35 protein-coding genes and 1 tRNA gene (1 of these 36 cut by a window edge) are annotated in these 47,180 nt (G+C 59.9%); 19 read left to right on the top strand and 17 right to left on the bottom strand.

Annotation, left to right across the window (positions count from 1 at the left end):
* Positions 1-176: 176 nt before the first annotated feature.
* On the bottom strand, positions 177-1,145 hold the full coding sequence (locus tag ACM6I7_RS04855; RefSeq protein ID WP_414888065.1) for an AraC family transcriptional regulator: 969 nt from the start codon (positions 1,143-1,145) through the stop codon (positions 177-179).
* Positions 1,146-1,302: 157 nt separating this feature from the next.
* Complete coding sequence (locus tag ACM6I7_RS04850; RefSeq protein WP_177409056.1) at positions 1,303-2,190, bottom strand: LysR family transcriptional regulator; 888 nt, start codon at positions 2,188-2,190, stop codon at positions 1,303-1,305.
* A gap of 134 nt (positions 2,191-2,324) precedes the next feature.
* Here ACM6I7_RS04850 and ACM6I7_RS04845 point away from each other — a divergent pair, with 134 nt between their 5' ends.
* The gene (locus tag ACM6I7_RS04845) at positions 2,325-3,071 is read left to right on the top strand and encodes an SDR family oxidoreductase (protein WP_096796887.1); all 747 of its coding nucleotides are present in this window, start codon (positions 2,325-2,327) and stop codon (positions 3,069-3,071) included.
* A 137-nt stretch (positions 3,072-3,208) separates the two neighbouring features.
* On the opposite strand, the gene ACM6I7_RS04840 is transcribed toward ACM6I7_RS04845, so the two are convergent.
* The 6 genes from ACM6I7_RS04840 to ACM6I7_RS04815 all read right to left on the bottom strand — a co-directional run bounded on the left by ACM6I7_RS04840 (position 3,209) and on the right by ACM6I7_RS04815 (position 8,311).
* On the bottom strand, positions 3,209-3,571 hold the full coding sequence (locus tag ACM6I7_RS04840) for a DUF6124 family protein (RefSeq protein WP_414888064.1): 363 nt from the start codon (positions 3,569-3,571) through the stop codon (positions 3,209-3,211).
* Positions 3,572-3,930: 359 nt separating this feature from the next.
* Complete coding sequence (locus ACM6I7_RS04835; protein WP_190953386.1) at positions 3,931-4,092, bottom strand: hypothetical protein; 162 nt, start codon at positions 4,090-4,092, stop codon at positions 3,931-3,933.
* Positions 4,093-4,307: 215 nt separating this feature from the next.
* The gene (locus tag ACM6I7_RS04830) at positions 4,308-5,237 is read right to left on the bottom strand and encodes an MBL fold metallo-hydrolase (protein ID WP_097089958.1); all 930 of its coding nucleotides are present in this window, start codon (positions 5,235-5,237) and stop codon (positions 4,308-4,310) included.
* A 41-nt stretch (positions 5,238-5,278) separates the two neighbouring features.
* On the bottom strand, positions 5,279-6,481 hold the full coding sequence (locus tag ACM6I7_RS04825) for an NAD(P)/FAD-dependent oxidoreductase (protein ID WP_414888063.1): 1,203 nt from the start codon (positions 6,479-6,481) through the stop codon (positions 5,279-5,281).
* Between the two features lie 309 nt (positions 6,482-6,790).
* Entirely contained in the window at positions 6,791-7,162 is a 372-nt protein-coding gene (locus tag ACM6I7_RS04820; protein WP_049827937.1) for a response regulator transcription factor, read from the bottom strand.
* A 129-nt stretch (positions 7,163-7,291) separates the two neighbouring features.
* A complete protein-coding gene (locus ACM6I7_RS04815; RefSeq protein WP_027613800.1) occupies positions 7,292-8,311 on the bottom strand; it encodes a GlxA family transcriptional regulator in 1,020 nt (339 codons plus the stop codon).
* A 198-nt stretch (positions 8,312-8,509) separates the two neighbouring features.
* On the opposite strand from ACM6I7_RS04815, the gene ACM6I7_RS04810 reads away from it, so the two are divergent.
* The 3 genes from ACM6I7_RS04810 (at position 8,510) to ACM6I7_RS04800 (ending at position 15,260) form a co-directional block, all read left to right on the top strand.
* The gene (locus ACM6I7_RS04810) at positions 8,510-9,181 is read left to right on the top strand and encodes a response regulator transcription factor (RefSeq protein WP_414888062.1); all 672 of its coding nucleotides are present in this window, start codon (positions 8,510-8,512) and stop codon (positions 9,179-9,181) included.
* Between the two features lie 48 nt (positions 9,182-9,229).
* A complete protein-coding gene (locus ACM6I7_RS04805; RefSeq protein ID WP_414888061.1) occupies positions 9,230-14,713 on the top strand; it encodes an AAA family ATPase in 5,484 nt (1,827 codons plus the stop codon).
* Between the two features lie 295 nt (positions 14,714-15,008).
* The gene (locus tag ACM6I7_RS04800; protein ID WP_027613803.1) at positions 15,009-15,260 is read left to right on the top strand and encodes a DUF2790 domain-containing protein; all 252 of its coding nucleotides are present in this window, start codon (positions 15,009-15,011) and stop codon (positions 15,258-15,260) included.
* A gap of 44 nt (positions 15,261-15,304) precedes the next feature.
* Here ACM6I7_RS04800 and ACM6I7_RS04795 read toward each other — a convergent pair whose 3' ends face one another.
* Positions 15,305-16,249 carry a LysR family transcriptional regulator gene (locus ACM6I7_RS04795; RefSeq protein ID WP_027613804.1) on the bottom strand — a complete coding sequence of 315 codons (945 nt, stop codon included), beginning with the start codon at positions 16,247-16,249 and terminating at the stop codon, positions 15,305-15,307.
* Positions 16,250-16,336: 87 nt separating this feature from the next.
* On the opposite strand from ACM6I7_RS04795, the gene mug reads away from it, so the two are divergent.
* The gene (gene mug, locus ACM6I7_RS04790; RefSeq protein WP_027613805.1) at positions 16,337-16,852 is read left to right on the top strand and encodes a G/U mismatch-specific DNA glycosylase; all 516 of its coding nucleotides are present in this window, start codon (positions 16,337-16,339) and stop codon (positions 16,850-16,852) included.
* Between the two features lie 89 nt (positions 16,853-16,941).
* Here the strand turns inward: mug and ACM6I7_RS04785 are convergent, their stop codons facing one another.
* Positions 16,942-18,543 carry a hypothetical protein gene (locus ACM6I7_RS04785; RefSeq protein ID WP_027613806.1) on the bottom strand — a complete coding sequence of 534 codons (1,602 nt, stop codon included), beginning with the start codon at positions 18,541-18,543 and terminating at the stop codon, positions 16,942-16,944.
* An 11-nt stretch (positions 18,544-18,554) separates the two neighbouring features.
* Positions 18,555-19,685 (bottom strand): hypothetical protein, encoded by a 1,131-nt coding sequence (locus ACM6I7_RS04780; protein WP_049827938.1) that lies wholly within the window; start codon positions 19,683-19,685, stop codon positions 18,555-18,557.
* Positions 19,686-19,795: 110 nt separating this feature from the next.
* Between ACM6I7_RS04780 and ACM6I7_RS04775 the strand changes: the two genes are divergently transcribed.
* The 13 genes from ACM6I7_RS04775 (at position 19,796) to ACM6I7_RS04715 (ending at position 39,309) form a co-directional block, all read left to right on the top strand.
* Positions 19,796-21,076, top strand: a complete 1,281-nt coding sequence (locus ACM6I7_RS04775; protein ID WP_049827939.1) for a hypothetical protein — start codon at positions 19,796-19,798, stop codon at positions 21,074-21,076.
* 315 nt (positions 21,077-21,391) lie between these two features.
* Positions 21,392-21,907, top strand: coding sequence for an Hcp family type VI secretion system effector (locus ACM6I7_RS04770; protein WP_027613808.1), 516 nt, complete (start codon positions 21,392-21,394; stop codon positions 21,905-21,907).
* Positions 21,908-22,034: 127 nt separating this feature from the next.
* Positions 22,035-24,941, top strand: a complete 2,907-nt coding sequence (locus tag ACM6I7_RS04765) for a type VI secretion system tip protein VgrG (protein ID WP_414888060.1) — start codon at positions 22,035-22,037, stop codon at positions 24,939-24,941.
* Complete coding sequence (locus ACM6I7_RS04760; protein ID WP_414888059.1) at positions 24,938-29,623, top strand: RHS repeat-associated core domain-containing protein; 4,686 nt, start codon at positions 24,938-24,940, stop codon at positions 29,621-29,623. The genes ACM6I7_RS04765 and ACM6I7_RS04760 overlap by 4 nt, the downstream gene beginning before the upstream one ends.
* Positions 29,613-30,095: a DUF4265 domain-containing protein gene (locus tag ACM6I7_RS04755; RefSeq protein WP_097089968.1), complete on the top strand. Its 483-nt coding sequence runs from the start codon at positions 29,613-29,615 to the stop codon at positions 30,093-30,095. Before ACM6I7_RS04760 ends, ACM6I7_RS04755 begins: the two co-directional genes overlap by 11 nt.
* Before the next feature lie 59 nt (positions 30,096-30,154).
* A complete protein-coding gene (locus ACM6I7_RS04750; RefSeq protein WP_007969244.1) occupies positions 30,155-30,418 on the top strand; it encodes a PAAR domain-containing protein in 264 nt (87 codons plus the stop codon).
* A gap of 124 nt (positions 30,419-30,542) precedes the next feature.
* Entirely contained in the window at positions 30,543-35,246 is a 4,704-nt protein-coding gene (locus tag ACM6I7_RS04745; protein WP_414888058.1) for an RHS repeat-associated core domain-containing protein, read from the top strand.
* Positions 35,246-35,485, top strand: coding sequence for a hypothetical protein (locus ACM6I7_RS04740; protein WP_238547102.1), 240 nt, complete (start codon positions 35,246-35,248; stop codon positions 35,483-35,485). The genes ACM6I7_RS04745 and ACM6I7_RS04740 overlap by 1 nt, the downstream gene beginning before the upstream one ends.
* Before the next feature lie 49 nt (positions 35,486-35,534).
* Positions 35,535-35,930 (top strand): hypothetical protein, encoded by a 396-nt coding sequence (locus ACM6I7_RS04735; protein WP_115990597.1) that lies wholly within the window; start codon positions 35,535-35,537, stop codon positions 35,928-35,930.
* Positions 35,931-35,954: 24 nt separating this feature from the next.
* Positions 35,955-36,338, top strand: a complete 384-nt coding sequence (locus tag ACM6I7_RS04730) for a DUF1801 domain-containing protein (RefSeq protein WP_414888057.1) — start codon at positions 35,955-35,957, stop codon at positions 36,336-36,338.
* Between the two features lie 137 nt (positions 36,339-36,475).
* Positions 36,476-36,550 (top strand) — tRNA-Gln (locus ACM6I7_RS04725).
* Between the two features lie 172 nt (positions 36,551-36,722).
* Positions 36,723-37,103, top strand: a complete 381-nt coding sequence (locus ACM6I7_RS04720) for a RidA family protein (RefSeq protein WP_003224376.1) — start codon at positions 36,723-36,725, stop codon at positions 37,101-37,103.
* A 217-nt stretch (positions 37,104-37,320) separates the two neighbouring features.
* The gene (locus ACM6I7_RS04715) at positions 37,321-39,309 is read left to right on the top strand and encodes a peptidase U32 family protein (protein ID WP_258674618.1); all 1,989 of its coding nucleotides are present in this window, start codon (positions 37,321-37,323) and stop codon (positions 39,307-39,309) included.
* A 27-nt stretch (positions 39,310-39,336) separates the two neighbouring features.
* Here the strand turns inward: ACM6I7_RS04715 and ACM6I7_RS04710 are convergent, their stop codons facing one another.
* From ACM6I7_RS04710 to ACM6I7_RS04685, 6 genes are all read right to left on the bottom strand, one after another.
* Entirely contained in the window at positions 39,337-40,299 is a 963-nt protein-coding gene (locus ACM6I7_RS04710) for a Dyp-type peroxidase (RefSeq protein ID WP_414888056.1), read from the bottom strand.
* Positions 40,300-40,367: 68 nt separating this feature from the next.
* Positions 40,368-41,633 carry an FAD-dependent oxidoreductase gene (locus ACM6I7_RS04705; RefSeq protein WP_414888054.1) on the bottom strand — a complete coding sequence of 422 codons (1,266 nt, stop codon included), beginning with the start codon at positions 41,631-41,633 and terminating at the stop codon, positions 40,368-40,370.
* Positions 41,634-41,635: 2 nt separating this feature from the next.
* On the bottom strand, positions 41,636-43,213 hold the full coding sequence (locus ACM6I7_RS04700) for an aldehyde dehydrogenase (NADP(+)) (RefSeq protein ID WP_414888053.1): 1,578 nt from the start codon (positions 43,211-43,213) through the stop codon (positions 41,636-41,638).
* A 58-nt stretch (positions 43,214-43,271) separates the two neighbouring features.
* Positions 43,272-44,219 carry a dihydrodipicolinate synthase family protein gene (locus tag ACM6I7_RS04695; protein WP_027613817.1) on the bottom strand — a complete coding sequence of 316 codons (948 nt, stop codon included), beginning with the start codon at positions 44,217-44,219 and terminating at the stop codon, positions 43,272-43,274.
* Between the two features lie 49 nt (positions 44,220-44,268).
* Positions 44,269-45,195 (bottom strand): 4-hydroxyproline epimerase, encoded by a 927-nt coding sequence (locus tag ACM6I7_RS04690; protein WP_414888051.1) that lies wholly within the window; start codon positions 45,193-45,195, stop codon positions 44,269-44,271.
* Between the two features lie 22 nt (positions 45,196-45,217).
* Positions 45,218-46,846: an APC family permease gene (locus ACM6I7_RS04685; protein WP_414888050.1), complete on the bottom strand. Its 1,629-nt coding sequence runs from the start codon at positions 46,844-46,846 to the stop codon at positions 45,218-45,220.
* 200 nt (positions 46,847-47,046) lie between these two features.
* Between ACM6I7_RS04685 and ACM6I7_RS04680 the strand changes: the two genes are divergently transcribed.
* Positions 47,047-47,180 carry the 5' end (the start) of a helix-turn-helix domain-containing protein gene (locus ACM6I7_RS04680; protein ID WP_414888049.1) on the top strand. Its footprint extends 640 nt past the window's final position, so 134 of the gene's 774 nt are visible here — the first part of the coding sequence; it begins with the start codon at positions 47,047-47,049; its stop codon lies beyond the right edge, outside the window.

Below are 47,180 nucleotides of genomic sequence, written 5' to 3'. Positions count from 1 at the left end.
ACATTTGGATCCCGGCCAGTCGCCAACCCTGAGCCCAGCACATAACCCCACGGCACCGACCAGCCGCAATCTTGAGTCCACCAACTAACCCTGTGGGAGCGGGCTTGCTCGCGAAGGCGTCATGTCAGCCAACATCACCATCAACTGACCCACCAGCATTCCCGCCGATAAACCAATCAACCCCGCCCCCTCAACTGCGCCGGACTCACCCCATACGCCTGCTGAAAATACTGACAAAACCGCCCGACATTACTGAAGCCAAAACGCAACGCCACCTCCGTCACCGACACCGAATGCCGCTGGCCCAGTGCCTCGAAAGCCCGCTCCAGCCGCACCTGCCGCTGATACGCCACAATCGACGTCCCGACAAACCGCCGAAACCCATCTTGCAACGCGCGCTGACTGACATTGCTCAACCGCGCCAACTCAACCCCACTCACCAACTGTTCGGGATGCGCCTGAATAAACTCCACCGCCAACTTCACATGCCGCGGCGCCACCCTCGGCGCGGGCTGGCGCAACGCCTCGGTAAAATTGTGCGGCCACGCCTCCAGCACCGCATCAATCAACATCTCACGCAACCGCGACGGCATCAGCGTCCCGCTGTTGAGCAACAGATCAAACTCCGTCCCCGTCGCCAGATCAATCAACGCCTTGATCCCCTGGAACGCCGACGTGTGCAGATCCACCACCGGCTCAAACACAATCTTCTGCACAATCGGCCGCCCCAACAACGCCGCCAACCGCTCAGTCAGTTGCCCCCGATTCACCGAAATCCCGTGCTGCGCATGATTGTCGAGAAACCGCATCGAACGGATATCCGCCTTATCAATCGCCAACCCCACCTGCGCCACACCGACGGACTCGGTGCGGTGGTTGAACACAATCTTGCCCGCCGTGGGAATCACAAAAGTTATCTCGTCCTGCGGGTCGGGGAAGGTCACGGTGAAATCGCCGTGGTAATGCATGCGCCGGAAACTGACGCCATCGTGTCTGCCGTAGACGCCGCCGATGATGATGTTGGAGGGGATCGGCGGGGTGTCGGCGTAGCGATTGCCGAAGAGCCGGGAGAAGAGGGCGCCGAAGTCTTCGCAGTGGAGGTTTTCGGAGCGGAGGATGATTTTTTGGCGGGGGTTTGGGGACACCTTGAGGGCACCTTCGGTTGGGGCTCTTGGATAGGGGGATTGCTAGTCGCCGGGGAGGTTAGCAGCTTGGGGTGACAGGTCTGTGACGGGAATTGAGTCGAGGGAGGGGCCGCATGCTGATGCTGCTTCGTTCGCAACTTGGCCGTGGTCTAAAAAACTATTCAGGGCGCTCATGGAATTCAGCAAAAATATCCGCCATGAAATCCATGAAAACGATGGCTCGCTGAGGCAGCAGCCGATTCGCAAGGTAGACAATCTGGATCGGCACCGGAGGCGCCACGTATTCGTTAAGCAGCAATTGAAGATTGCCACTTCTCAGCCCTTCCTCATAAAGCCATTGCGGCCCCTGCGCGATGCCCAACCCTGCATTGACGTACTCACGGATCGCCTCAGGCGAGTTGACACGCAGTCGTCCGGAGATCGGGACATCCGTATCCCTGAACCGCCAGTTGGTTCCAGTGGACAGGAGGGTATAAATGAGGCAGTCGTGTTTCTTCAGGTCATCAGGCGAAGAGGGAGTGCCACGTTTTTCCAAATACGCACGGCTGGCAACGCACACACGCTCGAACCAAGCCAGTGGCCGGGCTCGCATTGCACTGTCCTCCAGGTGACCGATACGAATCGCGAGTTCTACCCCCTCGTCGACCAAATTGACGTAGCGATCATTGATTTGAAGATCGAGCGACAGTTCGGGGTAGCGGCTTAGAAAACTCGCGACGTGCGGTACGATGAACGTGTGAGCCAATGCGGTCGGGCAAGCGACGCGCAGCAACCCGGACGGCGCTACGTTTCCTCTCAGTGAGGACTCGGACTGTTCCACTGAGTCCAGGATACGCCGCGCATCTGCGTAGTACCGTTCACCCTCGGGCGTGAGCATCAGCTTTCGTGTGGATCGGTGAAGCAGCCTGGTTTGCAAATGGTCTTCAAGCGCAGCGACGTAACGACTGACGCTCGGTTGCCCTAGTCCCAGATCACGCCCCGCAGCAGAAAAACTGCCTGTCTCGACAGCGCGCACAAAACAGCTCATCAGTAACAACCGGTCCATCACACCCCAATTCATGCGGATTTCGCATGAGATCTATTCTATTTGCCCATCTTATCAGTGCGCTGGCATGAATACATAGTTGCTCTCAGAGGGCCAGTCGTCCATTTGGCGGCCCAAAAAGAGAGGAAATTCAGATGTCCCGTTTACAAGGCAAGCGTACCCTGATCACTGGCGGTACAAGCGGCATCGGTCTGGAAACTGCCAAGCAATTTCTCGCCGAAGGCGCACGTGTGATCGTCACCGGTGTCAATCCTGAGTCCATGGCAAATGCTCAAGCAATTTTAGGTAGCGAAGTCCTGGTGTTGCGCGCCGACTCAGCTAGCGTCGCAGCCCAGAAGGAGCTGGCGCAGGCCGTTCAGTCTCATTACGGGCAGTTGGACGTTGCCTTCCTCAATGCTGGCGTATCCGTCTGGAGGCCAATCGAAGACTGGAACGAGGAGATGTTTGATCGCTCCTTCGACATCAATGTCAAAGGCCCTTACTTCCTTCTGCAAGCACTGCTGCCGACTTTCTCTAACCCTGCGTCGGTGGTTCTTAACACCTCGATCAGTGCACATCTGGGCGCCGCGAACTCATCCGTTTACGCCGCAACCAAGGCTGCCTTCCTGAATATGTCGAAAACGCTCTCTGGCGAGCTTCTACCGCGTGGTGTTCGAGTCAATGCGGTCAGCCCTGGTCCGATCGACACGCCGCTGTACGACAAGGCGGGTATACCCGATGCCTACCGCGAGCAGGTCAATAAGGAGATTGTCGCGACTATCCCATTTGGCCGTTTTGGCACGCCTGAAGAAGTAGCCAAGGCGGTGCTGTACCTCGCGTCGGACGAGTCTCGCTGGACGGTGGGAACGGAAATTATTGTTGATGGTGGTCGCGCGCTTTAACGAAATAGGCGCGTCTTCGAGTCTGTACATCCCGCTTCCTGCCCGGAAGCGGGAGTTGTCGAAATGACAGTGTTGATGTCCATTAGGCAATACCCTCCGTGGCACCAGCTAGCTAGCGGCCACAGAGGCCTTACGAGTTACTGCATCGGCACAACATTATCCAACGCCTGATTCACCGCCAATTCCCCCAGCATCACCACCTGCGCAATGCCCAGCAGCGTCTCGCGAATCGGCCCCTCTACCAGCGCAGCCACATCCCCCAACATCACCGTCGCCGAACCCAGCGATTCACTGGCGTTCGCCAGCAGTTCCTCGGTGGCGATTTTGGGGTTGGCGAGGAACATGGCGTTGGGTGTGTAGGGCGTGGCCATGATTTGGCTGGCGGGATTCAGGTAGTGATCGAGGGCGCGTTCGGCGGCTTCGCTGAGTTTTCGGGAATCGGGGGATTCGTAGGGGGAGACCGTTTCGGTTTCGGGCGGGTTTGGTGTGACTTTGAACATAGTGACGCTCCATATGTGGCTAAGGGAACCATCACATTCGCTACCAAACGAGGGTGGTGGCCATTACGAAGGTTGGTAGACCGGACACATGGAAAACCGGCGCGCTCGAAAGCGCCCTGCGCATGGCCACCATAAAACACAGGCGCCAGAAGGCATCTGCGTAAGGTGACGTTTTGCGCCATGTGTGAAACCGGGCTACCAAACCCGATCGCTGCTTTTCAGCGACCGACCCACGATAGAACCCGCACCCTGGGCGCACAAGCCGGCGGATTCTGGCGTAGTCGTAGGCAATGGCGCAAGGCGTTGTAGCCTCGGGGGCGTAACACCGGGTGTCGTATAAACAACACTGTTTAAACGCTTCATCGCGCGCCGTTGCCAGGGTCGCCCTCGGCGAGCAGTTGTCTCATGTATTCGCGTTCGGTTGCGCCGGCCAGGACGCTGATGGTGATGGCTTCGAGCACGGTGATGTGTTGTTCGTTGACGACACTGACTTCGGCGGCGCGTTGTCTCGGGGTTTGCATGGGGGCCTCGCTGCTTATGCGCGGGATGTGTTCAGAGCGTTTGAGCAGGGGGCTTCGCCGGATGATTTTTCGCGTGAGGATTATGAGCGGTCGTGGGTGGAGCGTTTTGCTGTGGAGAGTTTGAATTCGCTGGGGCGTGCGGGGCTTGGGCTGGAGTGAGGGGAGCGCATCTTCGCTCGGCGGACGCCGGGCGAAGATGCTTTGGGCCATCGCGATCAGTAATCCCAGATTGCCGGAATCCAGCGGAATGCTTCGCCGTTGACGGAGACACGGCCAACCGAAGGGAAGGGCAGGTGCGTGGCGACAAACAGTTCGCCGCTGGCGGCGGCTTCCTGCAGCAGCCGTACGCGCACGCGCACCGCTTCTTCGGGGTCGTGCTCGAAGCCGTTGTGCCAGTCCGGGTGGTCGAAGGCTACCGGGAACAGGGCGTCGCCGGCAAAGGTAAGGCGTTCGGCGCCGGACGTCACGTAGATCACGCAATGACCCGGGGTGTGGCCGCCGGTGAGCCTGGCGACCACGCCCGGCGCCACTTGGTATTGGTCTTCGAAGATCCGCAGCTTGCTCTGGTACTGGTCGATGAACGCGTTGGCGGTGGAGCGCAAGACGTCCGGGACCGGCGCGGGCATGTCGGTATAGGTGAAGTCCGGCGAGGTCCAGAAGTCGACTTCGGTGGCGGTGACGTGGATACGCACATCGTCGCGCAGACGGGTTTTCACCGCATCGACGAGCAGGCCGCCGATGTGGTCCATGTGCATGTGGGTGATCACGATATCGGTGACATCCGCGAGGTCGATCCCGGCCGCCGCGAGGCGTTTGGGAAACTGCCCGGCGCGCGGGAAGCCGGGGAACTGGCCGCCGAGGCCGGCGTCGACGAGGATGACCTGCTCGCCGCTGCGCACCACCAGCACATTGAGTGCCCAGTCGAACGCGTCGGGGCCCAGGTACATCTCTTTGAACCACGCGGCGCGGTCGGCGGGATCGGCGTTGGTCGACATGGTCTGGGTCGGCAGCGGCAGCACGCCGTCGCTGATGACCATGACATCGATGTCACCGAGGCGCAGTGCATAGCGCGACGGCACCAGTTCTTCGGTCGGGGTTTGCAGGGTTGCGTTGTTGGCGGTGAAGGAATCCAGAGGCAAGGTCATGGTGTTCTCCTTTTTATCAGGCAAGGTAATCCGGGGGGCGATCAGGCCACCGGGATCATCGGGTCGGCAGCGGCGAGGGCGGTGCGCCGGTCAGCGGCTGGCGGGTAGATCCACACGCTGTTGATTTGCGTCTTCAGTTCCTTGGCTTCGGCTCGCACCAGTTTCAGTTGGCGATCCCAACCTTCGGTGTACACCGCGCCCCAGGCACCCAGGTCCAGGCAGGTCACGTACTTGGGCTGACGGTAAGTGGTTGGCGCTACGCCGAGCAGATCGGCGACGGCGTTGTTGCCGGCATGCCGACCGAGGCTGATGGCGTGCTGGCAGGACATGACCGAGAAGTTGCCGACGTCGTCGGTGGCGGCGCGGGCGACATCGCCGGCCGCGAATACGTGATCGAGGCCTTGTACTTTGAGGTTGCCATCGACGTGCAGACGCCCTTGGCCATCGCGCACGGCGTCGAGTTGTTCGGTCAGCGGGCTGGCGCGGAAACCCACGGTCCAGATCACGGTGTTGCTTTCGATGTGGCGACCGTCAGCGAGTGTGACGCCGTTGGCATCCACGGCGGCGACTGTCGCGTCGACGATCCATTCGATGCCCAGGTCTTTTGACGCCTCGATGATGGACGGACGAATACCGTCGCCCATGGTTGCGGCGATGTCTTTGCTGCGATCAACGATGATCACCCGAACGTCTTGCTCCGTACCAAGAATGGCACGCAGACGGCTGGGCATTTCGGTCGCGGTTTCGATACCGGTGAAGCCCCCACCGGCGATCACCACGGTGTTGCGCGCGGCGCTGACGGGTTGCTTGGCCAGCGAGTGGAGGTGGCGTTCGAGGCGGGCCGACGATTCGATCTGGTCGACGTCGAACGCATGTTCTTTCAGGCCAGGTACCGGCGGACGGGCCAGTTGGCTGCCGCTGGCCAGCACCAGGCGATCGTAGGTCAGTTCACCGGGACGGCCGGCCTCATCGCGATAACCGACACGCCGCGCCTGGCTGTCGACGCTTTCGGCAGTGCCTTTGACGAAGCGCACACCCACGGCATCGAGCAGCGCATCCAGCGGCGCGTACATGCTCTGAACATCAGGCTCGTAGAAGCGCGGACGAATGCGCAGTTCGGCTTGCGGGGCGAGCAGTGTGATCTGCACATCGTGGCGGTCATGCATATCCAGCAAGCGCGCGGCGCTCAACGTGCTCCACAGCCCGCCGAACCCTGCACCGATCACCAATAATTGCTGTTTCATAATGTGCTCCCTGAAGCAGATGGATGGATAAACCGAGTCGTGATTGCGACTCTGGCGTGACGATCACCGGCCGCCGCAAACTGCTTGCCGTACTGCATGGTGCTTAATCGCCCGCTGTCGAAAGCAATGCTATGGCGGGGGGGCTGCGGGCGCAGTTGTCCATCGGTGTGTGCGGGTTACGCATGGGTCGAAGGGGGTTATACGAAGGTATCGGGCAGGTACGCCAAACTGTAGGAGCAGCCGAGGGCTGCGATCTTTTGATCTTGTTTTTAAAGATCAAAGTCAAAAGATCGCAGCCTTCGGCAGCTCCTACAGGGGAGGTGTACGGTGCAGGGCGATGTCAATGTGCCTGAGCAGGTCTTCGGCGCGGAAGGGTTTGGTCAGGCAGGCGATGACGCCGGGGGGGGAATTCTTCATTTCATCGGGACGGGCGGTGACAAAAATCACCGGAATGCGCCAGCCTTGTGCGCATAACGTTTCGTGCAATTGGAGGCCATTCATGCCTGGCATCTGGATATCGGAAATCAGACAGTGCGTCTGCGCCGGACCTTCCGACTCAAGGAAAGCCTGACCTCCCGAATAGCCAAGCACTTGATAATCACTGGCGCGCAACAGGCTTTCCAGCGCACGGCGAATGGCCTCGTCGTCGTCAACCACGGCAATGACAACTTTATGCTGCATAGGGCTCCCTGGCCGGATGGGCACGCATGGCGACTCCTGTCGTTCTTGCACCATACGCCGTCGGCAGCGGCGCAAAACTATACCTAGGTATAGCGCGGCCAGCCCCTTTGCCAGTCAGTGCTGACGGCGTCAGCCTTCGCGGCTGAAGCGGCTGCGATAGTCACGCGGTGAAATCGACAGATGACGCTGGAAGCAGGTGCGCAAACGCTCTTCGTCGCCGAAGCCACTGAGACGCGCGACTTGGTCGATGTTGTGCGTCGAGGTCTCCAGCAAACGCCTGGCTGCTTCGAGGCGAAACAGCTCGATGGCCCTGGAGGGCGTGTGACCGGTGCTCTGTTTGTAGACCCGGGTGAAATTGCGCAGGCTCATTTTGGCCTGTTCGGCGAGGCGTTCCACCGTCAGTTTCGGATCGCTTGAGTGATCCATCAGCCACAGGTGCAGCGAATCGAACTGCGGGCTGCCGTGTATCTGCGATTGCAGCAAGGTGCTGTATTGCGCCTGACCACCGGGACGCTTGAGGTACACCACCAATTCGCGGGCTACCTGCAACGCCACTTCACGGCCACAATCTGCCTCGACCAGCGCCAGAGACAGATCGATTCCTGCCGTGACCCCGGCCGATGTCCAGACCGCGCCCTGTTGAATGAAGATCGCATCGGCATCCACCTCGACCGCCGCAAAGCGCTCGCGCAACGTGTCGCACATGGCCCAGTGCGTGGCGGCGCGGCGACCGTCGAGCAAACCGGCCTGAGCCAGCAGAAAGGCGCCGCTGCACACCGAAACCACACGTCGCGCGGCCTGGCTTTCATGCCGTAGCCACGCGGTGAGTCCGGCGTGATCGTCGAGGGTCTGGCAAATATCGGGCGCGCCGGGCACGACCAGGGTGTCCAGCGCGGCCATGTCGAGCTGGCGCAGCGCCCGGGTGTCCACGGCCAGGCCTTCGATGGTGTTGACCAGGCCGCCTTCAAGGCTGGCGGTGTGCAGTTGATAACCGGGTTGGCCGCGTTCGGCCAAGGCTTTGCTCGCCGCCCAGAACACGGTTTGCGCGCCACTGAGGTCGAGCAGACTCATTCGCGGATAGGCAATAAACACCACGTCGCGCGGCTCGGATTTGGGCCGGGTGAGGGTTTGCAGAGAAACGCTGGACATGGAAATCGGGCCTGTTCAAACGGTGGCAGAGGGGCGGCGGCGTGGCCGATTTTCAGGGGTTTCTGGCCTGTCGGCAATGCGTTACGGCTGCTAGCCTGTTGCGCGACCGTTTGGCTGGCCTCTGGCTGCGTTCGCCATCATGGACTAGATTTATTCACCTGCACATCGCACGCGTTGCGATCTCGCCGAGGACTCACGATGACCCTGTGGTCGCATTCCAGCCCCAGCACAACACCGCCCGCGTTGGGGGAGCCGGTGGTTTATGTGGTCGACGACGACGCGTCCATGCGTCAGGCCCTCGACGGTTTGCTGCGCTCGATCGGGCTGCAGGTGCAGACGTTCGAAACCTCCCGGGACTTCCTCACGTCGGCCAGACGTGATGCCCCCGGCTGCTTGGTGCTCGATGTGCGTTTGCGCGGCGAAAGCGGCTTGATCGTTCAGGAACAGATGGAGAAAAACGGTCTGCGCATTCCCGTGGTGTTTATGACCGGCCACGGCGACATTGCCATGACAGTCAAGGCGATGAAGGCCGGGGCGGTGGATTTTCTGGCCAAGCCTTTTCGTGATCAGGACATGCTCGACGCCGTGGCCAGCGCGTTGGCCCGTGACAGTGCGCGACTGATCGCCGAACAATCCGGCGCAGCCCTGCGCCTGGCCTACGAGACACTGACGGTGCGTGAGCGCGAGGTGCTCGGTTTCGTCATCAGCGGGCTGATGAACAAGCAGATTGCCGCTCAACTCAACCTCAGCGAAGTGACGGTTAAAGTCCATCGCGGCCAGGTCATGAGGAAACTCGCTGCACGTTCGGTGGCCGATCTGGTGCGTATCGCCGAGGCGTTGGGCATCGAACCGGCGCGGCGGACAAGGTGAGCTGAATTTCATCGCGTGGCACAAACTCCTTTCACGGTGTCGACTCGGATGGCCAGCAAACAGCAGATTTTGTGGAACGACGGCGAGCGGGTGTTTTCCCGTGGGCGCGGTAAGGGTGAGGGCAGTCCCAGTGTGCTGGTGATGCGCCCGACCCTTGATCAGCCGTTGCCTGCAACTCTCGACCGATTGGCACACGAATACAGCCTCAGGGATTATCTCGGCGATCAATGGGCGTTGTCGCCGCAAACCCTGGAGCGTGCCGGCGGGACAACGCGCCTGGTGTTCGACGACCCCGGCGGCGAGCCGCTGTCACGCTTGCTGGTCGCACCGCTGGACACGGAAACCTGCCTGTTGCACGCGATCAACATCGCCGTCGCGCTCGGCCATGTGCATCAGTGCGGGCTGGTGCACAAGGATCTCAAGCCGCAGCATATTCTGGTCAATTGCCACGACGGGCAGGCTCGTCTGACTGGCTTCGGTCTGGCCTCGCGTCTGCCGCGCGAACGTCAGGCGCCTGCGCCGCCGGAAACCATCGCCGGCACGCTGGCCTACATGGCGCCCGAACAGACCGGGCGAATGAATCGCTCGATCGACTCACGCAGCGATTTGTATGCCTTCGGCGTGACCTTGTATCAGATGCTCACCGGCTCGTTGCCGTTCAGCGCCAATGACCCTATGGAGTGGGTGCATTGCCACATCGCACGGCTGCCGATGCCTGCGTGTGAACGGGTCGCCACGGTACCGGTGATGCTCTCGCGTGTGGTGATGAAGCTGCTCGCCAAGACGGCCGAAGCGCGCTATCAAACGGCCGCCGGCGTCGAACATGATCTGCGCCGTTGTCTGGACGAGTGGCGGCGGACCCGGCAGATCCAGGTGTTCACGCTGAACGAGCAGGGCGCGATCGACCGCTTGTTGATCCCGGAGAAGCTCTACGGGCGTGAGCGCGAAGTGCAAACGCTGGTCGACGCCTTTGCCCACGTGGTAAAGACTTCTTCGCCGAGGCTGGTGCTGGTGTCGGGTTATTCGGGCATCGGCAAGTCCTCGGTGGTCAGTGAATTGCACAAGGTATTGGTGCCGTCGCGGGGGTTGTTCGCTGCCGGCAAGTTCGATCAATACCAGCGCGACATTCCCTATGCGACGCTGGTTCAGGCTTTTCAGGGACTGGTGCGCACGTTGTTGGGCAAGCGGCGTGAGGTGCTCGCTGACTGGCGAGCGGCGTTGTTGCAGGCACTTTCACCGAACGCGCGGCTGATGACCGAGCTGATCCCGGAACTCAAACTGATCATTGGCGAACCGCCACCGGTGCCGGATCTTGAGCCGCAGCAAGCGCAGCAGCGTTTCATGGCGGTGTTGCAACGTTTCATAGGCGTGTTCGCCCGGCCCGAGCACCCGCTGGCGCTGTTCCTTGATGACCTGCAATGGCTGGATGCGGCGACGCTCGATCTGCTGGAAGACCTGCTGACTCGCTCGGACCTTGGGCACTTGTTGCTGGTGGGGGCTTACCGCGATAACGAGGTCGATGCCGATCACCCGCTCAATGGCAAGCTCCAGGCCATGCGCACTGCCGGCGTGCACATCGATGAGATCCGCCTGGCGTCGCTCGCCGGTGTGCACATCGAGCAACTGATTGCCGAGTCCCTGCGCTGTCCTCCCGCAAGCATCGTTGCATTGGCGCGGCTGGTGCTGGACAAGACCTATGGCAATCCCTTTTTCGTCATCCAGTTTCTGCACGCCCTGTTCGAGGAGCAGTTGCTGGTTTACGACCATCAGTTCAGCCGCTGGCGCTGGGATCTGTCACTCATCAACGCCAAGGGCTACACCGATAACGTAGTCGATCTGATGCTCGGCAAACTGGCGCGCCTGCCGCTGGACACTCGTCAGGCGCTGCAACAACTGGCCTGCCTGGGCAACGTGGCGCGGATCGACACGTTGGCGACCGTGCTCGACCTGTCGACGGTGCGCGTACGCGCGGTGCTGTGGCCGGCGGTGCGTCAGGAACTGATCGAGTTGCACGAAGGCACCTGTGCCTTCGCCCATGACCGCATTCACGAGGCCGCGTACTCGCTGATCGCTGACGTCGAACGCGCGCAACGCCATCTGCGCATCGGCCGGTTGCTCGCTTTGCAAACGCAGCGCGAAGGGCGCGAAGAGGCAATCTTCGAAATCGTCGGTCAACTCAATCGCGGCGCCAGCCTGATCAGCGCCCGCGCCGAACGCGAACAGTTGGCCGAATTCAACCTGCTCGCCGGCCAGCGCGCCAAGGCGTCGACCGCTTACACGTCAGCGCTGACTTACCTGGGCGCGGGCGCGGCGATGCTCGGCGAGCAGGACGCTGACAGTCGCCATGAACTGGGGTTTGCCCTGGCGCTGAACCGCGCCGAGTGCGAGTTCCTCACCGGGCAACTGCCGCTGGCCGAGGCGCGTTTGACCGCGCTGGCCGAGCGCGCCATAACCACCGTGGAACGGGCGGCAGTCACCTGTTTGCAGATGGATGTCTACTTGCTGCTCGATCGCAGTGATCGCGCAGTTAGCGTGTGCCTGGCGTATTTGCGTCAGGTTGGCATCGACTGGACGGCGCATCCGGACGATCAGCAAGTGCGTTTCGAGTACGAACAGATCTGGACGCAACTGGGTGAGCGCAGCATTGAGCAGTTGATCGACCTGCCACTGATGGAAGACCCGGCCGCGCTGGTCACGCTGGATGCGTTGAGCAAACTCTTCGCACCGGCGTTGCAGTCGGATGCCAATCTGGCCTGCCTGACCATCTGCAAGGCCGTCAGTCTGAGTCTGCAACACGGCAACTGCGATGCCTCCTGCATGCTCTACGCCAACGTGATGCGAGTCGCCGGCCCGCGCTTCGGCGACTATGCCGCCGGTTACCGCTTTGGCCGTTTGGGCTGCGATCTGGTCGACCGCCGTGGACTGACGCGATACGAAGCGCGTACCTACCTGTGCTTCTCGATTTTTGTGGTGCGCTGGATGCGACCGGTGCGTGAGTGCCGCGAATTGCTGCGCCGAGCACTCAGCGCCGGCAACCGCATCGGCGATTTGCCTTATGCGGCCTATGCTGGCAACAGCCTGATTTCCGATCTGTTGTTTATTGGCGAGCCGCTGGCGCAAGTGCAGGATCAGGCCGAGACGGGGCTGGCCTATGCGCAGAAGATTCGCTTCGGTCTGGTGGTGAGCTTCATCAGTTGCCAACGCGCGCTGATTCGCATGCTGCGCGGGCAGACGCCGCAGTTTGGCTGTTTCAACGACGAGCACTTTGACGAGGCAAGTTTTGAGACGAACCTTGCTGCCCCGGATCTGGCACTGGCTCGCGGCAAATATTGGGTGCGCAAACTGCAGGCGCGCTATCTGGCCGGGGATTATCCGGCGGCGGCCGTCTGCGCAGCGCAGGCACAGGCGCTGTTGTGGGTGATTTCCTCGTTTTTTGAAGAGGCCGAATATCACTTTTACGCCGCCTTGACTCTGGCCGCTGCCGCCGAGTCAGACCCTGATCAACGGCAACGCCTGAGTGAACATCTCGATCAACTGCAAGTCTGGGCGCAACAGTCTGCGCAGACTTTTGCCAGTCAGACGGCGCTGGTCGCTGCTGAAATCGCTCGGGTTGCAGGGCAGTTGATCGAAGCACAGTCGTTGTACGAGCAGGCGATTCAACTGGCCCAGGACAGCGGTTTTGTGCATGTCGAAGCCTTGGCCAACGAACTCGCCGCGCACTTCTACAGCGCCCGTGGTCTGGACAAGATCGCCCACCTGTACATGCAGGACGCGCGCTACGGTTATCGGCGTTGGGGCGCCGAGGGTAAGGTGCGACATCTGGAGCGATGCCACCGCTATTTGCGCAATGAAGAGGCGTCACCCAGCCCGACCGCGACCATCATCACCCCGGTCGAGCATCTGGATCTGGCCACGGTGCTCAAGGTGTCCCAAGCCGTTTCAGGCGAAATTGTCCTGGATCGACTGATCGAAATGGTCATGCGCACCGCCATCGAGCAGGCCGGCGCCGAGCACGGCCTGCTGATTTTGACTGACGGTGAGACGCCCTATATCGCTGCACGCACCAGCGTCGGCGACGACAGCACGCAATTGTGCAATGAGCCGGTGAGCACCACAGCGTTGGCCGAGTCGGTGCTCTATCAGACCCTGCGCACCGGCGAAAGTCTGTGCCTGGACGACGCCGTCACCGATCCGGCCTTCGCCGCTGACCTGTACATTCATCAGCGCGGCGCGCGTTCGATCCTGTGCCTGCCATTGATGAATCAGGGGCGGATTGCCGGGGCGCTGTACCTGGAAAACAACCTGTCTGCCGGTGTATTCAGCCCGGCGCGTTTTGCCGTGCTGCGACTGGTGGCTTCACAGGCGGCGATCTCGCTGGACAACGCGCGGCTGTATCGCGACGTCGCCGAGCGTGAGGCGAAGATTCGTCGACTGGTCGACGCCAACATCATCGGCATCATCGTCTGGAATATTGAAGGGGAGATTATTGAAGCCAACGACGCGTTTCTGCGCATGGTCGGTTACGAACGCGAAGATTTGCTCTCGCGCAAGGTGCACTGGCGGGACATGACCCCGCCGCCATCGCGCGCGGAAAGTGAAGTTGCGCTGGTGACCGCGATCCGCACCGGGCGTGCCCAGCCGTTCGAAAAGGAATACATCCGCAAGGACGGCAGCCGCCTGCCGGTGATCGTCGGTCTGGCCGCGTTCGAAGCCAGTCAGCAGCAGGGAGTGGCGTTTGTCCTCGACCTGAGCGAACGTAAACAGGCTGAAGAACAAGTGCGCGAGAGCGAACGCCGATATCGCCAGGTCCAGGCGGAACTGTCCCACGCCAATCGCGTGGCGACCATGGGCCAGTTGGCGGCGTCCATCGCCCACGAAGTCAACCAGCCGATCGCCGCCACCGTGACCAATGCCAACGCCGCGTTGCGCTGGCTCGGTGCGCAACCGGCGAACATCGACGAGGTCAAGCAGGGCCTCAGACGTATCATCAACGATGGCAACCGCGCAGCCGAGGTGCTCGGACGCATCCGCGCACTGATCCGCAAGACGCCACCGCAACGCCAGGCGCTGAACCTCAACGCGGTCGTGGGTGAAATGGTCGGATTCACGCGCGGTGAGGCGGCGCGATGCGGGGCCGTGGTGAGCAAACAATTGGCCAGCGATTTGCCTGCGGTATTGGCCGACCGGGTCGAATTGCAGCAGGTCCTGCTCAACCTGATCATCAATGCCCTGGAAGCAATGGAGGTGATGGAGGCGGGCGAGCGCAGACTGCTGATTACCAGCGAATCCGTTGCAGATGACGTTCGGATCATGGTTAGCGACTCCGGGCCGGGATTCGCCTGCGAGCGTGCGGAGGAAGTGTTCACCGCGTTCTACACCACCAAATCGGCCGGTCTGGGCATGGGCCTGTCGATTTGCCGCAGCATCATCGAAGCCCATGGTGGACGCTTGTGGGCGGAGGCCAATTTGCCGTTGGGTGCGCGAGTGTTATTTACGCTGGCTGCGTGCAAGAGCGCCGCAACTCTCCAGTAGTCATAGCCGGGGAGGCAGGTGACGGTCGTCTCGGGATCTTTGTTGACTGGGCTGGCCTCTTCGCGAGCAAGCTCGCTCCCACAGGGGGGGGCGGTGTTCGCGAATAGTGTGGCGGACGCAAAACCTGTGGGAGCGGGCTTGCTCGCGAAAAGGGCATCCACGGTGTGTGGATTTATTCATCACCATTCTGGACACAGTGTTTGTCCAACCGACCGATTTTTGCCGTGCGCTTGAACCCCTAACATCGTCTCCACTCCGTGAACAAACACGGTTCCCCCACGAGACGGTGAACATCATGAAACTGGCAAAAATCGCTCTTCTTCTGGTCTTCGGTGGTATCGGCGCGCAAGCGTTTGCAGCTGACGAGACCGCGCAAGTCGAGGCCTACAACGCCGCCGCTCAAGCAGACATCGCCCACGTGGTGTCGATCTCCGAAGCGGCCAATCAGTGCGGCGCGGTGCCGGTGCAGATGACTTATGACGACTCGACCGGTGCACGGCATGTCGTGCAATACCAGGTGATGGGCAGCGGTTGTTCCAACGGTTGATGTCGGTGCAGGCGCTGGAGGGTCGACACTCCAGGTCTGCGGCACTAAGCGTTGGCGAGTTCTTTGGCCGCGGCCATGTCTTCATCGGACGCCAGCAGTTGCGGGATGGCGGTTTTCAGGAACTCCACCCAGGTCTTGATTTTGGCATCGACGAATTTGCGCGACGGGTAGATCGCGAACAGGTTGTATTCCTCCAGGCGGTACTGCGGCAGTACCCGCACCAGCGTGCCTCCGACCAATCCTTCGACGGCTGATGCCAGCGGCTGAATGCCGATGCCCATGCCATTTCTGATCGCCGTGGCCATGCCGTCGGCGGTGTTGATGTGGAAGGGGGAGTCGGGGATATTCTGCGTTTCCATGCCTTGTGGGCCTTCGAACACCCAGTTTTCTGCAGGCATCACCGTGTTGACGATGCGCAGGCAGTCGTGCGCGGCGAGGTCGGCGGGTGTGGCGGGGTGGCCGCGTTTGGCCAGGTACGACGGCGAGGCGCAGAGGATGCTGTAGGTGGTGCCCAGGCGTTGCGCGACGAAACCGGAATCCGGCAGGTCGCGGGCGAGGACGATCGACATGTCATAGCTTTCTTCGAGCAGGTCGGGCAGGCGATTGCTCAGGGTCAGATCGAACATCACCGTGGGGTGAATCTCGCGGTAACGGGCGATCGCATTGATCACATAGTGGTTGCCGATGGCGGCCATGGCGTGGATCTTCAGACGCCCGACCGGCAAGGTCTGCGCGGTGCCGGCTTCGTCATCGGCCTCGCGCAGGTCATCGAGGATTTTTTCGGCGCGCTGCAAATAACGCACGCCGGCTTCGGTCAGGGCGAGGCGGCGGGTGGTGCGGTTGATCAGGCGCGTGTGCAGCCGGGCTTCGAGGCTGGAGACGGCTTTGGAGACGTTGGTCGTGGTGGTGTCGAGCACATCGGCCGCAGCGGTGAAGCTGCCGCTCTGGGCGACGGCGACGAAGCAGCGCAGGGTCTGAATAACGTCCATCGTTGTGGTTGGCTCTGTGGCTGGGATGGCCATTCTAGGGTTTGCCGTGGGTGGTGTTGCAAATGTTTGCGAATGAGGGGCGGGCGCATGGCGGGTGAAGGGCTTGAAGACATTCTGGCGCCGGGGCTGTCGGTGGTGTTCTGCGGGATCAATCCGGGATTGCTCGCGGCGGCGCAGGGGCATCATTTCGCCGGGCGCAGTAATCGCTTCTGGCGCACCTTGCACTTGGCCGGGTTCACGCCGCATGAAGTGCGGGTGGAGGACGATCGAAGTCTCCTGCAATTTGACTGCGGTTTGACGGCGGTGGTCGAGCGGCCGACGGCGCGGGCGGATCAGTTGGCGGTGGAGGAATTCGCCGCAGCGGCCCTAGGCTTTGAACAGAAGATCTTCCGCTATGCGCCGCGTTATGTGGCTTTTCTTGGCAAGGCTGCGTATGCGGCGTTATCGGGGCAGAAGGTGGTGACGTGGGGGGCGCAGGCAAGGACCTTCGGCGGCGCGCACGTGTGGGTGTTGCCCAATCCCAGCGGCCGGAACCGCGCGTTTACGCTTGAACAATTGGTGGTGGATTATCGGCAGTTGCGTAGGGTGGTAGAGCACCAATAACTGCGCGATCGGGATTCAGGCCCGGCTCGCGAGGCCGGGCATGAATCGGTTCCGTACAAGTGCAAGGTTTGCGACTCAGCCCGGTGCAGCTATACCAGCAGGTATTTGTCCAATTCGTCGATAACGCTCATCGATACGGCCCGTTGTGCGCTGATCCGTGTATCCAACTCTCCAATAATCTGCTTGTCTCTCTCGGCACGGATGGCACCAAACAGATCCAGCTTGTCCAGCAGATAACAGACGAACGTCATACTCAGTGCGGTGGCTGCGCCGACGAGTATGGCCGTAAGCATCCCGGCGATGGGGGTGAACAAGGGCACGCTCAGGATGAGCTTCTCGACCGCTTCTTCAAGCGCTACACCTCCCACGACGACACCGCCTGCCGCGAGCAGCTTTAACGCTTCATGCGCAGCCTGCGAAAAACTCAGTTCCTTGGGAGGAAACAGGAACGTCTTCAGCGCCTTGAGCAGAGAGAAAATGCCTTCACGGATCATTCGCACGGCACGCTTGCCGGTGGTGACGAAAAGGTTGATCAGCACCGTTACCGCATTGGAAACGAAACCCGAGACAAAACCGCCGCTGAAGCTATCGAGCATTTGCTCCCATTTTGCAGAGACAGTCGCGCCGACGCGTTTCAGTCGCTCACCTAAGTCGGCGAACAGGGTTTCGTTCTGACGACCGTTACGGTAAAGATCCTTGATCTCGTCCAAGGCACTGCTGAAAAGCTCGACCATGAGCATGCCAAAAGCCTGCTGGGCGCCCATTTTCAACCCTTCGGTGACGCCGGTCTGTGCGGCATGCGTAGTGTAGAAAGCGGCTTTTTCGCCGGTGGTGGGTTGGTGTTTCTCGGCGGTCGCTTCACCGCGCTCTACGGCTTTCTTGAGGTTGTCTTCCTGGATGCCGTAGTGCTTTTCGTTGGTTTCATCGCGGCCATTGGCTTTCCTATTGGCCCATTCCTGCTTTTCGACATCGCTCATGGATTGGTTGATGCTGCGCCGGGTCGAGATCAGGTTTTCGGTATCGGTCGCAAAGTCGGCGCGCCGGGTCTTCGATTGCATGAAGCCGCCGTCCTTGTGATAGGTGTGCAACGGCACGATGTGGTCGGGGCTGGTCTCGCTGCCAAGGACCGTTTCACCGGTATATCCATCAACCAGTTTGTTGTAAGTGTCTGACTGATTTTCGTCTTTACCCAACTGATCCTTGGTGAACGTTGCGCCCACGGATTGCTTCGATTTTCCGGCGAATTGCTTCTCTTGGGAGTTCTTGGTGTGGGTGTAGTCCTTGCGGTTGTACTCGTCATCGGTACGGGCATAAATGCCTTGCCGGGCATTGTGAATGGTCGTCACGTTGCCGCCTTGTTTGTCGTACACCGACAGTACTTTACCCAGACCGAGCGGCCCGGCGATGGCACCCACGATATCCCTCTGCGCCTTGGTCAGAAGGGCATCAACCCGGGCACTTTCGAAATGCTGCTCGAGTTGTTCGAGCAGTAAGCGTGCCTCATCAGGGGCTGATTTTATCGAGACGGACAGCGACGCGTGGTAGTCGAGGCTGGCGAAGCGCGAAGCGTTACCTTCGGCAGCGAGGAGAGCGGCCACGTCTTCGGGCGCTGCTGCGACGTGGATCAATGGGCGGTTTGCAAGTCGCGTGCGCAAGGCTTGCTGCTTTTTAAACTGTTCGAGTTTACTCACTGGCGTGTTCCTCAGGCGCTTTTCAGTTCGTTCCAGGCCTGCATGAACGCAGCTTCCTGAGGATGTACGGTGGAGTCGGCGTGCACGACGAGGTTGATGATTTCGTCGAAAATCGCAATATCTACCCCTGAGTCTTGCGCCAGGGCATAGGCTTCACTGACGGTGGGAGGCTCGCGGTAGAGCGATTCGATGCGTTCAAGCACGACCGGCGGCGTGGTGCCCGAAGCAAGCCCGGCAATGAACAGTTCAATGCCTTCGCGCTCATCATCACCGATGCCTCCGTCGCAGTGGGCGGTTGCGACGGCTACGGCATGCAAGGCGATAATGGCGTTGAAATGCTTGCCGGCCGCCTTGAGACTCTCAAGGGCGCTGGCCAGATTTTCCTGAAGTACGCTCACTTCTGCCACGTGCTCGGCTTTGGCGTCTTTGCGACCCTCCTCGTAGCTCGCCTTGCGCAACTGGGCGTCACCATCGAGGTTTGCCCCAACCATCGCACCGGCGACACCGACACCCACTGCGGCAGCAAGGGTGCCTGCTCCTGCAAGGGAACCAGCCAATGACGCGGCACCCAAGAGCGAACCTCCCCCTGTAAACGGGGCAGCAGCGACGGCACCGACGCCGATGGCCGCACCACCGAGCACCTTCCAGTAATTGAGTTCCTTTTCGCCAGACGCGACGTCATCGACGTAATCGCAGGTGGCATCAAAGCCTTTTGTCACGGTTTCACGTGTTGTGTCATAGGCATCGAAGACCGCGTCCCCGACGGTTTCTGCTGCCTGGGACAGCGTTTCAACGGTGGCCTCATAGGCGTTGGAAGCGGTTTCGGAAACGACGTCGGCGACAAGCTCCGCAACGTTGCCGACTGACTCGCGCGTTGTGTCGTAGGCATCACTGAGCACATCAGCGGCATGTGACGCGGTGCGGCTGGTGGACTCGTAAGCATCGGATACGGTATCGACGACCTTGTCAGCGACTTCGCTGACAGTTTCTTTTGTCGAGTTGTACGCCTTGGACAAGGCGTCACCGATGCTCGAGAAAATCCAGGTAGTGCCTAGCGCATCGCGTGGCATCTGTGCGCGATCCTGACTCAGAACGTTGGCGCCGTAGCCTTGGCCGGATTGCAGGAAATTGCGTCGATACACAGGTAAGCCATCCATGGTGGAAAAAGAGAGAGGAGATTCTCCATGATGGCTGTTTGATGTCAATATGCCTATTGGGTAATGGTCTATTGCAATTTCAAGGGAAGGCATCGATGACGAAAGAGTACGCGGAGTACGAAGTTCAACGGGCACTGCATTACGTATGCTCGGCCGAAAGTCACACGCAAGCACTGGAGCGCTTCAAAGAGGAAGTCGAGTTGCTCGGTGACTGGCGCATCATGTATGCATCGGCTGAATCAGGCGGGCCGTTTGCATTGGAGCGAGAGCAATTCAGTGGCCAGGGATTCGTTTCTACCATGCTGCGTGGCAAATCCGTCTGGATCATCGACAAGACTTCTGCATTGTCCGAGACGCGGGTGAACTACATGTTGGTCAGTTCGCTGTTCATGGATTCAAACACGGCCAGTTATATCCGGAAGCTGTCATATGTCGAGTCTGTTTCCGAGGAGCTCGAGGCCATTCGTGCAGACTTGCAACGCACATTCTGCGCAGACGATCTCGCGCGGTTGAACTCTTACATTTACCTGTGCGAAGCACAGAAAAAATGGATACCGAAAACCCGCCAGCGCTGCAAGGAAACGATCGCCGCTGTATACGCTCTCTCGCTTGATGAGGCCCCGCTAAGTGAAGGCTGGGGGACGCGTTATCGTAATCGATACCAAGATCAGGCCGAAACCTGGGCGGAGAACTGGATCGCAGGTTTTGAACAGACTCGGGAGGGGGGGCTGGATGTTGCCCTGACTCAGCAAGTTGCTGCGGCCGAGTGCATGATTCTGCGAGCGAAAATTCTGGAAAACAGCTCAACCGCATCGCCAGAAGCGAAGATGGAGGCGTTGCTCAAATTCATGCACGATGAACTGCGCATCTTCATGCTGCGTGAGCTGATTGTTTGCGCGGATATTCTCTTTCATACCCAAAAAACCTCACTGTCCAGGAAGCTCAATTCGGTTCTGGACAAAAAAGACCCGTTGCTCTTTATCAATAATTGCGCCTGGGATCTGTACATACTCAGAATCATGGAATCGTTGGCTAATCCCCAACGATTGAAGGGAGCTGATTTCTGCCTGGATCGGTTGATCACCTTCGATGAGGACCTCGCGGATATTATGCGCCTGACGGAGTTGCGCGCTGTCGCCGTTCACCTCGGTTCCCATAGAGCCTATCCGTTCTTCAATAGTGAGTTGACCGGCTGGCTGGCAGGGTTGATCGGCCACAGGCGCATGGCCGCCTTTGCTGAAAATCTTCAGGAAGAGGCTTTCAATCACCGCGCCGATTTCAGGAGTGTGGAAAATGTACAGAGAGTTCTGGCGCAGGATCGGCTTCGGCTGATGGAACTGAAAGCACAGAAACTTGGCAGGCCCTTGAAAACCTAAACATTGAGTTGATTTTGCAACTGCGCAAAAAGTTGCGCAGTTGCTTCGCCAATTTCACCCGAGAATTCCCTTCAAGCCTCTCTAAACCAAGCCCTCCAGCCAAGTGCGCAAGAAGTTGCACAGTACTGCGCAACTTTTTGCGCACTTTTTTCTGTTTATCGAAGTTTAAAACGCCGGAACGCGAAGGTGTTGCCGCCAACCCCTTGATCTGTAATGGCTAGATGATGGCTGGCACGGAACTTGATCTCTGAGCAGGCACCCGGGCAGGCAATGGTGCCTGTCGGTTGTGTATTTTCGAGCAAGGAGAGCATCCCCATGGCAACACCAGCGTACATGTCCGTCACTGGCGAAAAACAAGGTCTGATCACTGCCGGTGCGTTCACCGCCGACTCCGTGGGCAACACCTTCCAGGAAGGCCACGAAGACCAGGTCATGGTTCAGGCCTTCACCCACGACGTGATTATCCCGCGTGACCCGCAATCCGGTCAGCCAACCGGTCAGCGTGTGCACAAGCCAGTGGTCATCACCAAGGTATACGACAAGGCTTCGCCTCTGCTGCAAGCGGCGCTGACTTCCGGCGAGCGCATGAGCGAAATCGTTATCCAGTGGTACCGCACTTCGGCTCAAGGTACTCAAGAGCACTACTACACCACCAAACTGGAAGACGCGATCATCGTCGCCATCAACAACAAGATGCACAACTGCCAGGACCCGTCGAACGCCCACTTCACCCACCTGGAAGAAGTGCAGTTCACCTACCGCAAAATCACCTGGACCCACGAAGTATCCGGTACTTCGGGTTCTGATGACTGGCGTGCTCCAGTCGTTTAATCGCGACTGATGGTTGTACCACCCCGGCCAGTGCGGCTGGCCGGGGTGGCTTGTACCTACAGATTTTTTTGCGTGCGCCACGCTTCATGGAATGGCGTCAGTCGCAGCATTGCGCGAGGAACAAGGGATGTTCTCACCGGCCAATCAGCCTCATTTCAATCTGACCATCGATGGTGCGGACAGCGATTTCCAGGTGCTGTCGTTCACCGGGAAAGAGGCGCTCAACACCCCCTTCGAGTTCGAGCTGGAACTGGTCAGTGAGAAAGCCTCGATCAACCTCGAAAGCCTGCTGCACAAACTCGCGTTCCTGCAGCTGTCGCCCAGCGGCACGGGGATTCACGGGCTGATCTACAGCATCGCCCAGGGCGAGGCCGGCAAGCGCCTGACCCGCTATAAAATCTCCCTGCGCCCGCAGCTGTCGTACCTCGCGCATCGGGTCAACCAGCGCATCTTCCAGCAGATGACCGTGCAACAGATCATCAGCAAGGTCCTGGAAGAACACGGCATCCTTGCCAGCGACTATCACTTCCAACTGAGCGCGATTTATCCGGAGCGCATCTACTGCGTGCAGTACGACGAAAGCGATCTGCATTTCGTCCAGCGCCTGTGCGAGGAGGAGGGGATTCACTACCACTTCCAGCACACGGCCAGCGGCCACAAACTGATGTTCGGCGATGACCAGACGGTGTTCCCGAAACTGGCGCCAGTGGCCTATCAACAGGACTCCGGACTGGTCGCCGATCAACCGGTGGTCAAGCGTTTCGGCCTGCGTCTGGTCACGCGCACCAGCCGCACCACTCGGCGTGATTACGACTTCGTCAAACCGAAGATCGAGCTGGAGAGCGACGCCAAGAGCAGCGCCCAGCCGGATCTGGAAGATTACGATTACCCAGGGCGTTTCGTTGACCGCGAGCGCGGCAAGCACTTGGCCAATCGCGCACTGGAACGCCATCGCACTGACTATCGTCTGGCCGAAGGCAACAGCGATCAGCCGATTCTGGTCAGCGGGCATTTCCTCGCCCTCACCGAACACGCCAACCCGACCTGGAACGATCTGTGGCTGCTCACCGAGATCTTCCACGAAGGCAAACAGCCGCAAGTGCTCGAAGAGTCGGTGACCAGCGACACCACCGACAACAAGGACGATTTCCACCAGGGCTACCGCAACCGCTTCAACGCGATCCCGTGGGACGTGCCGTACCGGCCGCCGCTCGATCACCCGAAACCGAAAGTCCTCGGCACTCAGAGCGCCGTGGTCTGCGGCCCCGAGGGCGAAGAGATCTACTGCGACCAGTACGGTCGGGTGAAGGTGCAGTTCTTCTGGGACCGCGAAGGCGAGCACGACGACAAGACCAGTTGCTGGATGCGCGTGGCCTCGAACTGGGCTGCCGAAACCTTTGGCGCGATCAACATTCCGCGGGTCGGCATGGAGGTGTTGATCACCTTCCTGGAAGGCGATCCCGACCAGCCGCTGATCACCGGTTGCCTGTACCACGGCGCCAACCTGCCGCCGTACAAACTACCGGACTTCAAGACTCTGGCCACGGTCAAGAGCAAGGAATACAAGGGTAGCCGCGCCAACGAACTGCGCATTGATGACACCACCAGCGAGATCAGCATCGCGCTGCGCAGTGATCACGGTGCGAGTGCGATCAACCTCGGTTACCTGACCCACCCACGCCCGAGCGGCGGGCAGCCGCGTGGCGAAGGTTTCGAGCTGCGCACCGACCGCCATGGCGCGGTGCGTGCTGGCGCCGGTCTGTTGATCACCACCGAGCCGCGCCCGAACGAATCGAAGCACCACAAAGACCTGCCGGAAACCGCCGAGCGCCTCGCCACCGCGAGCGATCAGCAGGACGGTTTCGCCACCCAGGCCAAAGAGCTTCAAGCGCAGGAGGCGGGCGATCAGGACGACGTGGCCAAGGCCTTGCACGCGCAGCATCAAGGCGTGCTCGGCAGCGGCCCGGCGAACATGACTGCCAATGAATTCCCTGAATTCACCGAGCCGCATCTGGTGCTCGCCAGCCCCGCCGGTATCGCCCTGACCACGCCGCGCTCCAGCCACATCGCCACCGGCGAACACCTGGCGCTGAGCAGCACCGGACACACCAGTTTTTCCATAGGCAAACGCCTGCTGGCCAGTGCCAGCCGTGGCATGCGTCTGTTCGTGCAAAGCATGGGCTGGCGCCTGGTCGCGGCCTCCGGCGACATCGACGTCAAGGCTCTCAAGGACAGCATCAACCTGCTGGCCAAACTCAACATCACTGCCAATGCTGACCGCATCACCATCACCGCCAAGACCGAACTGGTGATCCAGGGCGGTGGCAGCGCGACGACCTACAACGCCGGCGGCATCACCCACGCCACTACGGGCCCGTACACCGCGCACGCGGCGAACTTCGCCTATACCGGCGCGAAAAGTCTGGCCGGGGTGTTCCCGGAACCGCCAAAACCGGGCAAAGGCAATCTGGAACTGTTCAACCAGTACGCCGGGCGCCAGGGCATCAAGGAAGGCGACTACGAAGTCATCGACGCCCTCGGCAAAAGCATCAAGGGCAAGCTCGACGCCAAGGGTTTCGCCAGCGTTTCTGGCGCTGCACCAGGCCCCGCGCGCGTGTTGTTCGGCAAGGATCCGGCGGACACCTGGAGTGAGGGCAGCTACATCGGCAAAGCGGAGTGGCCGCTGAAACCGCCAGCCGCAGAAGACGTGCCGAGCCAGGTGCAGGCGATGGTAGCGCAGGTTCTGCCGAACAAGAACTGGGACATGCTGGAGAAGGGCAAGGAACTGGCGCAGAGCGGCATGGGCGCCATGCAGACCGCACAGGGCGCGATGCAGACGGCGCAGCAGGTGAAAGGGGCGGTGCAGGGCGGGGTGGCCGGGTTGCCGAAACTTGCCAGTGCGGCGCTGCCGAGTGCATCGAGCATCCTCGGCGCAGCGAGCAAGGCAGGCAAACTGCCAAGCCTCCCGGCCCCGTCCTTGCCCAAACCATCGCTTAAGACGCCTGGCCTGCTAAATGGGGAGGTGCTCTCATGACTGAGACAGCCGTTGCCAAGAAGCGCGAGCCGCAGGTCGCTATCGTTCCGCTCAACACGCTGGACGTGCAGGACGTAGGTCGTGGTGCCGCCCGGTTTGATGCCTGGCTGCGATCCATCAGCGGTGGTGTCGTCACGCTCGATCGAATCAAAGGAGTTGCCGGGTCGCTGCCGGTTGTCGGCAACATCATGGCGCTGGTCGATGCGCTGGGCGACATCGTCACGCTTACCAGAAGCAAGCAGCGGGAGTTGCTTGATTGGGTCAGCCTGGGGATCAACCTGATCGGTGTTTTACCTGCGCCTCCGACCATGGCGGCTGCTCGCATGAGTTTGCGTCCGACCTTGTTTCTGGTACGTCAGGAATTGCGTAACAGCGTCAAGATGCTGTTGGGCGATTCAATGATCGAAGTGCTGGTCGGGCATTTGAACGCAACCATCGTCGGCACGATCGATGACTTCGTGAAACAGGCTCAAGGCAAACTCTCGGGCATTCTCGCCGATGCAGGAAAACTCGGCGAAAGCGCAGTCACCGAAATTGCCAAGGGTCTTGAGGCCGTTGTAAATGGCAAGCTTGATTCAAAAGGCGATGCGCGCGCGGCTGGACAAAAGATCACGGCGGCGGGCAATCAACTGCTCAGCGATCCCAAAGCGGCAATCAGTAATATCTTCGGGGCTGCATTCAGTGCCTACAAAGCCGTAGGTAAAGGGGTTGCCAACAGCGCGGCGAAGAATCTTTTGCCGGATCAGGCCAAAAAACTGGTGATGACGCACACCGGTTCATTGAGAGCGATGGGGCCTGAGATCAAAACCCAATTGAGCAAGTTGGGTGACCCGGGAACGCGTCACACGATTGGTTGGTTGTTGCAAATGCTCAGCGGTGCTGTGTTGACGTGGCGCAAGCGTCGTGGGCATGGACAGAGTGCCAGCGTTAAACCCAACGCCACCAGTAAGGCTCAGAACAAGGCAGGTGAAGGGCGACTCGAGGCCAGCAGCCATCAGGCTCCTGCTAACGCCAACGCTAATGGCAAAAAAAATGGTGCTTGTGCGGGTACTTGCAACAGCATCAGCTTTGCGTTGGGATCCGAGTCACTGAGCCATACCGATTTCAGCCTGCCGGGTCCATTTCCTGTCGAGTGGGTGCGCACCTACAGCTCCCGGTTCGATGCTTTTGACAATGGCGAATTAGGGGCACGGTGGGTAACAGAGTTTACGACCCGATTCGACTGCAAGGACGATGGACTGGTTTTTTTTGGAGCCGATGGTCGTAGCATCGATTTCCCCCTGCCCAAGCCAGGCCTCTTTCACTATGACCCCGTTGAAAATCTCACGCTGGTTCGTTCCGCTGAGGATCAGCTGCTCGTTTGCTTCGGTTTCGAGCGCAAGGAAACCTATGTCCGTCGTGGTCGTTCCTTTTGGCTGACGGATGTCAAAATGCGCAGTGGTGCCGGGCTGATGCTGCATTACGAGCATCGTCATGGGGACGCCCTCGTATTATCCGACCTGATCACCTATCAAGGTGACGTCACGAAAGTCCACTTGCACGTCGGAACGCTGCTTGATGATCAAGGACGCTTGACCGGTCTCTGGGAGATTCGTGACGGCGCGCCTGTACGGCAATTGTGCCATTACCAATACGACCTCCATGGCGACTTGATCCAGGCGCAGGATGAAAACGGTGCGGCCTGGAGTTATCAGTATCAGCATCACCTCCTGACTCGGTATACCGACCGCACCGGCCGCGGGTTGAATCTGCAGTGGGATGGCCACACTTCGCACGCCCGGGCTGTGCGCGAGTGGGCGGATGACGGCAGTTTCGATACTCGCCTTGAATGGGACGAAAACATCCGTCTGACTTACGTCACTGATGCCCATGGCAACGAGACTTGGCATTACTACGACATCAAGGGCTACACCTACCGGATTCGCTATGCCGATGAACGTTCAGAGTGGTTCTTTCGCGATGATGCGAAGAACGTGATTCGTCACGTTCATACAGATGGCACCACCGATCGCTACAGCTATGACGAGCGCGGTAATTTGCTCGAGCACATCAGCCCTGACGGCAGTGTCGCTCACTACGCCTACGATGATCTCGACCAACTGATCAAGGTAAGTGATGCAGAAGGTGGTCAGTGGCAACGAGCTTACGATGACGCCGGCAATCTGGTGGAGTCGGTCGATCCGCTTGGCAACAAGACGGAGTACGCCTATGACAAAGCAGGTCAGTTGATCGCTATCAAGGATGCAACAGGCAACGAGAAAACGCTTGAGTACAACGTTGCCGGTCAGCTTCTCAAATATACCGATTGCTCCGGCAAGACCAGCGAATGGGAATACAACGATCGCGGTCAGATGATCTGCTTTACCGATGCAGCAGGGCAAAGCACCGAATATCAGTACAAGGCCGGGCATGTCGCCTTGATAACGCATCCGGATAAAACCGAGGAGCGGTTCGAGCGTGATGCCGAAGGGCGTCTGCTCGCTCATGTTGACGGTCTGGATCGCTGTACGACGTGGAGCTATAACGCGGCTGGTCTGGTTGCCGAGCGAGTAGACGCCTGCGAGCAAACGCTTCGTTACCGTTGGGACCTGCTAGGCCGTTTGATAGCACTCGAAAACGAAAACGAGCAGCGCACCCGGTTTCACTATGATCCTGTCGGAAGATTGCTCGAGGAAAAAGGCTTCGACGGTCTTGCCACACGCTATCAATACGACGCTGAGAGCGGGCGGTTGGCGAGCGCCATCAGCGGTGAGCGCATCATTTCGATGGCGTTTGACCCAATGGGGCGGCTTGTTGAACGCCATGCGAGCCTGGGCAATGCGACTCAAAGCGAATCCTTTGCGTATGACGGTAATGGCAACATGGTTTTGGCCACGAACGACCAGAGCCGGTTGCTGTGGTTCTATGATTCGGCCGGTAATCTGATCAGAGAGCACCAGCATTATCAGGATCTGGATGCACCGCTCGTTGCCATCTGGAGGCATGAGTACGATGCCCTCAATCAGTGTGTCGCCACGACTCGTCCGGATGGCCATCGGGTGAGTTGGTTGACGTACGGCAGTGGGCATTTGCTCGCGTTAAAACTGGATGATCACGAACTGGTCGGCTATGAGCGAGATGATTTACATCGCGAAGTCGCTCGTTATCAAGGGAATCGCCTGCGCCAGACGCAAAAGTGGGATCCGGCAGGGCGGCTACAGGAGCAACTGCTCGGTCGAAGCGACGACAATTCGACGTTGCTCAAACGCCAGTACCAATATGATGCGGTCGGCCAGTTGACCGAGCTGAACGATACGCGTCGCGGACCGCTTACCTACCGTTATGATCCGGTCGGGCGACTGATCAGCGCAGCAAGTCGCCTAGGCGTTGAAAACTTCGCGTTCGATCCCGCCAGCAACCTGCTCGACGAGAAGGTGACAGAAGTGCGCCGGCCTCTTGATCAGGCCCCGGCACGTAGTCGGTTGGTAGACAATCTTTTACGTGAATACGTCGGTACTCATTACGAGTACGACGATCGTGGCAACCAGACATTGCGTTGGCACAATGGTCGACGCAGTCGATTGCAATGGGACCTGTTCGATAGGTTGGTGCATTTTGAAGATGATCGTCTTTCGGTCAGATACGCCTACGATGCCTTGGGTCGCCGGTTGTATAAGCACTCCACAGCCCATTATGTGAACCGTCCTGAAGCAGGTTCGCACTGGAATAAAAATGAGCAGGGGCGCATTCAGCGCTTGCTTGGCTGTGGCTTGACCTTGTACGGGTGGGACGGGGACAACCTTTCCTGGGAAAGCAGTCCAGCCCCTATTGATGGGGGGACAGGTCGCACCGTCCATTACGTTTATGAGCCCGGCACATTCGTACCGGTGGCTCAAGCCCTCACACACGCCTCGATTGATCTGTTGAGTCAGCCTGAATATGTCGGCGGCGACAATCTTGAAGATGATCCGCTGTGGAGTCACGCTCCTGAAGCACAACCGTTCGATGCCCTGGCCTGGTATCAGTGTGACCATTTAGGCACACCATTGGAACTTACCGATCAAGACGGTGAGATCGCCTGGAGCGCTCAATACAAAGCGTGGGGGCAGGTGAAAGAACAGACATCAGCCTCGGCAGTGCGGCGCGGGCTGACTAATCCCATTCGTTTCCAGGGTCAGTACCACGATCACGAAACAGACTTGCACTACAACCGCTACAGGTACTACGACCCCCATGTAGGTCGCTTCATCTCGAAAGACCCGATAGGTCTGATGGGCGGTATCAACCTTCATCAATACGCGCCTAACCCGACGCAGTGGGTGGACCCTTTAGGTCTGGTCAGAAAACCGCCATCCAAGCGCGCGCTGAAGGACGGTGCTGGAGCCTCCGCTAAAGACATCGCTGCGAGCAAGGTCGGCGGCGGTAGTCGGAAAGGACAAGCGGCATGTCGCAAAAAACTTATTGCCAAAAGCAAACCGGTGGGTGTGTACAAGTGCTGGCGGTGCGGGCATACCTCTAGCAATCCTGATGACATGCACTTGGGGCATAAAAATGTGGCGACCTCGAATGGCGGCAACCTGGCCGATGTCAACGTAGATCTTGAGGGCGCATCGTGTAACCTGAGTGCTGGAAACAGCGGTTACGTGAAAGAAGGGATGTCGTGTGTCGAACGTGGAAGTTGTGGAGCGCCATATGGACGATAAAGAATTGCCTGTTCTGATTGAGGTGTTTGTATCAGATGACGATGGCCCTGTATTCGAGGAGCTCCCTGCAATCGCGATGGGGCAGGATACTTATCAGCTGCTGTCCTCACCTGGTCTTGCGTTGAATTTGGCTCGAGGTGATGTCATCTCGATAAAAAACAAAAACACCCACGCTGAAGTCCTGAAGCGCGGAGGGAATTTTTGTATTCATATCTACGCCGACTACATCCCCGAGGACGTCATTGCACAACTGGAAACTGATGTCGGCAATGAACTGGGTGGAACGCTGGATGGTGTTTTCGAAGGCAACCTGTCACTGGCTGTGCCGTCAAGCAATGGCATGGACAGCATCAATGCGTTTTTTGATCGATTCCGCGAGAAAACCGGACTCGAATGGTATTACGCCAACATCTATAAAAACATTGATGATGAAGATGATGAAACGCTGCTCAATTGGTGGCTGCAGAGCTGACTGATAGACCAGCAGACGGCAGGTTCACGAGACCAGGATCAAGTCAAAGGAGTGACAACATGAAAGACGCCATTCGCTTGGGCGACTCCACTACCCACGGTGGCAAGGTGCTCGAAGCCTTCTCCCAGACCGATCTCAACGGCAAGCCTGTTGCCGGAGTCGGTCACAAGGTCAGCTGTCCACTGTGCAAAGGGGTTTTCCCGATTGCAGAGGGCAGCAGCACCTACACCGTTGATGGCACGCCCATCGCTCTGGACGGTATGAAAACCGCTTGCGGCGCTGCGCTGATTGCAAGCGGCCCGAAAGGGGCTGTGATCAGTTGAATCAACATGTACCGCATCGGCATATGCCGGGCATCACCTGATGTTTGTTGCATGAGTGTTGGCAGGCCCAGGCCATCAATCATTTCTTTAAAGTCTCGAACTATCTTACGGATGAGATGCAGTCATGACGACTGAAACGCCTGTCGCGAAAGTACGTGAACCTCAAGTGGCGATCGTTCCGCTCAACACCATTGACATCAAGGATGTCGGACGCGGTGCAGCCAGATTCGATGCCTGGCTGCAATCGATCAGTGGTGGAGTAGTCACTCTTGAGCGCGTCAAGAACGTTGCCGGAGCGTTGCCGGTGGTGGGCAACATCATGGCCTTGGTGGATGCGCTCGGAGACATTGTTGTCCTTGCCAAAAGCAAGCAACGCCAGATTCTGGACTGGGTCAGCCTGGGTATCAATCTGATCGGTGTTTTACCGGCCCCACCCACAATGGCCTCGGCGCGTATGACCTTGCGTCCGACCTTGTCACTGGTGCGTCAAGAACTTCGTAACAGCGCCAAGATGCTGCTGGGCGATTCGCTGATCGAAGTCCTGATCGGACATTTGAATGCCACCATTGTCGGTACGATCGATGACTTTGTAGAGCAGGCCAAGCCGAAGCTGGCTGAAATACTCGACAACGGCGGCAAGCTTGGCCAGAACGCGGTCAACGAAATCGCCAAGGGCCTGGAAACGGTCGTCAACGGCAAGCTTGATGCAAAAGGCGACATGAAGTCGGCGAGTGCCAAGATGAGTGCGGCCGGAGGTCAGTTGTTGCATGACCCCAAGGCAGCCATCAGTAATATTTTCGGCGCAGCCTTCAGCGCCTACAAGGCTGCCGGTAAAGGTGTTGCCAACAGCGCGGCAAAGAACCTGTTGCCGGACAGTGCCAAGGCTTTGGTGCTGAGCAATACCGGCATGCTTCGTACTATGGGTGTGGAGTTGCGCACTCAAATGAACAAGCTGGGTGATCCGGCTGTTCAGCATTCAATCGGTTGGCTGCTGCAGATGCTGGCAGGTTCTGTCATGAGCTGGCGCAAGCGTCGAGCACATGGTCAAGGGGCCAGCGTCAAGCCGGATACTACTTCAAAGACTCAGCACAGGGCTGGAGAGGGGCGGCTTGAAGCCAGCAGCCAACAAGCGCCAGCGACGCATAACTGCAAAACATGTAAAAACGGCGTCATGCCGGGCACGGTGCATAGCATCAGTTTTGCCCTGGGCTCTGAATCGCTGAGCCATACGGATTTCAACCTGCCTGGTGCATTCCCTCTCGAGTGGACACGCACCTACTGTTCGCGTCTGGATGCGTATGACGCCAGCGAGATGGGCGCCCGCTGGATTACATCGTTGACTACCCGTTTTGACTGTGTTGGCGGGAGTCTGGTGTTCCATGACGCTGATGGTCGCAGCCACGACTATGTGCTGCCCGAGACAGGGCAGACTCACTACGATGCCATTGAAAACATGACGCTGGTACGGGTGACCGATGACCAGCTTCTGTTGTGCAGAGGGTTTGAACGCAAGGAAACCTATCTGCGTCGTGGACAACGTTTCGTGCTGGTCGGCGTGGTTTTACGCAACGGTGCGGGAATCATGCTGCACTACGAGCATCGCCACGAAGGAATGCCGGTGCTGTCCGACCTGATTACCTATCAGGGTGATATGGCCGACGTCAGATATCACCTCGGCACCCTGCTTGATGAGCACGGTCGCGTGAAGGGGCTTTGGCTGATCAGCGACGGTGTTCCTCAGCGTCAACTGTGTGCCTATCACTACGACAGTGTCGGTGATTTGATTCAGGCTCAGGACGAGAACGGTGCGGCCTGGAGCTATGAGTACCAGCATCATCTGATCCGTCGTTACACCGATCGGACCGGACGGGGCATGAATCTGGAATGGCAGGGCACAGGCGCTGATGCCCGGGCCGTTCGCGAGTGGGCGGACGACGGCAGTTTCGACACGCGCCTTGAGTGGGACGAGAATATTCGCCTGACCTATGTCACCGATGCGTACGGTAACGAAACCTGGCACTACTACGACATTCTTGGTTATACGTACCGCATTCGCCATCCGGATGAACGTTCCGAATGGTTGTTCCGTGACGAAGCGAAAAACCTGATTCGACACGTACATGCTGACGGCACAACTGATCGCTTCATCTACGACGCGCGTGGCAACGTCGTCGAACATTTGCGTGCCGACGACAGCGTGCTGCATTTTGCCTACGACGATCTGGATCAACTGATCAAGACCAGCGATGCAGAAGGGGGGCAGTGGCAGCGTGCTTATGACGATCATGGCAACCTTGTGGAAGCAGTCGACCCCCTTGGTAACGTAACGGAGTTTGCCTACAGCGTGGCAGGGTTGCCGACAGCGATCAAAGACGCCGCCGGCAATGAGAAGAAGCTCGACTACAACGATGCCGGTCAACTGATCGAGTATGTCGACTGCTCAGGAAAGACCAGGGCCTGGGAGTACAACGAACTCGGACAGATGATCTGTTTTACCGACGCGGCCGGCCAGAGTACCGAGTACGGGTATCGACTGGGCCAGCTGGCCTGGATCAGGCACCCGGACAAGTCCGAGGAATATTTTGAAAGAGACGCTGAAGCCCGGTTGCTCGCGCACACGGATCGTCTTGGTCGCTGCACTACCTGGAAATATACAGCTGCTGGTCTTGTAGCCGAGCGCATCGATGCTGATGAGCATACATTGGTCTACCGCTGGGATCGTCTCGGGCGCTTGCAGGCGCTGGACAACGAAAACGAGAGCCGGGCGCATTTCCTCTACGACCCGATAGGTCGCCTGCTGGAAGAAAAGAGCTTTGATGGTCGTATCACCCGCTATCGGTATGATTCTGATACGGGCCATTTGAGTCATATCGTCAACGGCGAGCGTGTGATTTGCGTGTGCTTTGATGCCATGGGACGCCTGATTGAGCGGCGCGCCAGTCAAGGTGAGAAATCGCAAAGCGAGCGCTTCATTTATGACGGCAACGGTAACCTGATTGAAGCCGCCAACGCAGACAGTCGTTTACAGTGGTTTCACGACCTGGCCGGCAATGTGCTGCGCGAGCATCAGCATTACCTTGGGCTGGACCAGCCCCCGGTAGTTGGCGTGTGGCAGCACGAGTACGATGTGCTCAACAATCGGGTCGCGACAGTTCGTCCGGACGGGCACCGTGTCAGCTGGCTCACCTATGGCAGCGGTCATTTGTTGGGGCTACGCCTGGACGAGCACGAGCTGATTGGCCTGGAGCGCGACGACCTTCATCGTGAGATTGTCCGGCATCAGGGCAACCACCTGCAGCAGACGCAAAAGTGGGATTCTGCCGGTCGTTTGCAGGAGCAGGTGCTGGGGCGCATTGAGGACGGTGCGACGCTTGTCAAACGGACATATCAATACGATGCCGCTGGTCAACTGACTGCGATCAACGATACCCGAAGAGGCGCGATTTCATACCGTTACGATCCTCTCGGTCGACTGTTGGAAGCAGCGACACGACAGGTGGTTGAAACATTCACCTTTGACCCGGCCAGTAATCTGCTTGATGAAAAGGCGAGTGAAATTCGACGACCACTGGACCGGTCTCCGCGCCAGGAGAGGCAGGTAGACAACCTGCTACACGAGTACGAAGGTAATCAGTTCACATACGATGAGCGCGGCAACCTGGTCGAGCGTCTGCAAAACAATCAGCGGAGCTTCCTGCAATGGGATCTGTTTGACCGTTTGGTGCGATTTGAAGATCAACGCTTGTCGGTTGAATTCGCCTATGACGCTCTTGGACGTCGTCTTCACAAAAACTCTGTCGCCCATTCCAAGGGGCGTCCCGAGGCGGGGTCGCACTGGAACCGGAACGAGCATGCACGCATACAGCGAGAGTACGGCTGTGGCTTCACGCTCTACGGCTGGGACGGTAACCGACTTGCCTGGGAAAGCAGTGCCGCGCAACTGGATGGCGGTGCCGGGCGCACGGTGCACTACATTTTCGAGCCCGGTAGTTTCGTTCCTGTAGCACAGGCCATACGACATGCCCCGATTACACTGACGAATCAGCCTGAGTATCAGGGAGAGTACAGCCTGGATGACGATCCGTTGTGGAATCGCAAGGTCACGGTTCAGCCAATTGACGTTTTGCTCTGGTATCAGTGCGATCACCTGGGTACGCCTCAGGAACTGACCGACTCTGAGGGGCAGTTGGTCTGGACGGCTCAGTACAAGGCATGGGGGGCGATATCGGAGCAGCAATCGCAATCGGCCCGACAAAGTGATGTGAGAAATCCTATAAGATTTCCGGGGCAGTACCATGATCATGAGACCGGGCTGCATTACAACCGGCATCGCTACTATGACCCGGCGGTGGGGCGATTCGTCAGCCAGGATCCGATCGGTTATGCGGGCGGTCTGAATTTCTACACCTATGGTCCGAACCCTACAGGGTGGGTGGATCCGATGGGCCTGACGGGGGTCGATGTCTATCGGGCCATGAAAACCGACGAAAAAGGAAAGCCCATTGCTGACTCGACCGCGCGTGGCCTAGGGGTACGTCCTGTCGATATTCCAGTTGATAAAGATGGGAACGTTCATCCCAATACCGGTGGGATGTCCGTAGCGCCGGATACTCCGCAAAACCTGCCGGATCATCGGCGCCCCTCCACGTTACCCGGCGGAACCGGCAAAGACAGCGCCTGCAAATTGAATACCGCTTCACTTCCGGAAAGTCTTCGTTACGTGCAAGACAAAAAAACTCACGGAACCATTCAGCCTAGTAAGGCCATGCCACTTTCTGATTACCAGAAGGCACTAGGGTCGACGGCTGAGCATTGGGAGAAACAATGATGAAAACGCTTGATAAACCGTTGGACGATGAACTGTCCGGCGCATTGAGGAGGGGGGATGATCTTCTTTCGATACGGGAAATCCTGCTGAAGTATCGAGATAAGGGTTTTTCGGCTATATCGGTTAATGAACTGTTGGGGTCAATGCGCGGTGATGCCGATGAAGAGTTGGAGGATCGGATTCTGGAGGTGATGGATATCGTTACCGGGTTTTGTGCGCCAGCTCTGGAAGTCTGGTAAGCGGCGGGTTTGGAATTGAGAAGTTTCACTGGAAATCTGGGGAATGAGCATGAAAAACACTGCTGTGATCCTTGCACTGACCGCCACTTTCGGCCTCTGCGCCCTGGCCCGCGCAGAAGCGCCAGATCCCGCTACCCTGAAAAGCATGTATGACAGCGGTCGCAACATGTCGGGCCTGATCAAGCATTGCGTCGACAAGGGCTACCTGAAAGCGGACAGCACGGAAAACGCCAACAAGATGGTGGCGTTCGTTGCGAATATGCCGGGCGCATTCGACAAGGCTGATGGCGACAAGAACGAAAGTCTCGGTCGCAAAGGCGAAGTGTTGGCCGACGGTCAATACAAGAGCCTGAAAAGCAACCTGCCGCCGGATCTGAGCCTCAAGCAATGGTGCGTGCAAGCGGATCAAGGGATGCGTGAGGGGCTCAAGCAAATCGGCTTGTAAACCACATCGAAGAGAACGCTCGCCATGAGACCTGAAAAACCACCCACCGACGCTTCGGCACTCATCGACGCTCGAATCGCTGAACTGGACGATTGGCGTGGCGTCATTCTCAGCGAGATTCGCAAGGTCATTCATCAGGCCGATCACGAGGTGGTGGAGGAGTGGAAGTGGCGCGGCGTTCCGGTGTGGTCGCGGAGCGGGATCATTTGCACCGGGGAGACTTACAAGGCGGCGGTGAAGATGACCTTCGCCAAGGGCGCGGCGCTGGCTGATCCTGCGGGGTTGTTCAACGCCAGCCTTGAGGGCAACACCCGCCGGGCGATTGATTTTCATGAGGGCGACACGGTCGATGAGCAGGCCTTGAAAGCGCTGATTCGCGAGGCGATTGCGCTGAATCTATCGAAGTGAATCGTGGCGTTTGCCTTGGCTCAGAAATAACTGGCTGTTTTAAAACAAATTTTTTTGCACTCAGGGCTTCCCAGATCAAAAAAAGGTTGGTAAATTGCGGCCCATTCTCGCAGAGCTTGTTACAGAGCTTGAGATACAGGGGCGTCGCCAAGCGGTAAGGCAGCAGGTTTTGATCCTGCCATGCGTTGGTTCGAATCCAGCCGCCCCTGCCATATTCAGAAAAAACGCCAGTCCGAAAGGGCTGGCGTTTTTTTATGCGCGCGATTTGTGGCTGGGGCTGACAGTTGCCTGAGCCGGAGCGGGGGACTGATGTAAACTGCCCGCGCGAAAGTCCCGGCGGGTTATTGGCCGGCGACCCTCAATCTCTCCAGACAAGAGACTTTCATGGCTAATCAAGACCTCAGCTTTACCCCTGATCCGGATGCAGATTCGATTTCCTCCGACGTTGTCGGTTTCAACGGCATTCTGGTTTCGACCCAGATCCCGACCCGCGCCGACGGCAGCCTGGAGCTGGGCGATATCACCCTGCAAAGCGAATGCACCCTGCAGGCGCTGAAAGTGGCGCTGGAGCGGGCCGGCAGTTCGATGGATCGCGTGATGCACCTGACCATCTACCTCACCGACATGGCCGACCGTGCGGCGTTCAACGAAGTCTACAAGCGCTTCTTCGCCAAGCCATGGCCGGTGCGCGCCGCTGTGGGCGTGGCGTCGCTGGCGGTGGAAGGCATGCGTGTGGAAGTCACCGCAATGGCCGCCAAGGCCTGACCGCCCCCTGTAGGAGTGAGCCTGCTCGCGATAGCGGTAAATCAAGCACCATCAACGTTGACTGTGCCACCATCATCGCGAGCAGGCTCACTCCTACAGGAGACTCTCGTGTCGGATTGGAGCGAGGTCATCTGCCACTTGGCAGCACAGGCGTGCCGCTCGGGCGTTTCGCGGCTACAATGCGCGCCTTAACCGTGACAGCCTGACTAAAAAAACTATGTCCTTGCCCAAGCATCATCTGGAACTGCTCAGCCCCGCCCGTGACGTGGCGATTGCCCGCGAGGCGATCCTGCACGGCGCCGACGCCGTGTACATCGGTGGCCCGAGCTTCGGCGCGCGCCACAATGCCTGCAACGAGGTGAGCGAAATTGCCGAGCTGGTGGAGTTTGCCCGCCGTTATCACGCGCGCATTTTCACCACCATCAACACCATCCTGCACGACAACGAACTGGAGCCGGCGCGCAAGCTGATCCACCAGTTGTACGACGCCGGTGTCGACGCGCTGATCGTCCAGGATCTGGGCGTGATGGAACTGGACATCCCGCCGATCGAGCTGCATGCCAGTACCCAGACTGACATCCGCACGCTGGAGCGGGCGAAATTCCTCGATCAGGCCGGTTTCTCGCAACTGGTACTGGCCCGCGAGCTGAACCTGAAAGAAATTCGTGCCATCGCCGACGAAACCGATGCCGCCATCGAATTCTTCATCCACGGCGCGCTGTGCGTGGCGTTCTCCGGGCAGTGCAACATCTCCCACGCGCAGACCGGGCGCAGCGCCAACCGTGGCGACTGCTCGCAGGCCTGCCGTTTGCCGTACACCCTGAAAGACGAAAAGGGTGGGGTGATCGCCTACGAAAAACACCTGCTGTCGATGAAGGACAACAACCAGAGCGCCAACATTCGCGCGCTGGTCGAGGCCGGTGTGCGCTCGTTCAAGATCGAAGGTCGCTACAAGGACATGGGCTATGTGAAGAACATCACCGCCTATTACCGCCAGCGCCTTGACGACGTGCTCGAAGACCGCCCGGACCTGGCCCGCGCTTCCAGCGGCCGCACTGCGCACTTCTTCCTGCCGGACCCGGAAAAGACTTTCCACCGTGGCAGCACCGACTACTTTGTCACCGATCGCAAGATCGACATCGGCGCGTTCGACTCGCCGACCTTCACCGGCCTGCCAGTGGGCACCGTCGAGAAAGTCGGCAAGCGTGACCTGCAGGTGGTGACGCAGGAACCGCTGTCCAACGGTGATGGCCTCAACGTGCTGGTCAAGCGTGAAGTCGTGGGTTTCCGCGCCAACATCGCCGAGCCAAAGGGCGAGTTCGAAGAAGACGGCGAGAAGCGCTATCGCTATCGCGTCGAGCCGAACGAAATGCCCGAAGGCCTGTACAAGCTGCGGCCGAATCATCCGCTGAACCGCAACCTCGACCACAACTGGCAACAGGCGCTGCAGAAGACCTCTGCCGAGCGTCGTATCGCATTGAGCTGGGTCGCACGTCTGCGTGAAGAACAGCTGGAAGTGACTGCGACCAGTGAAGAGGGCATCAGCGCCAGCGTGACTCTGAACGGCCCGTTCGGTGTCGCCAACAAGCCGGAGCAGGCGCTGGAGCAATTGCAGGATCTGCTCGGCCAGCTCGGTACCACGCAGTACCACGCCACCGACATCAAGCTCGACGCGCCGCAGGCGTTCTTCATTCCGAACTCGCAGCTCAAGGCCTTGCGCCGTGAAGTCATCGAAGCCCTGACTGCCGCCCGCGTCGCCGCGCATCCGCGTGGCAGCCGCAAGGCCGAAACCACGCCGCCGCCGGTGTACCCGGAGTCGCACCTGTCGTTCCTGGCCAACGTCTACAACCAGAAGGCACGCGACTTCTATCACCGTCACGGCGTGAAGCTGATCGATGCGGCCTACGAGGCGCACGAAGAGGCCGGTGAAGTGCCGGTGATGATCACCAAACACTGCCTGCGTTTCTCGTTCAACCTGTGCCCGAAACAGGCCAAAGGCGTGACCGGTGTGCGCACCAAGGTCGCGCCGATGCAGCTGATTCACGGCGACGAAGTGCTGACCCTGAAGTTCGACTGCAAGCCGTGCGAGATGCACATTATCGGCAAGATGAAAGGCCACATCCTCAACATGCCGCAACCGGGCAGCGTGGTCGGCCACATCAGCCCCGAAGACCTGCTGAAAACCATCCCGCGCGCGCCACACTGAGTGACGGGCGGGCGTGGCGCTACGGTGTCACGCCTGCTCGGGCTCTCGCTCCGCCAGCTCTTCGAGCAGGTCGGCTGACGGCACAAAGAACAACCCCCCGGTGACTGCGGTGCTGAAGTCCAACAAACGGTCGTAGTTGCCGACGGGTTTGCCGACAAACATGTTCTCCAGCATCTGCTCGATCGGTTCCGGCGAGCGCGCGTAGCCGATGAAATAGGTGCCGAACTCGCCAGCCCCCGGACGACCGAACGGCATGTTGTCGCGCAGAATCTTCTGCTCCTGACCGTCCTTGGTGATGGTGGTCAGGGCGCTGTGGGAGTTGCTCGGTTTCACCTCTTCACCGAGTTCGATGTCGGCCAGTTTGGTCCGGCCGATCACCTTCTCCTGAGCCTCGACGCTCAGCGCATTCCACGCCTCCATCTTGTGCAGGTACTTCTGCACCAGCACATAACTGCCGGATTCGAATGCCGGGTCTTCGTTGCCGATCAGGGTGAAGTGGTCTGCCTTGCGGCCCACCGGGTTCTCGGTGCCATCGACGAAACCGATGATGCTGCGCATGTCGAAGTAGCGGAACCCCTGCACCTCATCCACCACGGTAATCGCGCCATTGAGTGCGCTGCACAACTGGGTCGCCAGTTCGAAACACAGGTCCATCTGGTCGGCACGGATGTGCAGCAGAATGTCGCCGGGAGTGGCTACGGCGCGACGGCCCTCGACGCCGAACTCGCGGAACGGATGCAGCGACGCCGGGCGCGGACTGCCGAACAGGGCGTCCCAGGCGCTGGCGCTGAACCCGCAGACACACGACAAGTTGCCGCTGGGCACACGTTTGCCGACCGAGCGGGTGAGGGCGGCGATGTCGCCGCACCAGCCGCGCACCCGACTGGCGGCGTCGCTGCCGGGCAGCAGCGTGGCGACGATGAAGATCGCGCTGCTGGTGATCGGGTTGCAGATCGCTTGTGGCTCGGGGGTATCCATTGATGAGGTCATAGTCGGTTCCATATGCGCGGGGCCAAGGTCGGCGCTCAGTATGAAACCAAAAACGTTTCATCGGTATCTCAGAAGCGACCCAGTCGATAGGCATCCATCGTCGGCACGCCGGCATTGGTCGAGGGAGACGCCAACTGAGCAATCATCTGCGCAGTCACCGCCGCCTGCGTCAGCCCCAAATGCTGATGCCCGAACGCGAGCAGCACTTTACCGTCGCCGACCTTGTCGATGACCGGCAGCGAGTCCGGCAGCGACGGACGAAAGCCCATCCACGGCGTCGCGTCTTCAGCGTTCAAATCACGGCGGAATAAGCCCTTGCTCAAACGGTGTAACTGCCAGGCGCGTTCCATAAACGGCGGGCGCTCCAGACCGGCGAACTCAACGGTGCCGGCCAGGCGCAAGCCGCCGGCCATCGGCGTCATGATGAACTTGCGCTCCAGCGACGTGACGGCGAACGGCAGTCGCTCGTGCTCGTGGGGCAACATCAGGTGATAGCCGCGCTCGGTGTCCAGCGGCACGCGTTTACCGGTCAGCGCAGTGGTGAGCTTCGCCGAATGCGCGCCACAGGCGATCAGCACCTGCCGCGCGGTGAAACGCCCCTGATCGGTGATCAGTGACACGCCATGCGCCTGCAACTGGCCGCCCTGAACCTCCTGCTGAATGAACTGCACGCCGGCCATTTTGGCCGCACTCACCAGTTCGCACACCACCTGATACGGGTCGAGAAAATGCCCGGTGCGCGGGTAGAACAACCCGCCCTGAATCTGTTCGCTGAGCTGCGGCGCGGTGTCCCGCACGGCGCTGGCCGACCAGAAGTCCACGGGCACCTGTTGCTGACGCATGCGAGTCTGCAAGGCGTCGATCGCTTGCCGCGACTCGGCGCGCTCGAACACCAGCAGCGAGCCGTCCTCCTTGAGCAGGTCGGGGCGGGCGATGCTGTGCAGCAAGCGCTGCCACGCGTCGAGGCTGCTTTCATTCAGCGCGCGCAAACCGGCCACGGTGCGCTGAAACGGCGCGGGGCGCAGGTTCAGCAGCAAGCGGGTGAACCACGGTACGGCGCGCGGCATGTACTTCCAGTCCAGACGCAGCGGCCCCATCGGGTCCATCAACATTGCTGGCAGACGCCTGAGGATCGACGCGTCGGCAATCGGAAACACCTGCTCGGTGGCCAGATGCCCGGCGTTGCCGAACGAGGCGCCATGACCGGGCGGCTGCCGGTCGATGACCACCACCCGTTTACCCTGACGTGCCAGTTGCAGGGCGCAGGCGACACCGATGATGCCGGCGCCGATCACCGCGATATCGGCATTGTCCGCTGTGAGGTTGTCGGGCATGTTCAGGCTTCCCTCTGACCGTCGAGCAAGCGTCGTAATTGCAGCGGATTCGCCTGTTTCAGCGGCTGCGGCAGCAGGCTGTCGGGAAAATCCTGATAACACACCGGCCGCAGGAAACGCAGGATCGCCGCCGTGCCCACCGAGGTGCTGCGCGAGTCCGACGTGGCCGGGAACGGCCCGCCATGCACCATCGCATCGCACACTTCGACCCCGGTCGGCCAGCCGTTGACCAGCAGACGTCCGGCCTTGCGCTCCAGTGTCGGCAACAAGGCCCGGGCGCGATCCAGATCGGCGTCATCCAGGTGCAGAGTGGCGGTCAACTGGCCTTCGAGGTGTTCGCAGACCTGGCGGATTTCATCGTCGTTGGCGCACTGTACGATCAGTGATGCTGCACCAAACATTTCACCTTGCAGGCGTGCGTCAGCGAGGAAGTCCTGCGCCTGAGTGACGAACAATTGCGCCTGGCACTGGTTCGGCCCTTCAGTCGCGAGACCGCTCGCCACGCGTTGCGCCTGAGGATGTTCGGCCAACGCGGCGACGGCGCTTGAATAGGCGCGGAAAATCCCCGGCGTAAGCATGGTCTGCGCCGGGCTGCGCTGGACCCCTTCGGCGGCAGCGGCGATGAAACTGTCCAGTGCCGCCCCTTGGCGAGCAATGACCAGACCGGGATTGGTGCAGAACTGCCCGGCGCCCTGAGTCAGCGAGGCGACAAAGCCCTGCGCCAACGCCTCACCGCGAGTGGCTAGCGCTGCGGGAAACAGCAGCACCGGATTGATCGAACTCATTTCCGCATACACCGGAATCGGTTCCGGCCGCGCTTGCGCTGCTCGACTCAGGGCGAGGCCGCCGCTGCGCGAGCCGGTGAAGCCCACCGCCTTGATGCGCCAATCGCTGACCAATGCAATACCGACTTCGTTGCCCGAACCGAACAGCAGCGAGAACACGCCGTCGGGCACACCCGATTTTTTCACTGCACGCGTCAGCGCCTGGCCGACCAGTTCACTGGTGCCGGGATGCGCGCTGTGCGCCTTGACGATCACCGGGCAACCGGCGGCCAATGCCGAAGCGGTGTCACCACCCGCCACCGAGAACGCCAGCGGAAAGTTGCTGGCGCCGAACACCGCCACTGGCCCCAGCGCAATCTGCCGCTGGCGCAGATCAGAACGTGGCAGTGGCTGGCGCTGGGGTTGTGATTGGTCGACCCGCACATCCAGCCATTCGCCGGCACGTACGGTGCGGGCAAAGGTGCGCAATTGCCCGCAGGTGCGTCCGCGTTCGCCTTGAATCCGTGCGCGTGGCAGGCCGCTTTCGGCCACGGCGCGGTCGATCAGCGCATCGCCAAGGGCTTCGATCTCCTTGGCGATGGTTTCGAGAAATTCAGCGCGCGCCTCCAGGGAGGTCTCGCGATAACGATCAAAGGCTTGCCACGCCAGTGCGCAGGCCTGTTCGACATGCTCAGCGCTGCCACCGGCATAGGCCGGTTCCAGCACTGCGTCGGTGGCGGGGTTGATCGCGCGGATCGCTTCACGGCTGCCGGCGATGGCTTGGCCGCCGATCAACATGTGGCCTGTCAGAGTCATGACGCTTCCTTGATAAAAGAGGTGAAGCCCCGGCTTCACGCCGGGGCAGGGGCTGCGGTCAGGCGAGGTTCTGTTCGGCAGACCAGTTTTTGTACCACTGGCGGAACAGCGCGTACTGGGTCTCGGCGTAGCGGCGCTGGGCATCGCTCAGCGCGTCGGTTTCATTGAAGTGCAGGGCGTATTCGCGGTCGCCGTTGAGCACCATCAGGTGCTTGTAATACAGCACCAGATCGCAGCCTTCATCGAACGACGACAGCACCGCCAGCGCCGCTTCCAGTTCGCGCGCCAGGCGCCGGGCCTTGGCGTCGCCCTTGGCCGCTTGCTTGCTCAGCGCCACCAGTTGCAGCACTTCGCGCGGCAGGGCGTTGCCGATGCCGGTGATCGCGCCAGTGGCGTTGCAGTTGACGAAACCGTGCACCACTTGCGTATCGACACCGACCATCAGGGTCACGGCATCGTCCTGCGAGGTGATGTTTTCGGCGGCGTAGCGCAAGTCGGCGCCACCGCCGAACTCCTTGAAGCCGATCAGGTTCGGGTGTTCGCGGCGCAGTTCGAAGAACAGGTCGGCGCGGGTAGCGAAGCCGTAGTAAGGGCTGTTGTAGATCACCGCCGGCAGGTTCGGCGCGGCGTTGAGGATCGCGGCGAAGTGGGCTTTTTGCGCGGTGGCCGAAGCACCACGGGACAGCACGCGTGGAATTACCATCAGGCCATGGGCGCCGACTTTCGCCGCATGCGCGGCGTGGGACACCGCTTCACGGCTGTTGACCGCGCCAGTGCCGACGATGGTCGGTACCCCGGCGGCCACCAGACGCGCCACGCCTTCCTGACGCTCGGCCTCGGTCAGCAACGGCCAGTCGCCCATCGAGCCGCAGTAAACCACCGCGCTCATGCCGATATCGATCAGCTCGCGACCCTTGGCCACCAGTGCGTCGAAATCAGGTTTGCGCGCGGCGGTGCACGGGGTCATCAGCGCGGGAATGCAGCCAGTGAAGATGTTATCGCTCATTGTTGTAGCTCCTCGGGACATTCATTCAGATCGGTAGAAAGCGGGGCACTCAGATGCCCCAGGCGAAAGGATCCTGCTCGTCGATCAGCAGGGTGGCGTCGGCGGTCATGTAGGCGCGGCCGGTAATGAATGGGCGTACGCGTTCGCCTTGCCATTCGAAGCGCCCTTCGAACTGGCTGCCGGTGATGCTCGCTTGCGTCCAGACCTGGCCTTCGGCGAGTTTGCCGTCGGCGGCCAGACAGGCGAGTTTGGCGCTGGTGCCGGTGCCGCAAGGCGAGCGGTCGTAGGCCTTGCCCGGGCACATGACGAAGTTGCGGCTGTCGGCGTGGGCGTCGTCGGCAAACAGTTCGACGTGGTCGATCAGCGCGCCGTCCTCGCCGTGAACGCCTTGGGCCTCGAGGGCCTTGAGCATCGCCCAGGTGTAATCGGTGAGGGCTTCGACGTTGCTCATCTGCAGGTCCTGGCCGTGTTCGGAAACCAGGAAAAACCAGTTGCCGCCCCAGGCGATATCGCCGAACACGCGACCGTAACCGGGCACATCGACCGGCACCTGTTTGCGGTAGCGCCAGGCCGGGACGTTGCCCAGGGTCACCGCGCCGTCCTCGTGCAGCGTGGCGCTGACCGGGCCGACCGGGGTGTCGATCTGGTGCACGCCCGGTTCGATCAGCCCCAGGTAATGCAGCGAGTTGACCAGGCCGATGGTGCCGTGGCCGCACATGCCGAGGTAGCCGGCGTTGTTGAAGAAGATCACCCCGCAGGTCGCTTCCGGCGACACCGGCGCGCAGTACAGCGCGCCGACCAGCACGTCGTTGCCACGCGGTTCGAGCAGGCAGGCGCGGCGCCATTGATCGTGGCCTTCGCGCAGGGCATCGCGCTTCTCGGCGATGCTGTTGCCGGGCAGCTCGGGGAAGCCTTTCATCACCAGACGCGTGGGTTCGCCGCCGGTATGGGAATCGATGATGTGCAGTCGTTTCATGAACGCGTTCCTTCAGTGAACGTCAGGCGTGAGCCGGGCGCTGGCCCGCTGCCGAATGGGTGGAGGATTCAGCGGCTTCGCTTTCGTCATCTTCGGTTTCCAGACGAATCAGGTGTGCCGGTACGCCGGTGGCCGCGCCCCAGTAGTAGATGCCCAGTGCGCAGACCGCGACGATCACCGTGTCGAACGGATGGCTGAGCACGCCGATACCGCCGAAACTGCCGAGCTTGGAGAGGACGATGGTCACGGCGTAGAAGCCGATCAGCCACGCCGACGAGCGCACTTGCTGGCCGAGGTTGAGGTGCGCGGTCGGCACCATGCGCCCGCACAGCAGGTAGATGACAAACATCAGGATTTGCAGGCCGAGCAACCACGACACGGTGTTCCAGCCCGACCAGTAGACGATCAGCGCGGCGATGATGAACGACAGCGGTCCAAGCACGCTCATGCCCTTGACCCGGAACGGACGCGGCATGTCCGGCGCGTTGCGGCGCAGTGCGGCCACCGTCACCGGGGCCACGGCGTAGCTCAATACCAGCGCGGCGGAGACCACGTTGATCAGCGCTTCCCACGACGGGAACGGCAGGGTCCAGAACACCGACAAGCCAAAGGTCAGCCACAGCGCCGGACGCGGGATGCCGGATTTTTCATCGATGCGGGTGAAGATCTTGAAGAAGGTCCCGGTCTGCGCCCAGCCGTAGATCACCCGTGGCGTGGCGTTCATGTAGATGTTGCCGCAGCCGCTGGGCGAGATCACCGCATCGGCCACCACCAGATACGCCAGCCAGCCGACGCCCAGTGCCAGGGCGATGTCACGGTACGGCAGGGCCAGTTCCTTGGCGACGCCGGCCCAGCCATTGGCGAGCATTTCCGTCGGGATGCCACCGAGGAAAGCCGTCTGCAGCAGCACGTAGATCGCGGTGGACAGCAGCACCGACAGGATCAGCGCAATCGGGATCGTGCGTTGCGGGTTCTTCACTTCACTGGCCACGGAAATGATCGGCGTCAGGCCCAGATAAGCGAAGATCACCCCGCCCGCCGAGACCGCCATTTCGATGCCGGATAGACCGAACGGCGCAAAGCCGTGCACTTGGAAATTGGCTGGTTTGAAGAAGGTGAACAGCACGCCAATCACCAGCAGCGGCACGATGAACTTGAACACGCTGACCAGATTGTTGGCCATCGCGAAGGTCTTCACGCTGCGGTAATTGAGCAGGAAAAACAGGCACAACAGCCCGAACTGCACGAACCAGCCCAGCACGGTCGGGTCGCTGGAGCCGACCTTGGTCAACTCGGGAAACCACGCCGCCGCATATTGCCGCGAGGCGACCACTTCGATCGCCACCAGGCTGGAAAACGCGATCAGCGTAATGAAGCCCATCAAGTAGCCGAGCAGCGGGCCGTGGGAGTAAACCGGGTAACGCACCACACCGCCGGCACGGGGCAACGCGGCGCCCAATTCGCAGTAGACGATGCCCAGCAGCAACACGGCGAAACCACCGAGCAGCCAGGAAAAGATCCCCGCCGGACCGGCGATGGCCGACACGTGACTGGCGGCGAACAACCAGCCCGAACCGAAGATCGCCCCCAGCCCGATGAACGTGAGGTCTATCAATGAAAGTTGTTTCTTGAACTTGCCTTGGCCTGTCATAGCGTCGCCTTCTTGTTGGTTGTTGGAGGGGCGTGCAGTGGCACTACAGTGAACTCATCGGGCGATGGGCGATTGATGTTTTTTGCCGGTGACGATGACGAAATCAGCACAGTGGCCAACGGCAAAGGCCCGGCTCGACAGGCTGTCGGCCATCGGGCAATCTGCGCGCAAGCCAATGCGCACAGTGGGGAGTGACAGTCATGACGCAGAACGCGTTTGCGATCCTGAGCCAGCAGAACGAGGCGAGCCGACCGCAATGCCTCGACGATCTGCTCGCCAGCATGGCGCTGCTGTTGCCGATGCTCGACGTGATTCCCAACGCGGCGATCTTCAT

Origin of the sequence: Pseudomonas sp. IT-93MI4, from assembly GCF_949767635.1 — a bacterium.
In the GTDB taxonomy this organism is placed as follows: Bacteria; Pseudomonadota; Gammaproteobacteria; order Pseudomonadales; family Pseudomonadaceae; genus Aquipseudomonas; species Aquipseudomonas putida_A.
Note: the sequence above shows the minus strand (reverse complement) of the source record. Positions and strands in the feature narration are given on the sequence as shown.

What these genes read in the sequence shown, in the direction of transcription:
- ACM6I7_RS04710 (WP_414888056.1), bottom strand. Translation starts at nt 40,299, where the DNA reads ATGACCTCATCAATGGATACCCCCGAGCCACAAGCGATCTGCAACCCG.
- mug (WP_027613805.1), top strand. Translation starts at nt 16,337, where the DNA reads ATGGCGGGTGAAGGGCTTGAAGACATTCTGGCGCCGGGGCTGTCGGTG.
- ACM6I7_RS04805 (WP_414888061.1), top strand. Translation starts at nt 9,230, where the DNA reads ATGGCCAGCAAACAGCAGATTTTGTGGAACGACGGCGAGCGGGTGTTT.
- ACM6I7_RS04695 (WP_027613817.1), bottom strand. Translation starts at nt 44,219, where the DNA reads ATGAGCGATAACATCTTCACTGGCTGCATTCCCGCGCTGATGACCCCG.
- ACM6I7_RS04810 (WP_414888062.1), top strand. Translation starts at nt 8,510, where the DNA reads ATGACCCTGTGGTCGCATTCCAGCCCCAGCACAACACCGCCCGCGTTG.
- ACM6I7_RS04720 (WP_003224376.1), top strand. Translation starts at nt 36,723, where the DNA reads ATGGCTAATCAAGACCTCAGCTTTACCCCTGATCCGGATGCAGATTCG.
- ACM6I7_RS04830 (WP_097089958.1), bottom strand. Translation starts at nt 5,237, where the DNA reads ATGACCTTGCCTCTGGATTCCTTCACCGCCAACAACGCAACCCTGCAA.
- ACM6I7_RS04845 (WP_096796887.1), top strand. Translation starts at nt 2,325, where the DNA reads ATGTCCCGTTTACAAGGCAAGCGTACCCTGATCACTGGCGGTACAAGC.
- ACM6I7_RS04735 (WP_115990597.1), top strand. Translation starts at nt 35,535, where the DNA reads ATGAAAAACACTGCTGTGATCCTTGCACTGACCGCCACTTTCGGCCTC.
- ACM6I7_RS04820 (WP_049827937.1), bottom strand. Translation starts at nt 7,162, where the DNA reads ATGCAGCATAAAGTTGTCATTGCCGTGGTTGACGACGACGAGGCCATT.
- ACM6I7_RS04760 (WP_414888059.1), top strand. Translation starts at nt 24,938, where the DNA reads ATGACTGAGACAGCCGTTGCCAAGAAGCGCGAGCCGCAGGTCGCTATC.
- ACM6I7_RS04815 (WP_027613800.1), bottom strand. Translation starts at nt 8,311, where the DNA reads ATGTCCAGCGTTTCTCTGCAAACCCTCACCCGGCCCAAATCCGAGCCG.
- ACM6I7_RS04755 (WP_097089968.1), top strand. Translation starts at nt 29,613, where the DNA reads ATGGACGATAAAGAATTGCCTGTTCTGATTGAGGTGTTTGTATCAGAT.
- ACM6I7_RS04770 (WP_027613808.1), top strand. Translation starts at nt 21,392, where the DNA reads ATGGCAACACCAGCGTACATGTCCGTCACTGGCGAAAAACAAGGTCTG.
- ACM6I7_RS04765 (WP_414888060.1), top strand. Translation starts at nt 22,035, where the DNA reads ATGTTCTCACCGGCCAATCAGCCTCATTTCAATCTGACCATCGATGGT.
- ACM6I7_RS04825 (WP_414888063.1), bottom strand. Translation starts at nt 6,481, where the DNA reads ATGAAACAGCAATTATTGGTGATCGGTGCAGGGTTCGGCGGGCTGTGG.
- ACM6I7_RS04775 (WP_049827939.1), top strand. Translation starts at nt 19,796, where the DNA reads ATGACGAAAGAGTACGCGGAGTACGAAGTTCAACGGGCACTGCATTAC.
- ACM6I7_RS04745 (WP_414888058.1), top strand. Translation starts at nt 30,543, where the DNA reads ATGACGACTGAAACGCCTGTCGCGAAAGTACGTGAACCTCAAGTGGCG.
- ACM6I7_RS04800 (WP_027613803.1), top strand. Translation starts at nt 15,009, where the DNA reads ATGAAACTGGCAAAAATCGCTCTTCTTCTGGTCTTCGGTGGTATCGGC.
- ACM6I7_RS04850 (WP_177409056.1), bottom strand. Translation starts at nt 2,190, where the DNA reads ATGGACCGGTTGTTACTGATGAGCTGTTTTGTGCGCGCTGTCGAGACA.
- ACM6I7_RS04740 (WP_238547102.1), top strand. Translation starts at nt 35,246, where the DNA reads ATGAAAACGCTTGATAAACCGTTGGACGATGAACTGTCCGGCGCATTG.
- ACM6I7_RS04835 (WP_190953386.1), bottom strand. Translation starts at nt 4,092, where the DNA reads ATGCAAACCCCGAGACAACGCGCCGCCGAAGTCAGTGTCGTCAACGAA.
- ACM6I7_RS04840 (WP_414888064.1), bottom strand. Translation starts at nt 3,571, where the DNA reads ATGTTCAAAGTCACACCAAACCCGCCCGAAACCGAAACGGTCTCCCCC.
- ACM6I7_RS04685 (WP_414888050.1), bottom strand. Translation starts at nt 46,846, where the DNA reads ATGACAGGCCAAGGCAAGTTCAAGAAACAACTTTCATTGATAGACCTC.
- ACM6I7_RS04730 (WP_414888057.1), top strand. Translation starts at nt 35,955, where the DNA reads ATGAGACCTGAAAAACCACCCACCGACGCTTCGGCACTCATCGACGCT.
- ACM6I7_RS04700 (WP_414888053.1), bottom strand. Translation starts at nt 43,213, where the DNA reads ATGACTCTGACAGGCCACATGTTGATCGGCGGCCAAGCCATCGCCGGC.
- ACM6I7_RS04750 (WP_007969244.1), top strand. Translation starts at nt 30,155, where the DNA reads ATGAAAGACGCCATTCGCTTGGGCGACTCCACTACCCACGGTGGCAAG.
- ACM6I7_RS04705 (WP_414888054.1), bottom strand. Translation starts at nt 41,633, where the DNA reads ATGCCCGACAACCTCACAGCGGACAATGCCGATATCGCGGTGATCGGC.
- ACM6I7_RS04690 (WP_414888051.1), bottom strand. Translation starts at nt 45,195, where the DNA reads ATGAAACGACTGCACATCATCGATTCCCATACCGGCGGCGAACCCACG.
- ACM6I7_RS04795 (WP_027613804.1), bottom strand. Translation starts at nt 16,249, where the DNA reads ATGGACGTTATTCAGACCCTGCGCTGCTTCGTCGCCGTCGCCCAGAGC.
- ACM6I7_RS04715 (WP_258674618.1), top strand. Translation starts at nt 37,321, where the DNA reads ATGTCCTTGCCCAAGCATCATCTGGAACTGCTCAGCCCCGCCCGTGAC.